Here is a 57,073-nt window from a genome sequence, read left to right on the forward strand (position 1 = left end):
TGCAGCAAGTAGTAGCAGAACCACAAGTGGAAGAACAACCAATGCAACAAGTAGTGGTAGAGCAAGTACAAAAGTCAATTTCAAGTACAGAACCAAAAGAGAAAGCATATGTTGTAAATCAAAGAGAGAACGATATGCGAAATGTATTGCACACACCACCGACATATACTGTTCCGCCATTAGCGTTGTTGTCAATTCCACAGCAATCAACGCTAGATAATACAGAATGGTTAGATGAGCAAAAAGAATTATTAGATACAACGTTTAATAATTTTCATGTTGGAGCACATGTTATTAATGTATCGCAAGGGCCAGCAGTAACTCGTTTTGAAGTGCAACCAGACCCAGGCGTGAAAGTAAATAAAATTACAAATTTAAGTGATGATATTAAGTTAAGTTTAGCTGCGAAAGATATTCGTATTGAAGCGCCGATTCCAGGGAAGAGTGCAATTGGAATTGAAGTTCCAAATAAAGAAAGTAAGCCAGTATTTCTTCGCGAGATTTTAAGAAGTCCTGTATTCACAAAGAGTGAATCACCGCTTACTGTTGCGCTTGGACTTGATATTTCAGGGGATCCAATTGTAACGGATATTCGAAAAATGCCGCACGGACTCATTGCGGGTGCAACGGGTTCAGGTAAAAGTGTGTGTATTAACGCGATTTTAACGAGTATTTTATATAAAGCGAAACCACATGAAGTGAAGTTAATGTTAATTGATCCGAAGATGGTTGAGCTTGCACCATACAATTCTGTTCCGCATCTTGTAGCACCTGTTATTACGGATGTAAAAGCAGCGACAGCTGCGTTAAAGTGGGCAGTTGATGAGATGGAGCGTCGTTATGAATTGTTTGCGCATGCTGGTGCTCGTGATTTAACTCGCTATAATACAATTGTAAGTGAGCGAGATATTCCAGGTGAGACATTACCATATATCGTTATCGTTATTGATGAGTTAGCCGATTTAATGATGGTAGCACCAGGTGATGTTGAGGAAGCAATTTGTCGTATTGCGCAAAAAGCACGTGCTTGTGGTATTCATTTATTAGTTGCGACGCAGCGTCCATCTGTAGATGTTATTACAGGTTTAATTAAATCAAATATTCCAACGCGTATTGCGTTTACTGTATCATCTCAAGTTGATTCACGTACGATTATCGATATTGGGGGCGCGGAAAAATTACTTGGCCGTGGTGATATGTTATTTTTAGGGAACGGTACATCTAAGCCAGTTCGTGTACAAGGTGTATATGTATCGGATGATGAGATTGAAAAAACAGTTGATCATGTGAGAAAGCAAATGAAGCCGAATTACTTATTTAAGCAAGAGGATTTATTAGCGAAAACAGAACAGGCTGAGTCGGAAGATGAGCTGTTCTTTGATGCATGTCAATTTGTTGTAGAACAAGGGGGAGCGTCCACATCTTCTGTACAGCGAAAATTCCGTATTGGTTATAATCGCGCAGCACGTCTCATTGAAGAGATGGAATCGCAAGGGATTATTTCTGAAGCGAGAGGAACTAAGCCGAGAGATGTCCTTATTTCTGAGGATGAATTTGCTGCTATGCAGGAAACGAATGTATAGTCCACGGTTTTGCTGTATACTAATAGAAAATGTTGGATAGTAAAGTAGGGAGTAAAGCGACATGAAAGAAATTGAATTAAAATTAAAAGGTGAAATAAATCGACTAACAAATAAAACATTTAAATTTGACGAACGCGTTGGGGAAGGTTGGTTCTCCGCCGTTTACTTTTTAAAAACTAGAGAAATTATTGAAGAATTTCGCCCAAAAAGTGTTGTAACGATGCAATTTTTCCAAAAAGAAAATGCAGTTCTTTGCGGAACAGATGAAGTGATTGCATTGCTGCAAACATTCGCTAAAAATCCTGAGGAACTTGAAATTAACTCTTTAAAAGATGGCGATAAAATTAGTCCATTTGAAACAGTGTTAACAATTCATGGTCCTTATGAGAATTTCGGATTTTTAGAAGGTGTTATTGATGGGATTTTAGCTCGTCGTACATCGGTTGCAACAAACGTATATAATGTTGTCCAAGCTGCACGTAGTGTAGATAAAGAAAAACCAGTTATTTTCATGGGAGATCGTGACGATCATTATACACAACAAGCTGGTGACGGTTATGCAGCATACATCGGAGGTATGAGCGCACAAGCGACGCATGCGATGAATGAATGGTGGGGCAGAAGTGGTATGGGAACAATGCCTCACGCATTAATTCAAATGTTTAATGGTGATGTTGTAGAAGCGGCAAAAGCATATCATAAGAAATTCCCAGAAGATGAATTAGTTGTACTAATTGATTACAATAATGATGTTATTACAGATGCACTTCGTGTAGCGCGTGAGTTTGGATCAACATTAAAAGGTGTGCGTGTAGATACGTCTCGAACAATGATTGATCAATACTTTATTCGCCACCCAGAAGTACTTGGAACATTCGATCCACGTGGTGTAAACCCATCGCTCGTATTTGCACTTCGCAAGGCGCTTGATGAAGAAGGATTCCAGCATGTAGACATCGTTGTAACTGGTGGATTTGATGAAAAACGTATTCGTGAATTTGAAGCTCAAAAGGTACCTGTTGACATATACGGGGTAGGAAGTAGCTTGTTAAAAATGAATATTGGCTTTACTGGTGATAATGTAGAATTAAATGGGAAACCAGAAGCAAAAGCTGGTCGTAAATATCGTCCAAATCCACGCTTAGAGCGTGTTCAATTAGAAAAAAGAGAAGATATGTAAAAGAGAGAAAAACTGATAGGTGATTGACCCTATCAGTTTTTCTGTTATCATAGTATAGCGGCTTCTTTTTTGCTATAATGGACTTGTTATGGACATATAAAGAAGTACGTACGAGTTTATCCTGATAAGTGAAGGGAAAGAATAACTTCACTACATCAAAAATGTATGATGATTACCAAAATAAGAAAAGATTCATATACTGTCTTATAGATAGGCCGTTGTATTAGTTCGAAATGTTGGAGGTTCTTTAAGATGACAGTTTACCATTTTGTAGGAATTAAAGGAACAGGAATGAGTTCATTAGCGCAAATTCTTCATGATATGAAGCATACTGTTCAAGGGTCTGATTATGAAAAGCGTTTCTTTACACAAACAGCGTTGGAAAAGCGTAGTATCTCGATCCTTCCTTTTGATAAGAATAATGTAGAAGAAGGACAAGTGATTATTGCAGGAAATGCATTTCCTGATACGCATGAAGAAATCGTAGCAGCAAAAGAATTAAACATCCCAGTCCATCGTTACCATCACTTCTTAGGTGACCTGATGAGCCAATACACAAGTGTTGCTGTAACTGGTGCACACGGAAAAACATCAACAACAGGTTTGTTAGCCCATGTAATGCAAGGTGCACACCCGACATCTTACCTTATTGGAGATGGAACAGGGCATGGGGTAGAAAATAGTAAGTATTTTGTATTTGAAGCTTGTGAGTATCGTCGTCATTTCTTGTCTTACAATCCAGACTATGCAATTATGACGAATATTGATTTTGATCATCCAGATTATTTTGCAGACATCAATGATGTATTCAGTGCATTCCAAGAGATGGCATTGCAAGTGAAAAAAGGCATTATTGCATGTGGAGATGATGAAGAACTTCAAAAAATTCAAGCGAAAGTACCTGTTATTTTCTATGGATTTGGAGAAGATAATGATTTCCAAGCACGTAACATTCAAAAGAGAACAGATGGCACGATATTCGATGTATTCGTTCGTAATACGTACTATGACACGTTCAAAATTACAGGATACGGCAACCATAGCGTATTAAATGCATTAGCAGTAATCGCGCTTTGTCATTATGAAAACGTTGATGTAGAAGCAGTAAAACATCAATTAACAACTTTTGAAGGCGTAAAACGTCGCTTTAATGAAAAGCCGATGGGAGAGCAAGTAATCATCGATGACTACGCACACCATCCGACAGAAATTAATGCAACGATTGAAGCTGCTCGTCAAAAACATCCAGAGCGTGAAGTTGTCGCTGTATTCCAGCCACATACATTCTCACGTACAGAAAAGTTCTTAGATGAGTTCGCAGAAAGCTTAAGCAAAGCTGACCAAGTATACTTATGTGATATTTTCGGATCAGCACGTGAAAACAAAGGTGAATTAACAATCGAAGATCTGCAAAAGCGTATTGACGGTGCAGAATTAATTACAGATACAACAACGGATGTATTAAAGAAACATAAAAACGGCGTTCTAATTTTCATGGGCGCAGGTGACATCCAAAAATTCGAAGCAGCTTACGTAAAAGAAGTTCAAGTTGCAGAGAAATAATAGAAAAGACGCATAGCGGTGGCTGTGCGTCTTTTTTGTTGTGTTCAACTTTTATTTATGTATTGACCTAGAGCTAACTCTAGGTTGTAAGATGAAAATGTAAAAACAAGGGGGAGAGAACATGTATAAAATCGGTGAAGTAGCAGAATTAACAGGGATGGGCATTCACACTTTGCGCTACTATGAGAAATTAGGTTTATTACCACCACCAACGCGATATAGCGGTATTCGTCAATATACAGAAGGCGATGTACGTTTATTAAAATTTTTATATTCATTAAAACAAACTGGGATGTCATTAGAAGAGATGGCTGAGTTTGCAAGTGATGGGTGCATTATAGAGGAAATTAGGCAGAAGAAAGAGGAAGTACCAGCGAAAGTAAAAAAGAGAATTTCCATTTTAACAACGCACTTGGAGCGATTAAAAGAACAGCAGGAACAATTGCAAAAAGTTGTTCAGCTAACGGAGGAGAAGTTAGAAATTTATTACGGTTTTCTAGAAGATAAGGACTTGGAGGCCGGCAATGAAAAATAAAGTATATACGCAGTTATTAGGTTTTGCGATATTTACTGGTGGGACATTTAATGCGTCGAAATATGCGGTGCAGTATTTCGACGTAATTCATATAGCAGCATGGCGTTTTGGGATTGCTGCATTTGTGATGTTATGTTTGTTAAAAATACGAAAAGATTTTGATTTGAAAGTATGGATGCAGAATAGGACCTATTATCTTTTGCTAGGTATTGTTGGTGTATTCGGCTTTAACTTCTTTTTCTTTTTAGGAATGAAATATACAGAAGCTGTTAATGGTGCACTTATTATGGCGACAAATCCTCTCGTTACGACGCTGTTAGCAAGTGTCATTTTACGAGAGAAAATTGTGAAGCGCCAAGCTATTGGAATGTTACTTGCACTAATTGGCGTTGTTTTTGTACTTACACAAGGTTCGTTTACAATACTACAACATTTATCATTTTCAAAAGGGGATTTTTATATTTTATTAGGGAATATTTGCTGGGCGTTATACGGCGTGCTAGGCAGACGGTTTATTAAAACTGGTAATCCAATACAAACGACGACATATACGATGACTATTGGTGCACTTGCCTTTATTATCATATCTTCTACACAAAAAAGTATAGTACCAGTTTTAGAAATTCCTTTGTTGGCATGGGGAGCAATTCTCTTTATGGCAATTGGAATGAGTGTGCTTGGTTACTTATGGTGGAATAATGGAATTGCTCAAATTGGTGCAGCAAGGACATCATTATTTTTTAATCTAGTGCCTGTTGTTACAATACTTATTTCTTTTATTGAAGGAGTCAATATAACATCTGCACAATCTGTAGGAATGATATTAGTTATTACGGGAGTATCGTATTCTTCTGGTTTTATACAAAGAAAATCAAAAGAAAGTGTTAATATTTAACTTTTTACACCTAAAAATGTTAGAATAATAAGAAAACTAAAAAGGGGACTAAAAAGCATGTTCACACTCCGAGTAGATGACGAAATCGAACTACAATTACTAGAAAAACATCATAAAGAGGAATTATATCAATTATTAGATCAAAACCGTAATCATTTACGAAAATGGCTCCCTTGGATAGATGGGACAAAATCTGCTGATGCTTATGATGAGATTTTTCCGATGTGGTTAAAGAAATTTGCAGAGGGAGACGGTTTTGAAAGTGGTATACGTTACAAAGGAAAGCTCGTTGGGATGGTAGGTATTCATCCAGTGAGCTGGGGGAAGAAAGCCGCGAGTCTTGGGTATTACCTTGCAGAAGATACTGGAGGAAAAGGCGTTATGACGCGTAGCGTGAAGGCTGTGCTTCAATATGCATTTGAGAATTTAAAATTAAATAAAATGGAAATCCGATGCGGTGTTGAAAATGTGAAAAGTCGCGCTATTCCAGAGCGTTTAGGGTTTAAGTTAGATGGTATTTTACGAGATGAAGAATGGTTATATGATCATTTCCATGATGTCGCTGTATATAGTTTATTAGCTTCAGAGTGGAAAGAAATTCGATGAACGAGAAAATTCGTATTGTTCCGTATGAAAGTACGTTTCAAGAGGAAGTAGTAGATCTTATCGTTCATATTCAGCAAAAAGAGTATAATGTTCCCATTACGAAAGAAGAGCAACCTGATTTACTTGAAATAGAAACATTCTATCAAAAGGATCACGGAAACTTTTGGGTAGCAATTTATGATGGTAAAGTAGTTGGAACAGTAGCTTTATTAGATATTGAGAATCATCAAGTAGCGCTAAGAAAAATGTTCGTACAAAAAGAGTTTCGCGGAAAAGAATGGGGCGCATCACATATGTTGCTTCAAACAGCAATTTCATGGGCTGAGGATAAAAAATTGAAAGATATTTACTTAGGAACAACAATAAAATTTTTAGCGGCACATCGTTTTTATGAAAAGAATGGTTTTCAAAGTGTGAGTATAGATCAGTTGCCGAAAAATTTTCCAGTGTTACAGGTAGATAAGAAATTTTATAGGTACATTGTGAAAAAGGTCATTTAGAAATGGCCTTTTTCTATGAACTAAAATGGAAATAGTGGTATAATTTGGATTAGGGGGTGTAGGTATGAACTTTCCAATTCAAAGAAGTAAGTCAGTAGTCATTTTTGTTTGTCTTACGTTAGCTTTTATGTGTATATATCCAATTGTCATGCTTTTCACTAATAAAGCGCATTGGATATCGGCGTTGATTGGGATGGGTTTATGCTTCATTGTAAATGTACCACTTGTTTGGGAAGTATTTATTAAAAAACATAAAGTAGAAAATGGCGTATTAAAGTACGGTGTTTTAAATGACGATATTGTATTGAAAGAGATAAGAATAATTCGTCAAGTTGGGAAATCGCTTGAAATTACGACGAATGCATATAAAGTACATATAATTGCGATGCCGCAAAATATGAATGAATTTTTGGCGCTTATCGAGAAAGAAAATCCACATGTGAAAATAGAAATGGTAGGTAAGAAATGAAATATGTAAAACCTTTGTTTTGTTTGGAAATTTTGCTTGTGTTTGCTATTTGCACTAGAGTATATATGAAATGGGATCTGCCCTTATATGAACCGATATTAATAGGTACTATCGCAGTGGCGCTTTTATATTATTTTCATTTTCAGCAAACAAAAAGTAAGAACAGTAGATCAATATAGGGTGAGGATAATAAAAAAACGCTCGGATATAATTCCGAGCGTTTTTTATTATTTTAAGTTCTCTGGGTTTAAAGCTTCTAATTCAGGTACAACGAAGCGTCCGTCTTTACGGATTAGTACGTCGTCGAAGTAAATTTCACCGCCACCGTATTCAGGGCGTTGGATGCATACTAAGTCCCAATGGATGTTTGAGTTGTTACCATTCCATGCATCGTCGTAAGCTTGTCCAGGAGTGAAGTGGAAGCTGCCATCGATTTTTTCATCGAATAGGATGTCTCCCATTGGATGTAAGATGTATGGGTTTACGCCGATTGCGAATTCACCAACGTAGCGTGCGCCTTCGTCTGTATCGAAGATTTTATTAATGCGTTCTGAATCGTTTGCAGTTGCTTCAACGATTTGGCCGTTCTCGAACTTAAGTTGTACATTTTCAAATGTATAACCGTTGTAAGGAGATGGTGTGTTGTAAGAAACTGTACCGTTAACAGAGTCACGAACTGGTGCAGAGTATACTTCACCATCTGGAATGTTTAAATGACCTGAGCATTTAATTGCTGGAATGTCTTTAATAGAGAATGTTAAGTCAGTTCCAGGACCAGTTAAACGAACTTTATCTGTTTTATTCATTAATGTAACAAGGCTATCCATCGCCTTATCCATTTTACCGTAGTCTAAGTTACATACTTCAAAGTAGAAGTCTTCGAAAGCTTCTGTACTCATTTTAGCAAGCTGTGCCATAGAAGCATTTGGGTAGCGAAGAACAACCCAGCGTGTTTTTGGAACGCGAATGTCTCTATGAACTTTTTTGCCAACTGTTTGGCCATGAACTTTCATACGCTCACTTGGAACGTCAGCTTGTTCATTAATATTATCGCCAGAGCGAAGACCGATATAAGCGTCCATGTCTTTCATTACGCTTGCTTCATATGCAGCGATTTGTTCGAAATGTTCTTCAGTAGCACCCATTAATAAAGAGCGATCTACTTGATGATCTTTTAAAGAGACGAATGGGAAACCACCAGCTGCATATGCTTCTTTTACAAGTGCAGTTACAAGTTCTTTTTGTAAGCCAAAGTTTTCAATTAATACTTTTTCACCTTTTTGTAAGCGGATAGAGTAGTTAATTAAATTGTATGCTAACTTTTCAATACGTGGATCTTTCATATGTAAAGCCTCCCTACTAATTATGTATCCTCTCCTATTGTAACCTACTTAGTGGAATTTGTTGAATGATTTATGTTACAGTTAACGAATAAGTATGAAAATTCTAATGATGAGATAGGGATTAGAATGAAACGGAAAATGATTGTATAATAGGGGAAAGTATGAAAAAGATAAAGGAAGTGATGAAATGCAAGTTCTTTTATATGTAAGTGCGGCTATTATCGCGGTTGCTTTCGCAGTATTAGTAGTGTATGTATGCAGAACGTTGTTATCGGTTCAGAAGACGTTAGAAAACGTTGCAAGCACGTTAGAAGGTTTAGAAAAACAAATGCAAGGAATTAGCGTAGAGACAGAGCAATTATTACATAAAACGAATGCGTTAGCTGATGATATTCAACAGAAGTCACAGTCATTAAATAAAGTGGTAGCGGGTGTAGATGGGATTGGAACGACAATCCAATCCTTAAATACGAAGCTTCGTAATGTATCAGACTCTGTAACGGACGAAATTGAAAATAACGCTGATAAAGTAGCGCAAGTTGTACAGTGGAGCAGTGCGGCGATTGAAGTATACAATCATTACCGTGCGTCGAGACAAGAGAAGAAGGTTGAAAAAGAAGAGCGTAAATTAGAAAGAATTGAGAAAAACGCTGAAAAGAAAGAGAAGCGCTCTAGATTTCGTATGAGAGGTGAATCGTGATGAATATGACAAAGCTTGAAACAATTGAAGAGCTTGAAGTCTTAATAGAAAAGAATGAGCCGTATGTTCTTTTTAAACATAGTACGACATGCCCGATTAGTCACGGTGCATACACAGAATTTCAAGCGTATTGCAGTGAAGAAAGAGAAGTGCCAGCGTATTACTTATACGTACAAGATGCAAGAGATGTGTCAAATCGTGTTGCAGAACAATACAGTATTAGACATGAATCCCCGCAAGTATTATACATAAAAGATGGTATGGTAGTATGGAATACATCTCATTGGAATATTAAAAAAGATGCTTTAGAAGAGAATATAAAGTAAAAAGAAGCAAGCTAAAGGTGCTTGCTTCTTTTTTTTGTTTTTGTTGAAATATATTTAATGGTACACTATTAATAGTTCAAACTAAATAACTAGATTGTTGAAAGTAGGTTTTAAGTAATGAAGAAAATGGCATTATCCTTCGCAGTCGTAAGTTTATTACTGGGAGCTTGTAGTAACAATAGTAATACGATTAGTAAGAAGGATGAAGTTATACAAAAAGATACAAAAGAAAAAAGTATGATTCCGAGAACTGCTGTTTCTAAAGATTATTATAGAACTGTTATTCCTTTAAAAGAACAAAAGGTTATTAATACAGCTAATATAAAAACAAATTCTAAATTAGATTTAGCAGAGTATGAAAATGGTTTAATAAATATTGCAACGCAGCAATTTGATACAGAGAGCCACGTACTGCAATTAAATCAGTATATTCCAGAGAAACTAGTTGATGAACTAGTTGCGAAAGTAGAAGCGCCAGTTTTGACGAATATTATAGAACAAGACTATTTCGGAAAACAGAATTCAAATGAATTAAGTTTATCTGGTGTTATGATTGGCTTAGCTATGTCTTCAAGTGTATCGAATGAAGAAGCTATGTCTAAAGGGTCTGAAGTTGCTAAACAACTTATTGAAGCTATTAACAAAAATGATAAATATAACAAATCTCCAATTACGTTTGCTATCTTTAAGCAAGAAAGTACAAGTTCTTTAAAAAATGGTACGTATATTGCTAATGCTACTGTTCAAAAGAATGATACGAACCTTGGAAATTGGAGTACAATTGATGAAAAGTCGTATTCATATCCTTCTGATGAATTTACACAAGCACATGGAGAAGATAATACAAAAATAACTAACTTTGCTAAGGAAATAAAAGGTTTTTCTACTGGAGATTTTATTCCAGTCAACGCAAAAGTTTCTTATAAGAAAGATCAAATGGATACATTAAATATGAATATTGTTATTAAATATAACGGTAAAACAGAATTAATGGCTCTTACCCAATTAGCTGCGCAAGGTATGTTAGACAAATTGCCTAAAGATGCGAAAGTACAATTACAGATCAAGTCCGAGAGTAAAATTGAGGCCGTTATTATAAAAGAGAAAAACAGTGATAAACCGTTTGTTTCCTTCTTGTAAAAGAGACAGTATGTAAACTGTCTTTTTTTTATTTTAAATGAAAATATACAACGTTTTTTGATGGTAATTCATTGCTGTATATCGTGTGACAATCGTATATGTATCAACTATAATAAGTTATCTTAAAAAAGTAATATATAGGAATTTGAAAGAGGTGGCTTTCTTATGGCATCACAACAATTAGGTCGTTTACGTTCTAAAATTGATCAACTTTATTTACAAATATTAGAGTTATTAAACGAAAGAGGTCGTCTCGTACAAGAAGTTGGTACTTTAAAAGAAGTATAAGGTGTGAAACGTTTTGATCCTGTACGTGAAAGAAATATGCTGGATTTAATTGTAGAGAATAATAATGGTCCATTTGAAACTTCGACTTTACAACATATTTTCAAACAAATTTTTCAAGTTGGCTTAGAGTTACAAGAAGAGGATCATCGTAAAACACTACTTGTGTCTTGTAAGAAAAAATAGAAGATACGATTGTTGAAATTAATGCGTGGTGGTGCTTTCAAGCCACATACTTCACCGTATGATTTTCAAGGTCTTGGATTAGCAGGATTACAAATTTTACGCCAAGTAGCAGATAAATATGATTTGGCTGTTATTAGTGAAATTTTAAATCCAAATGATATTGAGATGTCATTAGATTACGTTGATGTTATTCAAATTGGCACTCACAATATGCAAAACTTTGATTTGCTAAGGGCAGCTGGTGCTGTAAATAAACCAGTATTATTAAAACGTGGTCTATCAGCAACGATTGAAGAATTCATTAATGCGGCAGAATATATTATGGCAAAGAGAAATGGGAACATTATTTTATGTGAACGAGGTATTCGCACGTATGAAAGAGTGACGCGTAAGACGCTTGATATTTCCGCTGTACCGATTTTAAAGAAAGAAACACATTACCTGTTGTTGTCGATGTAACGCATTCTACAGGGCGACGTGACCTTCTCTTATCAACTGCAAAAGCAGCGATGGCAATTGGTGCAGACGCAATTATGGCTGAAGTACATCCAAATCCCGCTGTAGCTTTATCAGATGAGGCGCAGCAAATGAATATTCCGCAGTTCAATGATTTTATGAATGAATTAAAATCATTTGGAAGTAAATTATAAAAACTTTTAATGAGCTGTTCCAATAAGGCGTTTTGGGGCATCTGTATAGAGACTGTCATTGTCGATTTTTGTTGGTAAGTTGATATATTTAAAAAATCGCTGATATAATTAGAGTTGTGGTAGATATATTTGGAAAATCGCTGATATATTTCGAGTTACGGTTCATATATTCGAAAAATCGTCGATATAAATTTCATTTACTATCGTACCGCTTAAAATAAGATTTCTACTTAGGAAACATCTATTTTTTTACAAAAAATGCTCTTTTTTCATAAAAAATACGAAAATACGAGAAAAGAAGCGAATTTTTTCGAAACTTTTGCGGGAAAATATTGTATGAGCCTGCGTTTTTATCGTATCATTAGTAAAAGGAAGAACTCGGGACGATTGGTGGCATCTGCAAATAGAGTTGATGTCTTTTTTTCATTCAAGTAACCGATACATAAAAATAGATAACAAAAATAGAAGGAGTGTGCGATGAGATGAACGTAACAATCTATGATGTAGCGCGCGAAGCGAACGTTTCAATGGCTACCGTATCACGCGTTGTGAACGGTAACCCAAATGTAAAGCCTACAACAAGAAAGAAAGTATTAGAAGCAATTGATCGTTTAGGGTACCGCCCAAATGCGGTAGCACGTGGACTAGCAAGTAAGAAGACAACTACAGTAGGTGTTATTATTCCTGATATCTCAAATACGTTTTATGCAGAACTTGCACGTGGAATTGAAGATATCGCAACAATGTACAAATATAACATCATTTTAAGTAACTCTGACCAAAACAAAGAGAAAGAGTTCCATTTATTAAATACGATGCTTGGAAAGCAAGTGGACGGAATTGTTTTCATGGGTGAAGATATTACAGACATTCACATTGAAGAATTTAAAAAATCTCCAGTACCAATTGTATTAGCAGCGTCATTCGATGAGCAAAATGAAACGCCATCAGTAAATATTGATTATACACAAGCAGCTTACGATGCAATGAAGCACTTTATTGAGCAAGGACATAAGCGTATCGGTTTCGTCTCTGGTCCATTCATTGATAAAGCGGGAAGCGCGAAGAAGTTACAAGGTTATAAAAAAGCTTTAGAAGAAGAAGGTATTTCATATGATGAAAATCTTGTAATCGATGGAGATTACACATATGACTCAGGTATCGAAGCATTTGAAAAGCTTTGGAGCAATGATGAAAAGCCAACAGCAATCTTCGTATCGTCTGATGAAATGGCACTAGGTGTAATCCACGCAGCACAAGACGCTGGATTAAACGTACCAACTGACGTAGAAGTACTTGGTTTCGATAATACACGCCTTGCATTAATGGTTCGTCCGCAACTTTCAACAGTTGTACAACCGATGTATGATATCGGTGCAGTAGCAATGCGTCTATTAACAAAGTATATGAACAAAGAAAAAGTGGAAGATCACACTGTCATCTTACCTCACCGTATCCAATTTAGAGATTCAACGAAGTAAGTATAAAAAAGCTCACAGCGATTGCTGTGAGCTTTTATTCATATTCAGGATAATATTTTTCAATTACTGTATCTACGGTTTCATTTTTCTTAACGTGTAAAAATCTTGCGTACAATTCTTTTCCAGTTTCAAATGGGGTATCGTCTAATTCAAACACATGTAACACTTTTCGGAACGTCCATGTGATTTGCTCATCATACATATTATCGTATGTGTGCTCCGATTGTATAGCTATATTTTCACCTAGTTCATGAGCTTCTTCTAAACTGTTTGCTTTAACAAGAATAATACTTTCTTCAAAAAGTGTATCGTGATTCTCTTCATAATGCTCATCAATTTTCGTAGGATCAGGCTCACCAGCATGAACAGACTCAAACAATAATTTTACAGCGTACACATTATGCTGCATGTTTCACTTTATAAATAATACTTGCGACAAGCGAAGCAGGTATTGTAAATAAGTTACTTTGATAATGGTAATGCACTTGGGATTCTTCATAAGACATGTTGTCATATAGTTCGTTTTGTGAGACATTCATTTTTTTCTGTTTTTCTTTGAGCATTTTAATGTAGTTGTACTGTATTGGGACGAGAATGATGAAATAAGCTAATACGATTAGTGAAATCCAAATCATTATGAACACTCCCTTACAAAGAATATTTGTATATGGTAATTATATCAATTTATATGAAAAATATCCATATTTTCCTAGTGGTCAATTTCTTTTCAAAAATGCAAAAAGTTCTTCAGCGCTTCGTAAATTATGTTCAAGGCATGTTTGGGCAGTGCGTTTTAAAACTTTGTATTAACTGTTCTAATCTAGAAGGATCATATTGTTTCACATGGCCAGTAATAATGGTTTCATCTTTGTCTAAGTCAATTGTAATTTAATCGAATCGCTCTACTTGTTTAAAATATCCTACAATATCATCTTCCAATTGAAATTCTCCCTAGTTTATAGCTTATTTAGAAGATTTCTCTATAAATTGTATGATTCCTTGTTATATGTCACATAAGTGCAAATTTACCTATTATAGGGCAATGTCATGTATAATAGAAAGAAAAGGCTTGTGAGGGGGGAGAAGAGATGATCGTTCTTTGGATAATTACGCTTTGTATGACTGCTATTTTTGCATATATGACGTTAAAACAAAATGGCTTAAAGCGATTTGCTCCAGGAAGTATTCTTGCAGGAATTGCCCTTATCACGTATGTAATTTCTATTTTTATTGAAAGTGTATCAGTAGATATGAGCACAAGTTTAATGTTTATTGGTATTACACTATTTGCAGGTAGCATTATGGTACTTATGGTTGCTGGTATTATTTTATTTATTCATATGAATTCGGAAACGTTATAGCATATAGAAAAGGCATGTCCCGAGGGACATGCCTTTTTATCCGTTCAATTATGCTCTATCTTTAGAAGAGTTTTGCTGTTTTAGTAAGTCGCGAATTTCGCCAAGAAGTTCTTCTTCTTTTGTTGGTTCTGGAAGTTCTTCCTCTTTTTCTTCTTCTCTTTTAGATGTTAGTTTGTTGAAAACTTTAACAAACATAAAGATAGCAGCTGCAATAATTAAGAAATCAAAAATAGTTTGGATGAAGTTACCATACATAATAGATGATTTACCGAATGTAATTTTTAAATCTGTAAAGTCAACGCCACCTAATACCATACCAAGTAATGGTGTGATGATATCTTTTACTAAAGAACTAACGATTTTACCGAATGCAGCACCGATTACAACCCCGACAGCTAAATCGATTACATTACCTTTGAATGCGAATTTTTTAAACTCGTTCCACATGTGTTAATCCCATCCTTTCCACGATTCAATATGAAATTTATAATTCCTATCAACATATTCTATAGAAATTTACGAGAGAAATAAAGAGGAAATGGGAATGAAAGTAAATTCTGAAAAATGTATCCGTTTTACATTTTGTTTACATCATCTAGTAAAGATTGTAGCATTTGCTGCGTTTTTAATCCTTCTAATCCATCTACAACAGGCTTTGTATCGCCTTGTACACACTCAATAAAATGATGAACAGCATCTTCAAAACCACGTTGTTTTAACGTCGTATCCCATGATGGGGAACCACTTTGTGAAACTGAGTTTTCCTGTTCAATTTCAAATGTATTCATATTTTTTACGCGAATGATTTTCCCTGGCGTTACAAGTTCAATTTGTTCTAAATTTGTACCGGCATGGCGATGCATTGCAGTAGAAAGTAACAGTCCACTTGGAGTTGTATATGTATGATGTCCGTAAAGAAGTTCATTCTTTTCATTGATTTGCATCATATTGTGAACGACGTTAAGGTCATTATTAGCTAACCAGCGAGCTGTATCTACAATGTGTAAATAATCATCTAACATAGTGAAATCGTACGTATATGGCCCGACTTTATTTGTGCGATGCTTTTCAATTCGAATCCATGAAATATCATTAGCCTGTTCTTTGGCAGCGACATACATAGGAACGAATCTGCGATTAAATCCGACCATTAATTTTCGGTTGTATTTCTCGCTCAACTCGACTAGTTGCTCAGCTTGTTCCACTGTAGCTGCTAGCGGCTTATCAACATAAACGTCGATCCCTTTTTTCAGAAGTTCAGAAACGATTTCATAATGTGATGCAGTTGAACTATGCACGAAGATTGCATCGCATTCCGAAGCTAACATTTCAATAGAATGAAAGTCTTGAATCCGGTATTGCTGGCAAACTTGTTTTCTTTTCTCCTCGTTAGGTGTAAACGCCCCTACAAAGTTCCAATCTGTTTCTTTTGTAAGTGTTGGAAGATAGGCCTTTTGCGCAATACTTCCAAGTCCAATCATCCCAATTTTAGGTTTGTTCATTTTTAATCCCACCCTATTAATATTAATGTAACGGCTTAAATGTAGCATAGGGTGGGGGAGGAAGGCAAAAATTAGCTTTTTACTTACGGCCTTCTAACAAAATCTTCTCTATCTCTTCAAAGTGATAAGTGCGAGCATGCTCTAGCGGGGTAACACCATCATTGTCTGGAATATTTACATCTGCACCGTGCTCAATAAGAAGGCGAATGACTTGTTGCTGTGTTTCGTTTCCGTTACTTAGTACGATGGCTTCCATTAAAGCTGTCCATCCCAGGTTATTTACATGATTTACATCAATATTTGTTCGAGTGAGGAGTTCTTTTATAACGTCAATATAGCCCTGTTCTGAGGCTGGGATAAGAGCTGTTCCGCCGTAACGATTTGTAATCGTAGGATCTGCACCAGCATCAATTGTTAATTTTAAAATGTCTAAGTAACCTTCCGCACCGGCGTATAGAAAGGGATTATTTTTCATGTCATCTTGGATATTTACGTCAGCACCAGCTTCGATAAGTGCCTTTGTGGTTTTTACATCATTTTTGTATGTAGCAATCATAAGCGGAGTGCGTCCTTGACTATCCGTCGCATTTATATTTGCGCCTTGTTTTAGTAAAGATATAACAGTATTCGTTTCATTTTTTTCAGTAGCTGCTAGTAGTGCAGTCTCCATGTTTATCATCTCCTTTTTTACTTCTTGTTCTTGCGAGCATCCTTGTAAAAAAATTACGCAACATATCATACTGAATGTTTTTTTGAACATGGAATTTCAACCTCCTAATTTCAACTGTAAAATAGGAACATTAAATTTTTATAAACTGACGCTAAAATTACTATAAAATCGCTTGAGTATTTGAACATATATTTTTATGCTTATGAATATGAAGGATGGGTAAAGTGAGGATGTAAATGATGTCTATTAAAACAAGGTTTTTATTTTCTTATATTGCTGTAATTCTCGTTTCTATTACGCTCATATTAGTCGCGGGATTTTTAATTGTTTTTTCGATAACAGGTGACTTGGAAGCAGTGAAAAATTTCTATAAAAGTTCTTACATTCAAAAGCCGCTTACACCAGAAGAAGAGAATGCCTATCTTGAATTAAAATTAGCGGCAAAGCAACATCAATCTCAATTATTAGATGAATCGTTCGTTTCATCAATTGAAAAAGAAGGCGTGAAAATAATTGTAAGAAAGGGAGAAAACATTTCTTATGCTACAAAGGGTTTTGAAAGTTCGACTTTAACAGAAGCCCTTCCGAAATTTGAAGCAGCAAATATTAATAGTCGTGGTACAACGGAACTAGGTGATACATTTTATCGATATGTAAAATTTGATTTTTATTTTGCAGAGAAAGAAGAAGGGAGTATATTTGTACTAAAAAAGCAAAGTTCATTTGTAGACCTTACACAAAAATTATTTCCAATCTTATTCGTATCGCTTTTACTATTAGCTATTTTACTTATTGGGTTATTAAGTTATCTCGTTTCAAGAAGTGTAATAAAACCAATTTTTGTATTGAAAGGCGCAACAGAGAAAATTAAAGAAGGAAATTTAGATTTTCAAATGCCAGTTACATCGCACGATGAAATAGGTCAATTAAATCAAGGATTTGAGGAAATGAGGAAGAAGTTAAAAGAATCGATTGAAGTACAAACGCAGTATGAAGAAAATCGAAAAGAACTTATTTCAAACATATCGCATGATTTAAAAACACCGATTACATCTATTATCGGATATGTAGAGGGAATAAAGGACGGGGTAGCAAATACGCCAGAAAAAATGGATAAGTATTTAACAACTATCCATACGAAAGCAAGACATATGGATACACTTATTGATGAATTATTTTTATTCTCAAAGCTCGATTTGAATCGAGTTCCCTTTCAGTTTGAAACGGTTGAATTGAATACGTTTATGCAAGAATTAATAGAAGAGATGCAGATGGATTTAAGTAAAGAAGGTATAGAAGTTAACTTACAATTACATGCATCAACACTATATGTAACGGCTGATTGTGAAAAAATAAATAGAGTGATATCAAATTTAATTCATAATAGTGTGAAATACATGGATAAAGAAGAGAAGAAAATTACTGTAACAGTATCGAGTGATAATAATAAAGTTATTGTGAAAGTGATGGACAACGGATCAGGGATAGAATCTGATACGCTACCTTATATCTTTGAACGTTTTTATCGTGCAGAGCAATCGCGGAATTCTAGCACAGGTGGAAGTGGACTTGGTTTAGCAATAGCGAAGCAAATTGTTGAAGAACATGGCGGGGAAATTTGGGCGGAAAGCGAGCTTGGTAAAGGCACAAGCATTTTCTTCTCATTGGAAAAAGTAGAGGAATGTGGTGAGTAAATTGAAAAGAATTTTATTAATAGAAGATGAAGTAAGTATTGCAGAATTACAGCGAGATTATTTAGAAATTAATGATTTCCAAGTTGATGTAGAGCATTCAGGAGAAATAGGTTTACAAACAGCCTTGCAAGAAGACTATGATTTAATTATTTTAGATATTATGCTTCCGAAAATGAACGGATTCGAAATTTGTAAACAAATACGTGCTGTAAAAGATATTCCGATTCTACTTGTTTCAGCAAAAAAAGAAGATATAGATAAAATTCGCGGACTCGGATTAGGAGCGGATGATTATATAACGAAACCGTTTAGCCCAAGTGAATTAGTCGCAAGAGTAAAAGCACATATTGCCCGTTATGAAAGATTATTAGGAAATGTAAGTAAGCAACGTGATACGTTATATATTCACGGAATTTCTATCGATCAACGAGCGAGAAAAGTTTTTATAAACAATGAAGAAGTGGCGTTTACAACGAAGGAATTTGATTTATTAACATTCTTTGTCACACATCCAAACCAAGTATTAAATAAAGAACAGTTATTTGAACGCATTTGGGGATTAGATTCCGCTGGTGATTTAGCCACGGTTGTCGTCCACATTAGAAAGCTACGTGAAAAAATTGAAAGAGACCCTGCCCACCCGCAATATATTGAAACCGTGTGGGGAGCTGGTTATCGCTTTAACGTGTAATGTACCTGCCGAGTAATTGGCAGGTTTTTTATATATTATCCAAATGAAAGGAAAAAATAGGTAATTCGTGTTAGGATATAAAGAGATACACATAGGAGAGCATGAGAGGGCGTGCTACATTTTGGGGGATACATTAAAAGATAATAAATCAAACAAGACTTTAAGAATCGGGATTAATATTATACTTGTTTTATTATTAATAGGTGCAATACAAATGTTTTATGATGAAGATTCTACGAATGATCATTTTGGTGGGTTATTTATGATGGCCTTTTTTGGAATTAAAATAGTTTCTAGTTTTATGATGAGTATAAAAGAAGGAGATAAAAAGTCAGTATTTATTGATTTAGGTTTAGTGATTTTTTCTGTTCTTCTTTTGGTTGTTACTAGTGTGAAATATTTCTTTTGAAAAAGCTCATAGTCTTATAGAGGCTGTGAGCTTTTTGTTGGAAAATTAGCTTGCGACCTTAACATACTATTTTAGAGTTCCTTGTTGCAATGATTTATAAAATGTTTGAGTAGTAGAAGTAAACTGAGTAGCCTCTTCTAAAAAAGGATAATGGTTGCTGTTTTCAAATGGAATGAAGATAGAATTACGTATCCCATCATGCATCTTGATAGAATACTGAATTGGGCACTGTACATCATATCTTCCGCATATAATAAGTGTCTTTGTTTGGATGGAAGGTAAATACTCTCTTAAATCAAATGAAGGATATTCATTGACGAAAGTATTCATCCGGCTAACGGACATTGTTTTTTTGATTGGTTTACAAAAATAAGAGTTGTAGTTTTCTGGTTTATACAATGATAATTTTGTTCTCTTAGTAGATAGTTCTTTCCGTTCTTCACTTGTAAGGTGAGGGCTTTTTAAGTTTTCGATGAGCTCTTGCATATAATGAAATTGTGAATGTTCGGGATGATAAATGCAAAATGGTGTTTCGGTATAGTTACTTGCTGCAGCTCCTGCTACGACTAATGATTGTAAGGAATTTGTATATGTAATCGCATATAAAAGTCCAAGCATACCACCTGTTGAATGACCAGCGAAATGCCATGTTGGAAGTTGTAATGCTTCTCGTATTGCTTCTAAGTCGTGGATTGTTTCAATCATGCTTAATTCGTTTTCTGAATGGGCGGTTACAGAGCGACCAGTATCTCGTAAATTAATGAGAAATACACGATGCGTAGCAGTAAAAACATCTGCAAAGTAATCACCAGTTTCATTAAATTGTGAATAGTGATGTGTAATACAAAGCGATTCGCCATCTCCTTTTGTAAAGAATTCAAATGTACCACGTTTCGTGTGGATTATTTGTCGTTTCCACATAATATCACTACCTTTTCTCATAAAAGTTGGGCCAGGCTGTTATGAAATTAAAATATATCGGCGCATCTCGAAATATATCAGCGATTATTAAAATATATCGACTTACCGACAGAAACCGACAATAATAGCCAAGCTATAAATAAAAGGAGGCTATTCAAAAACGAGCCTCCTTTTCGTTTAGTATAAAGATTTTGTCATATTATTCCGAATAATTTCAAGGGATTTCGCTACAGTTAATGCGTTTTTTTCTTCTATTTCTGGTTTACGGGGGATAGGTTTATACATGTTGTCTGGATCTTCCCATGTGAGGGGAAGTTCTGTTTCTGCTTGTCCTTTCCAAGCTTCAATCCATTCTGGAGGGAGATAACCTGAGATGTTTTGGATGTTGTTCATTTCGAGCCAAATGAGCGCCCATGCTCTTGGTACGACGCGCCAGTGGTCATAGCCGCCACCGCCGACAGCGATCCAGCGACCGTCGCAATATTCATTAGCAATTTCACGAGCAAGCTTCGGTATTTCGCGGTAAATATTCATTGTCGCACAAAGATGTGTAAGTGGGTCGTAGTAATGTGCGTCAGCACCATTTTGCGTTAAAATAATATCCGGTTTAAAGTACGCTGCAACTTCTTTTACAACAGTTCGATATGATTCTAAGAACGATTCATCTTCTGTAAAAGCATCGAGAGGAACATTAAAAGAATAACTATAACCATTACCTTGTCCGCGTTCGTTTACAGCGCCAGTTCCAGGGAATAAATAGCGACCAGTTTCATGTAATGAAATGGTGCATACGTTAGGGTCATCGTAAAAGGACCACTGTACACCATCACCGTGATGAGCGTCTGTATCAATATATAAGACGCGTAAACCGTATTTCTTTTGAATATATTTCATTGCGATAGAACTGTCGTTATAAATACAAAAGCCAGATGCTTTGCCGCGAAAGCCGTGATGTAGGCCGCCACCTAAATTGAGAGCGTGTTTTACTTTCCCAGAAAGAACAGCATCGACAGCTGTTAATGTACCGCCAACGAGCAATGCGCTTGCTTCGTGCATATTTGGGAACATCGGTGTATCTTCTGTTCCGAGTCCGTAGGTCATTGCAATTGATTTTTCTAACTTTCCTTCTCCAGCACGTTTTACCGCATTTATGTACTCCTCTGTATGAACGTAGGCAATCTCTTCATCTGTAGCCATCCGTGGTGTGATGATTTGGGAAGGAGAGATGAAACCGCCCTTTTGTAATAAATCATACGTAAGTGTGACGCGCAGTTGGTTAAAAGGATGATCAGGGCTAAATGAATAGCCCCGAAAGTCATCCGAATAAATAAACGCGCTACTCATGCTTGCATCCCCATGATGTTTGGCCATAATACGCGGTAGCCTTCTGCTTCAAGTGCATCAATCACTTTTAGAGGATTCATCGTTTGAATGCGGAAAACGAGTACTTTATCATTCTCATCTTTTGCTGGATAGACGAGAACGCTCACGATATTTATTTGTAAATCACTAAAAATAGCAACGACTTTTCCAAGAATACCAGGTTCATTTTTTACTTGAATTTCAATTTGTGAACTTGGTTGATGTGCTCCTGTTAATTTCACTAACGTGTGCAGTACTGTAGATTCTGAGATGATACCAACTAACTTACCAGCCTTTGTAACAGGAAGGCAACCAATTTTATTTTCAAAAAATAAAGTAGCAATTTCCTCAACGAAATCGAGAGGATGACAAGTCATAACAGGATGTTTCATAATAAGTTCAAGCGGTTGCTGTAGCATATCGAGTGAAACTTGTTCATCTAGAATAGACGGACTTGCATCTCTTACATCCCGATCAGAAATAATGCCTACGACGTGATTATTTTGATCGACAATTGGAATGTGCCGAATGCCTTTCGTGCGTATCGTTCGGATTGCTGTTTCGATTGTATCGTTTGGATGTAGTGTAACTACATTTTGATTCATAATTTCTTCTACAATCATTCCAGTTGCCCCCTTTATTAATACATAAAACGATTGTGAAAACGTAGACGATCAAAAGCTTGAATAGAATCCGTATCAACACGTTTACCGATGCGGACCATTAAACAGTTGGCAGGATGTGAACAAATTTCAGGGTCGTCTGTAGCCATCCATTGTAACCCGCCGGCATTCATCATCTTCTCCATTACTTTTCGGTATTCCCACACATTCAATCCTGTTTGTTTCAAATCCCAGTGCCAATAATATTCAGTCGTCAATATAATGTAATCTTCCATATAATCGTCCATCATAGAAACCTCTAGTAAGTTCTTTCCGACAGAACTCCCTCGGAAGGCTGGGACTACTTCAATTGCCCCAAGCTCAATTAAGTTTTCCATTTTTCCTTCTGACCATCGTTCAAGTGGATCAGGATATAAGTATGTAACATATCCAACAATCATTTGGTCATGTCTAGCAATAATAAGTCGAGCTTCTGGTAATTTAGAAATTTCGACAATTGCTTTATATTGCTGTTCAGCAGGACGAAACGCAACTAAATCTGGATGAAATTCATACATTTCGAGATTATGTGTAGAGACAGGGCCTTCAATAATTAAAGTGCCTTTCGCTGTTTTTAAGTTTCTAGCATTGTATATTTTTTTATGAATCAATGTATTGCTCACCACCTTGAGGGTTTGTGAATCTATTAATATCGTACTTTATAATATATGCGATGTGAATCGAATTTTGTCATTAAAAATTTGTCTAAAAATCAACAAATATACTGAAAATTTTAAATAATATCATTATAATAGATAATAGAATACATAGGAGGGGGATGTAAAGTATGAAAGTAGAAACGCTTCCTGTCATTAAAGGAGAAAATAATTTGCCGAATTATGATGAGGCATACGCGAATTTTAACTGGGAAGAGGTTAATAAAAACTTTACTTGGAATGAAACAGGCCGAGTAAATATGGCGTATGAGGCAATTGATAAGCATGCGAAATCCAATCGAAAGAATAAAGTAGCCCTTTATTATCAAGATGGATCGCGAAAAGAGAAATATACATTTAAGGAAATGAAGGATTTTTCTAATAAAGCAGGAAACGTCCTGAAAAATTATGGCGATGTAGAAAAAGGCGATCGCGTTTTTATTTTTATGCCACGTTCTCCAGAGTTATATTTCGCACTTTTAGGTGCAGTGAAATTAGGAGCAATTGTTGGACCGCTATTTGAAGCATTTATGGAAGGCGCAGTTCGCGATCGTTTAGAAGATAGCGAAGCAAAGGTGTTAATTACAACGCCTGAATTGTTAGAGCGCGTACCATTAAATGATTTACCTGCTTTAAAAACAGTTTTCCTTGTTGGGGATAATGTAGAAGAAGGCGGTAAAACGGTAGCGTTCAATCCTTTATTTGAACAAGCTTCAAAAGAATTACATATCGAATGGTTAGGCCGTGAAGACGGTTTAATTCTTCACTATACGTCTGGTTCTACTGGTAAGCCAAAAGGTGTGCTTCATGCGCAAAACGCAATGGTTCAGCACTATCAAACGGCGAAATGGGTATTAGATTTAAAAGAAGATGACGTGTATTGGTGCACAGCTGACCCAGGCTGGGTAACGGGAACTGCTTACGGCATTTTCGCACCGTGGTTAGTCGGAGCATCAAATGTTATTTTAGGTGGACGCTTTAGTCCAGAAGCTTGGTATGAAGCACTGCAAGATTACGGTGTGACGGTTTGGTACAGCGCACCAACAGCGTTCCGTATGTTAATGGGAGCTGGACAAGACGCAATTAAAAAATATGACTTATCACAAGTTCGTCACGTATTAAGCGTTGGTGAACCGTTAAATCCAGAAGTAATTCGCTGGGGTATGAATGCATTTGGACTTCGTATTCATGATACGTGGTGGATGACAGAAACAGGTGGACAAGTTATTTGTAACTACCCTTGTATGGAAATCCGTCCAGGTTCAATGGGTAAACCAATTCCAGGTGTAAAAGCAGCGATTGTTGATAATGAAGGAAATGAAGTGCCTCCATACACAATGGGTAACTTAGCGATTGCGAAAGGTTGGCCATCTATGATGCGTGCAATCTGGAATAACCAGCAAAAGTATGAATCTTATTTCATGCCGGGAGATTGGTACGTATCAGGTGACTCTGCATATATGGATGAAGATGGATACTTCTGGTTCCAAGGACGTATTGATGATGTAATTATGACGTCAGGTGAGCGCGTTGGTCCGTTTGAAGTAGAAAGTAAATTAATCGAGCATGCTGCTGTTGCAGAAGCAGGTGTAATTGGTATTCCTGATCCAGTGCGCGGCGAAATTATTAAAGCATTTATCGCACTTCGAGCAGGATACGAACCATCTGATGAATTAAAAGAAGAAATTCGTCAATTTGTAAAGAAAGGTCTAGCAGCTCATGCGGCGCCACGACAAATTGAATTTAGAGATAAATTACCGAAAACGAGAAGTGGTAAAATTATGCGCCGCGTATTAAAAGCGTGGGAATTAAACTTACCAACAGGTGACTTATCAACGATGGAAGATTAAGAGAGAAAGGTCTGAACGAAAAATGTTCAGACCTTTTTTATGTTATTATTAACTTATATATATAAGTTAAAGGGGGAGTATGATGAAAACAGAAAAAGAAAAGATGATACTAGGAGAAATGTACATACCGGCTGATCCAGTTTTAGTACAAGAAAGAGAGCAAGCACGTATATTAACGAGAAAATTAAATGATACGCCAGAAGAGCAATTAAAAGAGCGTAGCGAAATCGTAAAAGAATTATTTGGAACGACTGGAGATAACATTCATCTTGAATCTTCTTTTAGATGTGATTACGGCTATAACATTCATGTCGGTGAAAATTTTTACGCGAACTTTGACTGTACGATTTTAGACGTATGCCCGGTAACAATCGGAGTGAACTGTATGTTAGCTCCAGGTGTTCACATTTATACAGCAACGCACCCGCTTGATCCAGTAGAGCGTATAAGCGGATCAGAATACGGAAAACCAGTTACAATTGGCGATAACGTATGGATTGGCGGAAGAGCAATTATTAATCCAGGTGTAACAATTGGAGACAATGCGGTGATCGCATCTGGTGCTGTCGTAACGAAAGATGTGCCTAATAATGTAGTAGTTGGCGGGAATCCCGCAAAGATTATAAAAAAATTAAAATAATATTTGAACGAAGTGTCTTCCTCGTCTGTATACATTTATGAAAGAATAGATGAGGGAGGCTTTTATATGTCTAATAAATTACTTCTTGCTTTTGCTTTAATTGGAATTATAGTTGTATTTTCTTGTGGTCTTTTCTTACCGATACCAATTGGATATAGAGTATCAATGCTTACAGCTGGAGTTATAATGGGTGTTCTGTTTTCAATCATTATTCCATTTGATAGAAAACATATAGTACGGAAAAATGGATATAAAATTGATTTTACAAAAACAAAAGTGTATTTTCGCTGGAATGTATTTGACACTATTTCTGTCTGCCTTGCGTTGTATGCATGCATATGTGTGCAAGCGTTAAATACTTTAGTTGCAATGGGATTTACGATTCAAAACCCATATGTGCAATTTTTTACAAATCAATCACAATTGTGGATTTTTATTGCGATTGCATATTTAATTTCCCGTATTTCATTAACGTTAAAAGGAATAAAGGAGATCAAAAATCATGGCGCAGATTGGGATTGAGGAGGAGCTCATGCTTGCGTATCAAAGTGGAGATAAACAAGCGGGAGAAAGACTATATATTTTAATCAAACCAGCGCTATACACATTTTTATATCGATTTAACCGAGATGAACAATTAAGTATCGATCTTGTGCAAGATACGTTTTTGACGCTAGAGCGTAAGAAACATATGTATGAAATTGAAAAAGGTAAAATAAAAACGTATTTATTTCAAATTGGTTATCGTCTTATGATTAATAAATTAAATAGGAGAAAAAAGTGGCGTACGCTTTTGCCATTTTTAGTGCCGATTCCGGAAAAAGAATTTTCTCACGAAGATCGGCTCACAGTAAGAGAAGCAATTTTGAAAGTTCCAGAAGAGCAAAGAGCGGTCCTAATCCTTTCTTATTATCATGATATGCAGCAAAAAGAAATTGCAGAAATATTAAACATTCCGATTGGAACAGTGAAATCGAGACTTCATAATGGAATAAAGAAATTGAAACAATTGCTGGAGGTGGACGAAATTGAGCGAAAATCCCTTTAAGAGTGAATATAAGTTAAAGCAACATTTAGATAGTGATCATGTAGAAATACCAGACTTTCCAAAAACGGTAAGTCGATTCGATCGATTAATCGGGTTTCTTGGTTCCCCGGCGAAAGATCCTGTGGAGGCGACCATTGGGAATGATTTATCGGTTGTGTTTCATGTATCGTTGTTAGTTGGGGTTCCAATTCTTTCTCTTATTACGATACTCTTTGTGACGTTGTAAAGGATTGGAAAGAAGAGAAATTCCACCTCTATTTGACACGCCTATATAAATGATGGTATAAAGAAAAGTATATGAATAATTGAGCGTGGAAAGGGAGAAGTAGTGATCATTTCCCTGTTTTAGAGAGCTGATGGTCGGTGGAAATCAGCACATAGATGATCGCGAATTACGCCCCTAGAGCATCTTTTTTCGATTGAATTGTATTCAAAAGGGAAAAGACGGTGCTAAGCCGTTATGTAAATAAGGTGGTAGGCTTTTTGGCCTGCAACTAGGGTGGTAACGCGATAATCAAAATCGTCCCTTATTTGAAGGGGCGATTTTTTTATGTTTTCAACCTTCACGCCAGTAATGAACTTAAAGGAGAGTATGTAGGATATGGGTATTTTACAAGATCTTGAATTTCGCGGTCTAATTAATCAGCAAACAGATGCTGAGGGCCTTGAGCAATTATTAGAAAAAGAAAGCGTTAAATTATACTGTGGTTTCGATCCGACAGCAGATAGCTTACACATCGGTCATATGTTACCAGTATTAATGTTACGTCGTTTCCAATTAGCTGGTCACCAACCAATCGCACTTGTTGGTGGTGGTACTGGTATGATTGGTGACCCAAGTGGTAAAAAAGCAGAGCGTACATTAAATACGAAAGATACAGTTGCTTACTACACAGAAAGCATTAAAAACCAACTTTCAAACTTCTTAGAGTTCGAAAACGTGGACAACCCAGCAACAATGGCTAACAACTATGACTGGCTTGGTAACTTAGATGTAATTTCATTCTTACGCGATATCGGTAAAAACTTCGGTTTAAACTATATGTTAGCAAAAGATACAGTAGCATCTCGTTTAGAAGCTGGTATTTCATTCACTGAGTTCAGTTACATGATTTTACAATCATACGACTTCTTAAACTTATACCAACACCATAATTGCCGTCTGCAAATCGGTGGTAGTGACCAATGGGGTAACATTACAGCTGGTCTTGAATTAATCCGTAAATCAGAGGAAGATGCGAAAGCATTCGGTTTAACAATTCCACTTGTTACTAAATCTGACGGTACGAAGTTTGGTAAAACAGAAGGTGGCGCAATTTGGTTAGACCCAGAGAAAACAACTCCTTACGAGTTCTACCAATTCTGGATTAACACAGATGACCGCGATGTTGTTAAATACTTAAAATACTTCACATTCTTATCTCATGAAGAAATTCTTGAGCTTGAAAAGCAAGTAGCTGAAGCGCCAGAAAAACGTGCAGCACAAAAAGCATTAGGTTCTGAAATGACAAAACTTGTTCACGGCGAAGAAGCATTAGAGCAAGCAATCAAAATTTCAGCTGCACTATTCAGCGGTTCTGTAGCAGAACTAACTGCAAGCGAAATTGAACAAGGATTCAAAGACGTACCATCTGTAGAACGTACTGCAGAAGATACAGTATTAATCGACTTACTTGTAGAAAGCAAAATCTCTCCATCAAAACGTCAAGCACGTGAAGATGTAACGAACGGCGCAATCTACGTAAACGGTGAGCGTACACAAGCGTTAGACTACGTTGTAACAGAAAACGACCGCATCGAAGGTAAATTTACAATCATTCGCCGCGGTAAGAAGAAATATTTCTTAATTCGTTACTAATAAATAAAAAGCTTTGGGGAAATTCCTCAAAGCTTTTTTGTTTTAATCTCCTTTTCGAGTTCATACGGAAATCACATGTAAGCGGTATGATAAATGTATAACAACTAGAAAGGAGTGGTAAAACAAAATGTCACTAGAAGCGCTCATTATTTTTTCTTTGCTAAATGCGGGTCAGCTTGCAGAGAATTCGAAGGTTGATATACATAAAGAGCAGAAAGATGCTTATGTATATGTTCAAAAAGAGGAAAATAAATAACTTTATTTTATATATAAACTTCAAAAGCCAATCCATTGGATTGGCTTTTTGTCAGGTTGTTGGAAAAAGAGCGTACATTTTTCTCTTTTAAACATTAGCTAAAATTTGATCATAGCACGAAGTAATAAGTGCTTCCAGATCTTTTAAGTCATTAACGTTATCAATAAAAATTCTACTCACTCCCTGTGATTTTGGGGCTTGTTCAACCACAAAATTAGGGCATAGCTGTTTAGTAGCTTCTAAATCGAGTCTTACAACTAAGGATTTTGCATCGCCATCAAGGAAGAGACGTATAAACCATTTTGTGATTACACGATTCATGATACAAAAATAACTAATGGTATCTTTATATTTGAGGTTACTGATATCTCTTTGATGCTCAGTTAAAATCTCTTTAACAATGTTAAATGCGGTTAGTTCATTTTCTGTAGTGAAAACTCTATCTGTTTTGTCTTCTTTGTTAATGTCTTCAATTATTTCAGTAGAAGCAGCTGCAACTAGGCTTGTTTCTATTTTCTCCGATGTTTTTGTTTCTTTTGGTGTTAAACCATCACTGAGTATTTCTAATAGTGTTCGATTAATTGCTTTTTTAACGATTGGTCGGAATCGCTCTAAAACGTTATTTGTAATTCTAGTTGAGCTAAAGTCTCTAATTAGAAAACGAAGGAAGTCATCTGAAGGATTTTTAAATAGTTCTTTAATTGTAGAGTTTAAATTGGTCATATAAATAAGCTCTTCAGCATATTTTACGATTTCTTCAGCTTCAAAATTTTCTTTTGTAAAAGTTTCAATCGTTTCAATATCTAAATTGGTTAAATTATCCATGATGAATGTGAAGAAAGGTTTTTCATCCATCACATTGTCATTTGTTAAATCAGTATAAAACTTGTATTCTACACCATTAGTTAGTACCCCTACTTTGACATCAGGTAAGGCATTGAAATATCTAGATAGTTGCGCATCGTGTTTAAGGAGATTTTCTGTTACAGATTTTGCCTCGATTAAAATAATTGGAACCCCATTTTTAAAAACCGCATAATCGACTTTTTCTCCCTTCTTAGTTCCGAAGTCTGCAACATACTCAGGTCTAACTTCTAAAGGATTAAAAACGTCATAACCTAGTTTTTGAAGAAAAGGAATAATTAATGATTGCTTGGTCATTTCTTCATTAGTTATGTACTCTGTTCGTTCTAAAATTTGGTTAGCTATTTTGTTTATGTCATTTCTGAATTCCATATCAATGTCTCCTCGTTATAAAGTTTAAAAATCTTTAATATTATTGTTATTCCGTGAAAATTCATAATATAACAGAGTTCTTTATGGAAACAGGGAGGTTATTCTTTTTGTTTTAGATGGGAGTATAGGGTATTGGGATTTTTATGTTATGTAGGATATAAAAATAATGGGGGAATTGAAAAAAGCCAATCCACAGGATTGGCTTTTTGTCATTAACGAGAGTAGAACTCTACGATTAATGCTTCGTTGATTTCAGCTGGTAACTCAGCACGCTCAGCGTGACGAGTGTAAGTAGCTTCTAATTTGTCAGCATCGAAAGTTAAGTATTCTGGTACGAAGTTGTTAACTTCGATCGCTTCTTTAACAACAACAAGGCTGTTAGATTTTTCGCGAACGCTGATAGTTTGACCAGGTTTTACACGGTAAGATGGGATATCTACGCGAGCGCCATCAACCATGATGTGACCGTGGTTTACTAATTGGCGAGCTGCACGACGAGTGCGAGCTAAGCCCATACGGTAAACTAAGTTGTCAAGACGAGCTTCAAGAAGGATCATGAAGTTTTCGCCGTGCTTACCAGGCATTTTACCTGCTTGGTCAAATGTGCGACGGAATTGACGCTCAGTCATGCCGTACATGTGACGAAGTTTTTGTTTCTCTTGTAATTGTAAACCGTATTCTGAAAGTTTCTTACGTTGGTTAGGACCGTGAGGACCTGGTGCGTAAGGGCGTTTTTCTAATTCTTTTCCTGTGCCGCTTAGAGAGATTCCAAGACGACGAGACAGTTTCCAAGCTGGACCTGTATAACGAGCCATAGTTGACTCCTCCTTTAAAAATGTTTTTATTTACGTAAAATAAAAACAGACGTAATCGATATTTACGGGCATTTTGTTTTCATGTACCTTCGCTCCAGCAGCAGGGAGTTACGAGATACACCTCCGTAGAGGAACAAAATACAAACGATAAACTCACATTACAAGGCTGCCTTTTTATTTTACACAAACGCTATTATATCTTTTACCCAGAGTTTCGTCAAGCGAGTACGTTTTTGTTTTATGCATATAAATTTTGGAAATTAATATAAGAAGGAATTTAAAACAATATAAAAGAAGAGATAGAAACACAAATAAAACGCTTACATAAAATGTAGTAAAAACGTTCATCAGTTTTTTACTGGTGAATATGCGGTAATAAAAACATAAAGGGGATGTTTTTATGAAAAAGAAGCATATGGAGACAGCGTTAATTCATCACGGTTATACACCTGAGGAACATAAAGGAAGTTTAACACCACCTTTATTTCAAACCTCTACGTTTACATTTGAGACTGCGCAGCAAGGAGAGGCGAGTTTTGCGGGAGTGGATCCATCTTATATTTACTCAAGGCTTGGAAATCCGACTGTGAAATTATTTGAAGAACGTATGGCGGTGTTAGAAGGAGGAGAAGAAGCACTTGCCTTCGGATCTGGTATGGCAGCTATTTCAGCAACTTTAATCGGTTTTTTAAAGGCTGGAGATCATATTATTTGTTCAAATGGATTATATGGGTGTACGTACGGTTTTTTAGAAGTGTTAGAAGAAAAATTTATGATTACGCATTCGTTTTGTGAGATGGAGACAGAGGTTGATATTGAAAATAAAATTCGTCCAAATACAAAGCTTATTTTCGTTGAAACACCGATTAATCCAACAATGAAATTAATCGATTTAAAACAAGTTATTCAGGTTGCGAAGCAAAATGGTTTACTTGTCATTGTTGATAATACGTTTTGTTCACCTTATTTACAAAGACCGCTTGAGCTTGGCTGTGACGCTGTTGTGCATAGTGCGACAAAATATATTGGTGGCCATGGTGACGTTGTAGCGGGTGTAACAATTTGTAAAACGAAAGCGTTAGCTGAAAAGATTCGCCCGATGCGAAAAGATATCGGCGGCATTATGGCGCCGTTTGATGCGTGGTTATTATTACGCGGGTTAAAGACGTTAGCGGTAAGAATGGATCGTCATTGTGATAATGCAGAAAAAATTGTATCGTTCTTAAGAAAACATGATGCGGTAGAAGGTGTTTGGTATCCAGAAGGGGAATTAGCATCTCGTCAAATGAAGCGCGGGGGCGGTGTTATTTCTTTTTCAGTAAAAGGCGGAAAAGAAGAGACGCAAGCATTTATTAATGACCTCCACTTTATTACAATTGCGGTGAGTTTAGGAGATACAGAAACGTTAATTCAGCATCCAGCAACGATGACGCACGCTGCGATTCCAGCTGAACTAAGAAAAGAAATGGGCATTTTCGATAATTTAATACGCTTATCGGTTGGTTTAGAATCTTGGGAGGATATCGTTTCTGATTTAGAGCAAGCATTAAAGAAAATATCTACTGTTAATCAATAAAAAAAGAGTGAGCTATCGGTTTTGTACAGGACGTACTAAATCGATAACTCGCTCTTTTCTTTTTACATATGTTTTAGGAGTGTTTCCACAAACTTTTCTAAATAGCACTGATCTACTTCATCAAAACGATTCTTTTCAGGACTATCAATGTCAAGTACACCAATGACAGCTCCTTCTTTCACAATCGGTACAACGATTTCTGAATTAGAAGCACTATCGCAAGCGATGTGACCTGGGAATTGGTGAACGTCCGCTACAAGCTGCGTTGTTTTCGTTTCAGCTGCTACGCCGCAAACGCCTCGTCCAAATGGAATGCGTACGCAAGCAGGCATTCCTTGGAACGGTCCAAGGACAAGCTGATTTCCTTCTGTTACGTAAAAGCCAACCCAATTAACGCGATCTAAAAATTGGTTTAATAATGCGGACGCATTTGATAAGTTTGCGACTACGTTTGATTCGCCAGTTAATAACGCATCCAGTTGTTTAATTACTGTCTCATATTGCTGCACGCGAGATCCTGCATAACTTTCTTTAGTAAACATGGAAACAGCTCCTTTTTTATCGAGATGTGTAAAATATTAGCAAAATACGATGTATTTCACATGACTTTGTCGATAGAAAATTAAAGGAATTTGTCTTAAAAGTCAAGAAATTTAAACTATAGCTGTTCATTGAGAGGAAGTGAGCGCATGAAGCAGACGAAACAAAAAGTAATTGATGCGGCAATATCGTTGTTTAATACGAAAGGTTATGATGGAACGTCGGTGCGAGACATTGCAAAGCGAGCGGATGTGAATGTAGCGAATATTTCATATTATTTTGCTGGGAAGCAAGGTTTATTAGAACAGCTTATTACTGATTTTTTAGAAGGGTATATTCATGTGATTGAAATTTCGTTTGAACAGAGAGAGTATTTGTCGGCTAAAGATGTGATGGTGCAAATGGTGCGTGGGATGTTACGATATCAATTTGAAAATAGAGAACTAACACGTTTCTTCTACCGAGAGCTTTCGCTTGATACGACATTAATTCGTGAAGTGATGACCGTTTATTTTTCTAAAGAAAGATATTATATAGAGCAAATTATTAGACAAGGACAAATGAAACAAGAATTTCAGAAAGTATCATTTACAATGTTTATGACGCAATTAAAAGGTATGATAAATATGCCGTTTTTATATCCACAATATATATCAGAAGTACTGCATTCTTTCCCGTCCGAGACATTTTTCATAGAAATGTACACGAAAGAGATTGAGCAATGGATGGAACAAGCATTATGTAAAGCGAATATGTACCATGAATGGCCAAGAGCTGTTCATATGTGAAGAATCCCCACCTAACGAACTGAGGTGGGGATTCTTATGTTTACTTTTCTTTGCCATAAATTGTTACATAATAGCGCGATAATTGTTAATGCAGCTCCAGCAATTTCGATTTTATCGACTGGATAACCTCGAAACATAGAACCAATCAGTGCAAGGATAGGAACTAAATTCATAAATAATATGCCGTTAATAGATGAAATATAGCGATTTCCCATATTCCAGCAAAATACAGCGATAACTCCTGCGATAATCGACATATAAAAGAGCTCAAAACGAACACTCACAACTGTACGCAGTGACGGCATAGTAACTATATTTGTATACGTTAAGAAAGTAACAATAACGATGAGTGAAATGGAGCCAAATAAACAAGTTAATGTCGTATATCGAAGTGGTGACCAAGATTGAAAACGAGCACCCCCGTTTGTATAAATGACCCAGCAAGTAACGCCGCATAGCATCAATATATTTGTCGATAAGTGGCTTGCAGCTCCAAATAATAAGTGAATATTTCCTTTTGAAATGACAAGCATAACACCGAGTAATGCAACGAACATACAAAGGAATGTGTAGTTTTGTGGGCGCTTGTTTTTTGTTATCCATTGTAATGATAAGGCAATTAGTGGCATGAGAGACTGAATCATCGCTGCATGGATTGCTCCCGAAGGCCCGGCAAGTTGTTGTCCGTAGAAAACGAGAAAACCATATCCTGCGAAACCGACTGTCCCGTAAAAGAACAGAGAAAGTGTTCTTTTTTCTAAGCGGAGTGAAGTCTTCCCTTCAGTAATTAATAGCAAAATAAGAAAAATAATAGCTGCTGATCCATAGCGAATCGTTGTGAAGAAGAACGGATCGATAAATTGCAGGGCATTTGCCATTACAGGAAACATAAATCCCCAGGCAGTTACGGCGAGTAAGCATAGAAAGGATCCGAGTAGCATTTGTTTTTTGTTCAAGAGTATCTTTCCCCTTTACATTTCGTTATAGTAAGTTGATGAAATAAGTATAAAGAGTAATTGTTTATAGGAGGAAATATCGATTTCTTATAACGGTTATAACTTTTTGTTAGAGGTGTGTACGATGGATTTGGAGGCAGTACGATCGTTTATCGAAGTGAAGCATACGCGAAGTTTATCAAAGGCAAGTAAGATTTTACATATATCTCAACCAGCGCTTAGTAAGCAAATTCAAAAGTTAGAAGCGGATTTAGAGGTTACTTTACTTAAGCGTTCTGCGCAAGGAGTGGAGTTAACGGAGGCAGGAGAGTTATTTATAAAAAGAATGCTACCGATTTTGGAACAAATAAATGAAGTGAAAACAGAAATGAGGGGGTATCAAGAGAACCGAAAGTTTTCAATTGGTATACTACCGAGTTTAGCAGAGCATTACATATTAGAGTGTAAAGATGTATTAGGTGATGAGTTCGAAGTAGAGTGGCAAATCGGACATACGGAAGTATTAAGAGCTTTATTTAAAGCGCGGGAGATCGACGCGATGTTCATCGATTCAGTAGTAGAAGGTGCTACGTATATAAAAGAAGTGCAACAAGAGAAAATTGTTTGTGTCATTTCAAATAATCATCCGTATAAAGAGAAGAAAGTCATTCAAATAGAAGAGCTGCAAAATGAAAAATTAATTGTATATCCAGAAATATGCGATGTAAGGAAAATGGTTATGAACATGTTTCATGAGATAGGTGTAAAACCAACTATAGCTGTGGAAACATCTTACGCAGAACCGATGCTTGCAATGGTAAAAGCTGGCCTTGGCATCACTTTACTTCCAGAAAGGGCAGTAGAGCAGTCTGTAAGGCAGGGAAATGTACATGGAATTTCTGTTGAACCACCACTCATGCGGAAAATTTATTTCGTATCTCATACGAAAGATTGTTTGTTATTACAATCATTTGAGGATAGGTAGTGAGGTAGGCGGAATATTGAGAAAGATTACAATCGCATTGAAAGAAACATGAAATTTTAAAAAAAACTAGGTCAAAAACAAGCCATTACATGGTATGATTAGTACATTGTTAGTTGTTAAATATAGGGGAATTCCCTTTTTATACATAATGCCTTCCATTTCATAAACGGAACGGACAAAAAAAGAGATATAACTAGGAGGCTTTTTTGCATGGATTCTATCCTGACGATCGTTATCATTGTAGTAAGCTCTATTCTAGTGCTGCTCATGATAGAGCTTGTGATAAGAAATCGTTCATATAAAGATATTGAAGCACTGGAGCAGTGGAAACAAGAGATAAAAGATAAACCTGTGGCAGATGAACTAAAACGGGTAAAAGATTTAAACATGACGGGTCAAACAGAAGAACTGTTTGGTAAATGGCGTGAAGAATGGGATGAAATTGTATCAACAACCCTTCCGAAAGCTGACAAAGATTTAGCGCAAGCGCGAAAATTCGCCTCGCAATTCTCCTTCCGAAAAGCAAAGCATGCGATGAACGAATCCATAAGTGGTTTAGATGACGCTGATAATCGTATTACAGGTGTTTTAAATGAATTACAGCAATTGTTAGAAAGCCATGAGAAAAATAGCTCGGAAATTGAAGGGTTACGTGATACATATCGTAGTATGAAAAAGAGTGTTCTTGCTCATAGACATATGTATGGGGCAGCAGAGCAGAAAATCGAAGAGATGCTAGACGCTGAATCTAATAAATTTAAAAGTTTTGAAGAAGCAACAGATAATGGTGACTACTTAAAAGCGAGAGAAATTGTTATTAGTTTAGAAGAAGGTTTAGCTGGTTTAGAAATCATTATTCACCAAATTCCAGATTTATTAGTAGAGTGTCAAGCGACGCTACCAGTTCAACTGGAAGATTTATTACAGGGTCATAATGATATGGTAAGACAAGGTTATGTATTAGAGTATTTGGAAGTCCCTAAAGAAGTTCGTGATATGACGACACAACTAAACACATGTTTAATGGATATACAGGAGCTTCATATAACAGAAGCGGCTGAAAAAGTGGAAGACTTAAAAACTCGTTTAGATGGTTTCTATGATCAACTTGAGCAAGAGGTGCATGCGAGACATTATGTGGAGCAAAAAACACTTTCTGTTTATGAAGACTTAGAAGAAATACGTATCGAAACGATTGAAACGAAAACAGAAACACAACTTGTGAAACAAAGCTATCAATTGCAAGATAAGGATATTGAATCTCAAAAAGTAATTGAAAAGCAAATGCACATTTTAACGAAACGTTTTGAAATGCTACAATTACGCGTTGCTGAACAAGATATTGCCTTCTCTATTATTCGTGAGGAACTAGAAGAGGTTTATGAGCAATGTGAAACGTTAAAAGTACTTCATGCAGAATATAAAGAAATGCTGCAAACGATGCGTAAAGAAGAATTTGAAGCGCGTGAGAAGTTACAAGAAATGCGAAATACTATTTTCGAAACGAAACGCTTTATGCAAAAGTCGAATTTGCCAGGTCTTCCAGAGAGTATTATGGAAGATTTAAAAAGAGGGCAAATGGCAATGCAAGCTGTATATGAACAATTAGAAGTGAAGCCGTTAAATATGAACGCTGTAAATAGCAGTTTAGAAGAAGCATACACAACTGTGAACGGTGTAGCTGAAATGACAGAAGAGTTAATTGGACAAGCGTATTTAGTTGAAAAATTAATTCAATACGGTAACCGTTACCGCAGTCATGATGAAAGCCTTGCAGAAAGCTTAAATTATGCGGAGAAATTATTCCGTGAATATCAATACGATGCAGCTTTAGAACAAGCCGCTTCTGTACTAGAGCAACTTGAACCTGGTGTTGTTCAAAAAATAGCTGAATATGTAGACAATGAACAAACCCTTTCATAAAAGGGTTTGTTTTTTTGTGTAATTTTGCAGGCGATGTTGCTATAATGAATAGCGGAATACAGTAAGGTTATTCGTTTCAAAATAAAGTGAAACTGTAATCAGTGGGGGTATCTCACTAATTATTATTATTCACTAATCGGGATAAAACGGAACCTTTGCGTAGTCTTAGCGTAATGACACGTATTTATGATATGATTATATGATGTGATAGCGCTGAAAGGGGAAGAACGATGATCTATTTTGATAATAGTGCGACGACGAAGCCATATCCAGAAGCTCTTCAATCGTACGTGACGGTTGCTGGGAAATATTTTGGTAATCCTTCTTCTATTCATTCGCTTGGAGGAGAGGCAGAGCGTCTATTAACACAATCAAGAACGATTGCAGCGCAGCTTCTTCACGTTAAACCTTCTGAAATTATTTTCACATCAGGTGGAACGGAAGGGAACAACCTTGCGATTAAAGGGATAGCGATGAGGAATCGTTCGCGCGGCAAACATATCATTACAACAAATATTGAACACGCGTCTGTGTTTGAGGCATATAAGCAATTAGAAGAACTCGGATTTGATGTAACATATTTACCGGTTAACGAGCACGGTGTCGTATCGGTAGAGGATGTAAAACGAGCACTTCGTGAAGATACGATTCTTGTGTCAATTATTCATGTGAACAACGAAACTGGAGCAATTCAGCCCGTTGCTGAAATTGGAACGTTATTATCGAATCATCCGAAAATAAGATTCCATGTAGATCATGTACAAGGGATAGGAAAAGTACCGCTTGATTTATATGCTTCTCATATTGATCTTTGCTCAATATCTGGACATAAATTCCACAGTGTAAAAGGAACGGGTCTTCTTTATATACGTGATGGCGTAAGATTAGATCCGATTTTATCAGGTGGTCAACAAGAGCTTAAGTATCGCTCTGGTACAGAGAATTTACCTGGCATTGTAGCGATGGTGAAAGCACTTCGCATGACAATGGAACAAGTGAAAGAAAAGGTAGCTCATTTGCAAAGTTTACAAGCAGAGCTTGTCAGCTTCTTTAAAGAGATGGAAGATGTGACGATTAATACATCGCTTGCATATGCAGCACCGCACATTTTAAATGTATCATTTGTTGGTTTAAAACCAGAAGTAGTCGTTCATGCTTTAGAAGAGCACGGTGTATATGTATCGACGAAGTCTGCTTGTTCTTCAAAAGCAAATGAAGTGAGCAGAGTGTTAGTGTCAATGGGAGTGCCGCATGCAGCAGCTGCAAGCGCTATTCGTATTAGTTTGGCACCAGACAACACGATGGAAGAAGTAAAACAATTTGAAGGTATTGTAAAAGAGACGATGCCAAAATTATATGAAGTGATGAGGTAAAGAAATATGATGACATATGAATATATTTTAGTGCGTTACGGAGAAATGACGACAAAAGGTAAAAACCGTTCTAAATTTGTAAGCACATTAAAAGATAACGTGAAGTTCAAACTGAAAAAGTTCCCAAATATTAAAATTGATGCAACGCATGACCGTATGTACATCCAGTTAAACGGTGAAGATCATGAAGCAATCTCTGAAAGATTGAAAGACGTATTTGGTATTCATAAGTTTAACTTAGCGATGAAAGTACCATCAGAATTAGAAGACATTAAAAAAGGTGCATTAGCAGCGTTCTTACAAGTAAAAGATGATGTGAAAACATTTAAAATTACAGTGCACCGTTCTGATAAGCGCTTCCCAATGAAGACGATGGAGTTACTTCCAGAAATCGGTGGGCACATTTTAGAAAATACAGAGGATATCACAGTAGACGTCCATAATCCAGATGTGAATGTACGTGTAGAAATTCGCAGTGGTTACAGCTATATTATGTGTGGTGAGCACATGGGAGCTGGCGGTTTACCAGTTGGCGTTGGCGGAAAAGTAATGGTACTTCTTTCTGGTGGTATTGATAGCCCAGTAGCAGCGTACTTAACGATGAAACGCGGCGTATCTGTGGAAGCAGTTCACTTCCATAGCCCACCTTTCACAAGTGAGCGTGCAAAACAAAAAGTAATCGATTTAGCACAAGAGTTAACGAAATACTGTAAACGTGTAACGCTTCACCTTATTCCGTTTACAGAAGTGCAAAAAACGATTAATAAAGAAATCCCATCTAGCTATTCAATGACGGTTATGCGCCGTATGATGATGCGTATTACAGAGCAGATTGCTGAGGAGCGTAACGCACTTGCAATCACAACTGGTGAAAGTCTTGGACAAGTAGCAAGCCAAACATTAGATAGCATGCATACGATTAACGAAGTAACAAACTACCCAGTTATTCGTCCGCTTATTACGATGGATAAATTAGAAATTATTAAAATTGCTGAAGAAATCGGCACGTATGATATTTCAATTCGTCCATACGAAGATTGCTGTACAGTATTCACACCAGCTAGCCCGGCGACGAAGCCGAAGCGTGAAAAAGCAAATCGATTTGAAGCGAAATACGATTTCACACCGTTAATCGAAGAAGCTGTAGCGAACAAAGAAACAATGGTATTACAAACGGTTGAAGTAGTGGCGGAAGAAGAAAAATTTGAAGAACTTTTCTAAAACCATAAATTACCATATTTAAAACGTGTATGAAGTCATGTTATTTATCACACTCTATACTCACAAGGAGGTGATATAACATGTCACGTAGCACAAATAAATTAGCGGTTCCTGGTGCTGAATCAGCATTAGACCAAATGAAATACGAAATCGCTCAAGAGTTTGGTGTTCAACTTGGAGCTGATGCAACAGCTCGCGCTAACGGTTCTGTTGGTGGTGAAATCACTAAACGTCTAGTTTCACTAGCTGAGCAACAATTAGGCGGTTACCAAAAATAATCCCATATGATGGCTTAGAAAGAGCGGGTTCTCCCGCTCTTTCTTTTTGTTGTTCATATTAGTATAAATTCATTTCGACAAAAGCATAAAAAAATTGTCAAAAGAAGAGGGTTCAAAATTTACTGAAAATTCTTTATTATATAAGGGAGGCATAAAGAAAAAGGAGGATGTTTATGAAGAGAGAGGAATTGTTGGCACCACCATCTTATAATTTAGTTTCAGAAATAGAGAAATATACAGACGATAAAGAGAAGCTTGCTTTAATTTGGCAAGATGATAAAGGGAATAGACGAGAAGTTACATATTTTGAATTAATGCAAGGGGCAAATAAAATTGGAAACGCTTTTATAAAAAGTGGCTTACAAAAAGGGGACAAGCTCCTTATTATGATGCCGCGTTTAATTGAAGCGTACATGACGTATATCGCTGCGATTAAAGCGGGATTTGTCGTAATTCCAAGTTCGGAAATGTTGCGTAAAAAAGATATTGAATATCGAATTGGACATGGCGAAGTAAAAGCGATAGTAAGCTATGAGCCGTACATTGGACAGTTTGATGATATAGAAGCAATGGAATCCCTTCAAAAATTCGTCCTGAGCGAGCAGTCAGTAGACGGGTGGATCAATTTAAAAACAGCATTAGAAACAGAAAGTGATATGTTAGAAATGGCGAAAACAGATAAAGAAGATATGGTCTTTTTATCTTACACGTCTGGGACGACAGGAAACCCGAAAGGTGTTGTTCATACGCACGCGTGGGCATACGCTCATTTACGTACAAGCGCCCCGAATTGGCTCGGAATTGAAGAGAATGATGTTGTATGGGCAACGGCTAGTCCAGGGTGGCAAAAATGGATTTGGAGCCCGTTTTTAGCAACTCTCGGTTCAGGGGCAACAGGATTTGTGTACAACGGTAAGTTTGAACCGAAAACGTACTTAAATTTATTAGGCGATAATAAGGTGAATGTGCTTTGTTGTACACCGACTGAGTATAGATTAATGGCAAAGGTAGAAGATTTAAGTCAGTACAATTTAGAGGCGTTACATAGCGCTGTATCCGCAGGTGAGCCGTTAAATAGAGAAGTCATTGGAACGTTCCAAAAGCACTTTGATATTACAGTAAGAGACGGCTATGGGCAAACGGAAAATACACTACTTGTTGGTGTAATGAAAGGGATGGATATTAGACCAGGATCAATGGGGAAACCAACGCCAGGTAACCACGTCGATATCGTAAATGAGGAAGGTATTCCAGTTAAAGTAGGCGAAGTTGGTGATATTGCAGTTCACATTGAAACGCCGGCACTCTTTAAACAATATTATAAAGACAATGAGCGTACAGCGATGCAATTCCGCGGTGATTATTATATTACAGGTGATAAAGCGAAGAAAGATGAAGATGGCTACTTCTGGTTTGAAGGACGTGGTGATGATATCATTATTAGCTCTGGTTATACAATCGGGCCGTTTGAAGTAGAGGATGCGCTTGTAAAACATCCTTACGTAAGAGAATGTGCGGTTGTCGCAAGTCCTGATGAAATTCGCGGAAGTGTCGTGAAGGCATTTATCGTATTAAGAGAGAATATAGAAAAGAACGAAGAAACATTAATTCCAACACTCCAGCAACACGTCAAAGAACTCACTGCACCATATAAATACCCTCGCAAAATTGAATTTGTAGATGAACTACCAAAAACGATTTCTGGAAAAATTCGCCGTATTGAACTTAGAAAACAAGAGATGGAGATTCCGTCAAAATAATTTTGAAAACAGTGAAGTAAATAGTTGAATGAAATGTAAAACAATGATAATATAAAAACGAACACAAGTTCGATTTTATAAACTTAAAAAAGAGGTGTCCGTATGATTTTAGGTATTAATCCGTACTTAGTTTTAGATGGTAGTGGGCAAGAAGCTGTACAGTTTTATAAAGAGGCTTTAGATGCAAAAGTAGAAGTCATGCAAACTTTTGGTGACATGCCTGAAAATCCAGAATACCCGATTCCAGCTGAAGCGAAAGAGCGCGTTTTACACGCTACTTTAAAAGTTGGTAATACGGATCTTATGATTTCTGATACATTCCCAGGTCAAGGACATGCAATCGGATCTCAAGTAACAATCGCAATTCAAATTAGTAATGCAGAAAAAGCAAAAGAAGTATTCGATAAGTTACAAGAAGGTGGAGAGGTTATCATGCCACTTCAAGAAACATTCTGGAGCCCAGCATACGGACAAGTAAAAGATAAATTTAATATTGAATGGCAAGTTACAACGTCTACTACTGAACAAAAGTAATTTTTAGAAAAGCACCATGTTTTGAAATGGTGCTTTTTTCTATACAATAAAGTAGAGGAGATGAAATATATGGGAGAAATTTGGTACGGCGGCACTATTTACACGATGAAGGAAGAAACTGAAACAGCGGATGCGATTTACGTTGAAAACGGCATAATCGTTGATATTGGGAGTAAAGAAGAGCTAGAAGCCCAATATTCGATGGGGAAATTGTATGATTTAGAAGGAAAAACAATGATCCCAGGTCTCGTTGATAGTCATATGCATCTTATTGGGCATGGAGAGAGATTACTCCGTCTAGATTTATCAAATTGTACATCTTATGGTGAAGTGCTTACTCTTGTTCAGAAGCGAGTGGAAGAAGCTCCAAAGGGCTCTTGGATTATTGGAGAAGGATGGAATGAAAATAACTTTACAGATACGAAAGATGTTCACGCGCGTGATTTAGATGAAATTTCGAAAGAACACCCCATTTTATTAAAGCGAGTTTGTCGTCACGTTACATGGGTGAATTCATACATATTGCAAGAAGCGAACATAACAGAAGCGACGCAAAATCCAAAAGGCGGGAAAATCGGTAGGGATTCATCAAATAAGTTAACGGGACTTTTATATGAACAAGGACAAGAATTAATTAAACATGTTCAGCCTGAAATTGATGAAGCGTATTTACAAAGAGCTTTGCAAACAGCGATTAAAGATTGCTGGAAATACGGACTTGTTGGCGGGCATACGGAAGATTTAAATTACTACGGTGGTTTTAGAAAAACATATAATGCGTTTTCTCACGTTATAAAAGAAATGCCATTTAAAGCACATTTGCTCGTTCACCATGAAGTAGCACATGAACGAAAAGAATATGAAAATGAACATGAACATTATATTGAATTTGGGGCAATGAAAATTTTTTCTGACGGTTCTTTTGGAGGAAGAACAGCATTATTAAGTGAACCGTATGAAGATGCGAAGGAAACAAATGGGGTTGCGATTTTCTCACGTGAAGAACTTGCGGAATTAGTGAAGAAAGCACGAGATTTACATATGCCAGTTGCGATTCATACTATCGGTGATTTATCGCTTGAATATGTCATTGATGCACTCGAATTATATCCACCAGCAAAAGGGTTACGTGACCGCATTATTCATTGTCAGCTTGCTCGTGAAGAGTTGATAGAAAGAATGAAAAACTTGCAAGCCATTATCGATATACAGCCGGTCTTTCTTTCATCAGATTTTCCGTCAGTCATTGAAAAACTAGGCAAGCGCCGTCTTCGTTATGCGTACGCTTGGAAGACGTTACTGGAAGCAGGATTACACTGCAACGGTGGCTCAGATGCTCCCATTGAACAAGTGAATCCGTTTTTAGGCATATATAGCGCTGTTACACGTAGAAGTTTTATTGACGGTGTATGCTATATGCCTGAGGAGAGATTAACGGTTTATGAGGCTGTTTCTTTATTTACAACAGGAAGTGCCTATGCAATCGGAAAAGAAGCGAAACGTGGGCAAATTACAAAAGGATATGAAGCAGACTTTACAATATTAGACCGCAATATTTTTGAAATTGAGGCAGAAGAAATAAAAGAAGTACAAGTAGAAATGACCGTAATAGATGGCCGAGTTGTCTATAGAAAAGATGTGTAAAAATATATCAGCGATTATTAAAATATATCGACTTACCGACAAAAACTGACAAGAATAACGGCCGGATAGTAAGAGATTATTGTTCGCGTCAATCGGGGTAAATAAATAACCGCAGAATTATGGAATTCCATAATTCTGCGGTTATTTTAATCCTATAAAAACGTTCTCTGTACTTTTTCCCAGAACGAATTATTTTTTAATTTAACTGTTTTAATTTGTTTATCGCTTAAGCGTACAACAGCTTTTTCCACTTGTTTAATGCTAAGCGCTTCGTTATCCATGCCAATAACAGGATAATCGTTACCGTCTGGTCTTAGTTTTAAAGTTAATGTACGTTCGTGATTTAAAATGAACGGTGAACCGAGCGTACGGTAAGTGTTGTTGTTTAAAGATGCTAGTTCGCTTACTTGGAAACATGGAATAAGTGGGTCAACAACTGCACCATGCAATGATTTATTGTAAGCAGTACTTCCTGTTGGGGTAGAAACTACTAAACCGTCCCCTCTAAATGTTTCGAAATATAAATCATCAACGTGAACATCTACAACGAATGTTTTAATAATGCTAGAACGTAATGAGAACTCATTTAAACAATGGAAAGATGTACTGTGATCTACATCTACCTGAATTGTTGGATATTTTCGCACTTCAATTTCATTTTTTGTAATTTCTTGAAGGGCTGTATCAACGTGATCAATGTGGAAATCGCAGTAGAACGAAGTTTCATCTTTCGTAGAAATCCCTGCGTATAAGCAATCTTCTCTAAAACCAGTTTTACGAACGGCTTGTAAGAAGGTTGCATCATCTCCAACACTGACGATAGCGTTTGCATTTTTTGGATGATCTAATATGGTAAATCCATTCTCTTCTAAAATACGATAGATTGGTTTCATTTTTTCAACGAGCGTTGCTTTGTCATCACCATAAAAGAAAAATAAATTGCGACGATCTGCCATTATGTATCCCTCCACTGCAGTTAAATTTTCTGTTTTTCGTGCTACATATCATTAGAGTCCGTTCCCTGATGATATGTTCAAATAATATATTTCGATACAAATTGTCAAAATACCTTTTTATTTTTAGAAAAATTTTTATATTCAATCTTATGGAACTCTGTTTAATGATGAATAAAGTTGTCGATAATGGGTACGGAGTGAAAGGATGATACGTATGAAGTGGCTCGTAATTGGAATAATAATTCTTCTCCTTTTTATTTTGCTTATACTATTGTCGAAAATATCGCTTAAGGTGACATTTTTATATTCAGAAATGGAAAAGCAATGTTTATTTCAAGTGAAAATATGGATGATTCGATATACATTTGATGTATTGGAAAGAATTGAAAAACAGCAGAAAAAAACAGGACAGAAAATCGAAAAAGCTGAAGAGGACGGCGGACTAGATAATAAAATTATGGCGCAACTTGACAGTATTGGGGAACTGATAAAAAGGCTTCAAAAAGTTCATACTATCGTTAAAGATTTTCTCAAACGAGTGAAAATCAATGGTTGGAAATGGCATACGCAAATTGGAGCAGGCGACGCAGCTAGTACTGGAATTGTCACTGGATATGCATGGGGGACAAAAGGAATGGCTGCTGGAGTTGTCGGACAATATATGCATATTGTCGATGTACCAGAATTTGAAATTACTCCTGTTTTTCAAGGGAAAGGATTTGCATCGAGATGCGAGTTAACAGCATCTTTTCGTATATTTCGTACTATAAAAACAGCGGTGAAATTGCTCATATTTATGAGGCAGCAAAAATCTGGTATGACAGAAAAATCTGTTCAAGCATAGGGGGGATATAGAATGGACCATCCAATTCAAGGTTTAATGACAACCGCAATGCAGCATTTAAAACAAATGACTGATGTAAATACAATTGTTGGTGACCCAATTAAAGCGGCAGATGGAAGTGTAATTCTTACTGTTTCGAAAGTAAGTTTCGGATTTGCTGCTGGTGGAAGTGAATTTGGTAGGGTAGAACATTCAGGCCGTCATCCATTTGGCGGAGGAAGTGGAGGAGGAGTTTCTATTAATCCTGTTGCCTTTCTTGTTATAAATGGAGATGGTGTAAAAGTATTACATTTAGATAAGCAAACGCATGTCATCGATAAAATAATTGAATTAGCGCCACAAGCTGTTGATAAAGTGAAAGAAATGATGGATAAACGAAAAGAAGATGATCCTGAATTTCAAATTTAACGAATAAAGAAGCTAATCAATAGGTTAGCTTCTTTTATTTTTTTGTAAATAAAGCGATTTTATTTGCATTATCGATAGGGACAAACTATCATTTACATTGTACATATTTTGTTTAAATAAGGGAGGATTTTCAAGTGGCAAACGTAACTTTTAAAGGTAATCCAATGACTTTAGTTGGAACAGAAGTTAAAGTTGGCGATCAAGCGCCAAACTTCCAAGTATTAGCAAACGACTTATCTCCAGTAAGTTTAGAAACATACAAAGGCGAAGTAAAATTAATTAGTGTTGTACCTTCAATCGACACAGGTGTGTGTGATGCACAAACACGTCGTTTTAACCAAGATGCAGCAGGTATTGAAAACGCAAAAGTATTAACAATTAGCGCTGATTTACCATTTGCTCAAAAACGCTGGTGTGCAGCAAACGGTTTAGAAAATGTTGTAACACTTTCTGACCACCGTGACCTTTCATTCGGTGAAGCTTACGGCTTAGTAATGAAAGAACTTCGTTTACTTGCTCGTGCAGTATTCGTAGTAGATAGCAACGACAAAGTAGTTTACGTAGAATACGTAGGCGAAGGTACAAGCCATCCAAACTATGAAGCAGCATTAGAAGCAGCTAAATCTGCAAAGTAATGTGAAGGAAATGACCTCTTATAAAGAGGTCGTTTTTTCTCATATATCGCTGCGTAACGGTGCCGATATATGAGAAAAAACGTTATATCATATATAACTTGAGAGGGAGCTCTTTACAGGAGGTCGCTTTTTCTTTTTGGAAAAAATCACTTTGTGGTATGATATAAGTTATGTGTAAAAGAGAGAAGGAGGAATGTACGTGAGTCAGACAGTGGAAACATTATTTTCTATTTTTGATTCTTCTGCGGTAGTTTTACGTAAAGAATTAGATGTGACATATTTAGAGGCGCTTGTAGAAACAGGTGATAACTTGTTTGAGGGAGCGATTTTACAAGAGGAATTATCCGAATCAGCAATTGAAAGGCTGAATCGTGAATATAGTACGTTTAATGAAGAAACATATAAAGGTGAAGAAATTCGTAAAGCATTTCAGTTAGCCATCTTAAAAGGAATGAAAGAAGGCGTACAAGCCAATCATGAAATGACGCCTGATGCAGTTGGGATGTTCATGAGTTACTTATTCCATAAATTTATGCAAGGTCAAAACGAAATTACAGTTTTAGATCCTGCAATTGGAACAGGAAATTTAATGACTACAGTGTTTAATAGCGCCAAAGAAGGACTAACAATGAGTGGATTTGGTGTAGAAGTGGATGAAGTGCTAATTAAACTTGCTTTAGTAAATGCAAATTTACAAAAGCATGCAATCGAATTCTTCCATCAAGATGGACTAGCACCACTTTATATCGATCCAGTTGATGCAGTCGTTTCAGACTTACCGATTGGTTACTATCCAAACGAAATCGGTGCCAGTGAATATAAATTAAAAGCAGATGAAGGAATGTCGTATGCTCATCACTTATTTATTGAACAAAGTGTGAAACATACGAAAGAGGGCGGGTACTTATTCTTCTTAGTACCAAACTTCATTTTTGAAAGTGACCAGGCACCAAAATTACATGCATTTATTAAAGAAACATGCTTTATTCAAGGGTTATTACAGCTACCTGTTTCCATGTTTAAAAACGAGAAAAATGCAAAAAGTATATTTGTTCTCCAAAAGAAAGGCTTTAATGTAACAATGCCAAAACAGGCGTTATTAGTGGAGTTGCCTAAATTCTCTAACATGAAGGCGATGGAGAACATTATGGATCAATTAAATACTTGGTTTGCAACACATAAATAAAGCTGGGTATATGTAACAGAGTTAGTGATTCATGTAGTACAGTTTTATATAATATGTCATATTTTTAAATATATACTAGATTTAACTGAATTTTTTTGAAATCTGTAATATATATTTTTTCTTGGTGTTACAATTTTTTCACTTGAAATATATGTCGGACGATGTTTAAATTAAAATCGTGAGTATAAAATTTGCTAATGATGAAACGTTTTCATATTTAGTGAATTTGATCAGATAAAATCGAGCGGTTTGTGGAAACATCCACACAACTACCAAGAGAAAAAGGGGCGAAAGACTAGATGTCAAAAATCATCGCGATTAACGCAGGAAGCTCTTCCTTAAAATTCCAATTATTTGAAATGCCAAGTGAAACAGTATTAACAAAAGGTTTAGTAGAACGTATCGGTTTAGAAGATAGTATCTTCACTATTACTGTAGATGGCGAAAAACAAAAAGAAATTACAAACATTCCAGATCACGCAGTAGCAGTTAATATGCTTCTTAAAAAGTTAACTGAAAACGGAATCGTTAAATCTCTAGATGAGATTGGCGGTATCGGTCACCGTGTTGTTCACGGCGGCGAAAAATTTGCTGACTCTGTTTTAATTACTGATGAAGTATTAGCTGATATCGAAGAATTAAGCGATTTAGCACCACTTCATAACCCAGCAAACGTTGTTGGTATTAAAGCATTCCAAGAAGTATTACCAAACGTACCAGCAGTAGCAGTATTCGATACAGCATTCCACCAAACAATGCCGGAATCTGCATTCCTATACAGCCTACCGTATGAGTACTATGAAAAATTCGGCATCCGTAAATACGGTTTCCACGGAACTTCTCATAAATATGTAACTGAGCGTGCGGCTGAATTATTAGGTCGTCCAATTGAAAGCTTAAGCTTACTTTCTTGTCACTTAGGTAACGGTGCAAGTATCGCAGCAGTAGAAGGCGGTAAATCTATCGATACTTCTATGGGCTTCACTCCACTTGCTGGTGTAACAATGGGTACACGTTCTGGTAACCTTGACCCTGCGTTAATTCCATACATCATGGAAAAAACAGGCCAAACAGTAGAAGAAGTAGTTAACGTATTAAACAAGAAGAGTGGTATGTTAGGTCTTACTGGTTACTCTAGTGACCTACGTGACATCATTGCGAAAGAAGAAGAAGGCGACCACCGTGCGAAAGTAGCACTTGATGTATTCGTAAGCCGTATCCACAAATACATCGGTTCTTACACTGCTCGTATGAAAGGTGTAGACGCAATCATCTTCACAGCTGGTGTAGGTGAAAACAGTGCGATTATTCGTGAGCGCGTATTAGAAGGCCTTGAGTACATGGGCGTATACTTTGATGCAAAACGTAATAACGTATTCGGTGAAGAAGCATTCATCAGCTTCCCACACTCTCCAGTAAAAATTATCGTAATTCCAACTGACGAAGAAGTTATGATTGCTCGTGACGTACTACGTCTTGGAGATATTGGTTAATATATGAAAAGAAAGACGAGATCCTATAGGATTTCGTCTTTTTTCTTTTGGATATATTTTAAAACTCCATCCGGATATAATATTTTTTCTTTCTGAATGAATGCCGTAATAGGAATCCATTTCGCATACGCTACTGTTTCCTCATCTTGTATATTTAATATTTTCATTTCATATAGTGACGTGTCTAATAAACGCAAAGAATATAGTTGAATAATTTCATGACCAATGCCCCCATCTAGATGAAAGACATTTTCTAAACAACCTAAATAATTGATGATTTCTATCTCCGTATGAAGCTCTTCTGTAAACTCCCGAATAACAGTATGTGCTGATTTTTCACCCAGTTCAATGGAACCGCCAAGAGGACGATAATATGTTTCGCCTTCTGTATGATATTCTTGTACGAGAAGGCGATCTTGATGTACAGCAAGACCGAAAGCTTTTGCACGTGGATACATATAGAATCACTCCTTATTTGTTTCGTATAAGGACGATTATAATGTATGGTGTGATAAAAGTATCGTGTATTTAAGTGTGTGGTCTAACTGTAATTCCATCAAATAAGTCTTTCCAAAATGCTTCATTGTATTGGTATACATCCATAATAGGACATTTCATAACGCAAGTACGTTGTAATCCCCAATCTTCTTGGGTGATAGTTGGTATATCGGCAGGAATTAGTAATAGGACAGAGAATGTATGTGTAACGATTTGAGATAAAATTTGTTCTAGGGAACATGCTTCTTCATATGTTCCTCCAGTTCGAATAAACAATATGGATTCTGCCGTTTCAATTGTAGTTAGAAAACGATTAATTCGATGTTCATAGTTTAACTTAATTTCTGTATAAGAAGGCCAATAATTTGGTGTGTTTACATCTGTTTTAAAGTCATGACAGGAGTCAATTTCATAAAGGTTGTCCCTTAATCTTAATTTGGCATCATCATCCCAAAATGAGATGAAGGATAGATTTTCGAAATTTAAAAAACGGTCAAATCGATTTTGTAATAATAAATTTACTTTCGTTAATGAAGGACTTAGCATAAAATCAATAACGCCAAAAAATGGTGATAATTCTAATTGATATAATGCCCAAGCAGGCCAACAGTTTTGTCCTAAGCTGAATACTGCGTTATAGTTTTGTTTTAGATTGGATAGATTCATGTGAAGTATCTCATCCTTTTTGCTATTATTTTATGTCACTCATAAAGGGTATGTGAAAAGAGATATACAAGCATATTTGTAAAGAATAAGCAGAAATATGTTACAATAGAAAAAAATCGAACGAGGTGGTTGTTACGATGCGATCGAAGCGAGAACAAGCCATTTTAGACAATATAAAAGAATGGGAAGCGCAATTAGTTGAGCAAGAAGCGACCGATTTTCAAAAAGTGTTTGATAAATGGTTACATACTACAGTTGCGAAATTACCTGAGAAAAAGCGAAAAGAATTCTTCACGAAAGCAGATGGATGGCTCTTTCATTTGCATGCATTTATTCAAAGTTCACAAGCACAGTTAGACGCACGTAATCGGATTTTAGGAACATCGAGATTATTTGATGAATCGATTGAACAGCTTGAAGATTTGAAAGCATTATCTATTGATCAGTTAACATACATAGCAGAGCAGCAAACAGCACGTCATCGTCTATATTCATTTGTGCAAGGCGGGGCGACAGGTGCTGGAGGTTTATTATTATTAACGGCGGATTTTCCGGTTATGATCGCGTTAAATGTGAAGGCAGTCCAACTTATTGCAACATCATTTGGACATGATGTGAACAAGCCATACGAAATGATGCTTGCGTTAAAGGTGTTTCACGCGTCATTACTACCAGGAAGACTTCAGCAATACGCATGGTACAATTTATTGCAAGAGCTGGAACAAGAAGATTCGTTCTTTTATGAAGGAGACGAAGCAGTGTTACAAACAGCTTCTACTGAAGTTGTGTTAAAACAAATTTTGAAGACATTTTCGATTTATGCTCTTCGTCGTAAATTATTCCAAGGTATTCCGGTAATTGGAATGGCAATTGGATCTACAGTGAATTATCGTTTAACAAGAAACGTTACTGAATTTGCAAATAGATTTTATCAAGTGCGCCATATAGTCGAGAAAGAAAAAAGAGCATAAAAAAAAAAGCGAGAGGCCGAAGCCTTTCGCTTTTTTAATTTGTTGCATGTTTTTTGGACATTGGAACAGATACTGGCTGCTTTTCTGCTGTTTTTTCTGTTTTTGGATAATAAATTAAATCCAATGTTTTTGCCTGTACGGCAATCGAAAGAATAGTAAAAGCAATTTCTGTCCAATTTAAATAATATAATGAAAGCGCAAGAACAATCGCGTCAAAGACGAAGAAAATTTGCCCAATTGTAAAACGAGTTCGTTTACTTAATACAATTGTTAAAATATCGTCTCCACCGGTTGCACCGCCAAATCGCAATATAAAACCGAGTCCAATACCAGCTAACGCACCGCCAACTACTGCAGCTATAAATAAGTTATTTGATAAATCTACCGTAAATGGAGAATAATTTTCCATAAAGGAATAAAATACTCCGAATGAAATTGAACCTAAGAATGAATAGCCAACCATTTTTCTACCTAAAAATGAAGCACATAGTAAAATAATTGGGATATCCATTAATACAGTTGAAATAGATGGTGAAATATCATAAAAGTTTTGAATGAATAGTGCAATTCCTACAAAGCCACCTTCTGTTAAGTGGTTTTGGAAGTGAATGTGATATAGCGCTGCTGCTAAAATAAATGAACCGATTAAAACCATAAAAATTTCTTTAATAATTTGCCGACTTTGGATGTTCCTCATCGTTATTCCTTCTTTCCGTAGTTAGTAGTCCTTTTTGTGTTGTAAACTAACTACGAGCTCACATGTAGCTTTCAGTTAGTTTACGAAAAAACTAACTACGCTATATGTCGCTGAAGAAATAACGAATAATCCTCTCGTCCATCAATTCTCCCTACCTTCGTTTTAGTTTAAGTCTTAAAACGACTAAACAAAACGTGGAGTAGGATTCGTCATTTAGCAATCCTGCTCTTCTTTGTTTTGTTTAGTTAGTAACAATTAAGTCCTAAACAAAACGCTATGTGTAAGAAGAGTCTTTTTTTTGCCAAATTATCCTTCGGGCAATCATAATTTCCCCACTCTCGTATTTTTTTCGCTAGACTAAAGTATCTGAGCTAAAAAATACGCTACGTGTATGATTCGTCAATACGATGCCACATGCTCCTTCGAGCGATCATGATATCAAAATCCCTTCCTTCAAGATTTATACTATTATATCATACTTTTAAAAAATGTATGCGGATGGAAACCGACAATAAACGGAGGGAATCTACAAAAAATGTTATGTTTAAATATTTTTGTAGAAAAGCCTAAGTTATTTCGGAGGATTGGACAGTTTGTAACGGTTTGTCCAATAAGTAAGAAAAAAAGGGTTTTATTCAGTTGTATTCTTTTCATCACTTTTATCTTTAAAAAACGCATCCCAACTAATCACACTTAAAAAAGTTAAAGCGATAATAACGAAAGCACGCATAAGCTTTAGACCTCCTTTTGTACATAGTATATGAATCATTCGATTCGGAATGTGTCATTTTTTTACAAGTCTTAACTATTATGAGAGTATATTAATATAGATAGATGAAGGGGAGAGTGAAGATATGTTAAAAGATATGTTCAAAAGAAAAGAATTAATATGCGTTTCATGTCAGAAAAAAATTCAATATGAAGAAGAGCTTGTTGCTTTTGTAAAGTTGCCGAAAGAAAGAAGTATATTAGTTGGTCCATTCGATGTATGTTTGGCGAAAACAGCACAAGAAATATATTGTAAATCATGTTACGACAAAAAAGCATGACCCAAAGTAATTGAGGGGCATGCTTTTTTCATTGGTGTGCTTTTCCCTCAGATACATTTTGAGTGAGTCGATACCAAAGCCAAAGGTCATTAATGATGGAAGCAAGATCGGCAATTTCTGAATTTAGTTTACAAGAAACTTCGAAGTCTTCTTCGTTATTTAAATAATGTTGTTTTGTATTAATATAGTGCTCAAGTTCTTTTATACGATCAGGAATTTTCCCGCGAACTTGTTCCCATTTTAGTAAAATAGCATGTTGCATTTTTTTGGGGATTTCTTCCCAGTCTTCTTGTAAATGCGGAATTTCAATTCCTAGATGTTCATCGTATAAGAAATACTTTTCCATAAGTTCACCCCCGTTTTCCTGCTTATATTGTACAGAAAAACAGAAAGAAGTTCGACGAAATTGTTTGAAAAAATTTGAAAATGACTCTTGATACATTTTGTGAAAGGTGGTAAAGTATGAATTATTATAAAAGAAAATGAATATTTATTCTTTAGGGGGATGCAAAATGGAGAAGAAAAAAGTTGTATTAGCATATTCCGGAGGTCTTGATACTTCCGTTGCAATTAAATGGTTACAAGAGAAGAATTATGATATTATCGCGCTTTGTTTAGACTTAGGGGAAGGTAAAGATTTAGCATTTGTAAAAGAAAAGGCACTTTCAGTAGGTGCAATTAAATCATATATGATTGATGTTCAAGAAGAATTCGCGAATGAATATGCATTGATGGCGATGCAAGCACACACATTATACGAAGGGAAATACCCTCTTGTCTCTGCATTATCTCGTCCGCTTATTGCGAAGAAATTAGTGGAAATCGCAGAACAAGAAGGCGCAACTGCAGTTGCACACGGATGTACAGGGAAAGGAAATGACCAAGTTCGTTTTGAAGTTTCTATCCAAGCATTAAATCCTTACTTAGAAGTGATTGCGCCTGTACGTGAATGGAAATGGTCACGTGAAGAAGAAATTGCATATGCAAAAGAAAACGATGTACCAATTCCGATTAATTTAGATAGCCCGTTTTCAATCGATCAAAACTTATGGGGACGCAGCAACGAATGTGGAATTTTAGAAGATCCATGGGCAGCGCCGCCAGAAGATGCATATGAGATGACATTGGCATTAGAAGATACACCGAATAAACCAGAGTTTGTAGAAATCGGATTTGAAGCAGGCGTACCGACTACTTTAAATGGTACTGCATATTCACTTTCAGAATTAATTAAAACGTTAAATGCGCTTGCTGGAAAACACGGTGTTGGACGTATTGATCACGTAGAAAATCGTCTTGTCGGTATTAAATCTCGTGAAGTATACGAATGCCCAGCAGCAATGACGTTAATCACTGCGCATAAAGAGTTGGAAGATTTAACACACGTAAAAGAAGTAGCGCATTTTAAACCAGTGATTGAACAGAAAATAACAGAACTTATTTATAACGGTTTATGGTTCTCACCTTTAAAACAAGCGCTTCATGCATTTTTACAAGAAACGCAAAAGAATGTAACAGGTACAGTGCGTGTGAAATTATTTAAAGGTCATGCGATTGTAGAAGGACGTAAATCTGAATACTCTTTATACGATGAAAAATTAGCAACATATACTGCTCAAGATGAATTTAATCATGATGCAGCAGTTGGATTCATCTCATTATTCGGTTTACCGACGAAAGTATACAGCCAAGTGAATCAAAAGAAGGTGGAAGCGTGAGCAAACTTTGGGGCGGACGTTTTACAAAAGAAGCGGAAGCATGGGTTGAAGAGTTCGGAGCATCCATCTCCTTCGATCAACAATTAGTAAATCAAGATATAAAAGGAAGTATTGCGCACGTCACGATGCTAGCAAAGCAGGGCATCGTGACGAAAGAAGAAGCAGAGAAAATAAAGATAGGTCTTCAATATTTATTAGAAGAAGTGAAACAAAATAAATTACATTTTTCGGTTGAAGCTGAAGATATTCATTTAAATATTGAAAAGATGTTAATTGAAAAAATCGGTGAAGTAGGAGGGAAACTTCATACAGGCCGAAGTCGTAACGATCAAGTGGCGACAGATATGCATTTGTATTTAAAAGAAAAGGTAGAACATATTATAAAAGCTACAAAACAATTGCAAACTGTTCTTGTTCAACAAGCAGAAAATAATATTGAAACCATTATGCCGGGCTATACGCACTTGCAGCGTGCCCAGCCGATTTCATTTGCTCATCATATTCTTGCTTACTTTTGGATGTTAGAGCGTGATGTGAATCGTTATGAAGATTCATTAAAGCGTATTAATATCTCCCCATTAGGAGCAGGAGCGCTAGCTGGGACGACATTCCCGATCGACCGAGAATATAGTGCGGAACTTCTTGGGTTTAATGGAATCTATGAGAATAGTTTAGATGCAGTAAGTGATCGTGATTTCATACTGGAGTTTTTAAGTAACTCATCTATACTTATGATGCACTTATCACGCTTTTGTGAAGAACTTATTTTATGGAGTAGCCAAGAGTTTCAATTTATTGAAATGAGCGATCAATACGCGACAGGAAGTAGCATTATGCCGCAAAAGAAAAATCCGGATATGGCGGAACTAATCCGTGGTAAAACAGGCAGAGTATACGGTAATTTATTCAGTTTACTTACAGTAATGAAAGGATTACCACTCGCTTACAATAAAGACTTACAAGAAGATAAAGAAGGAATGTTTGATACAGTCAAAACAGTAGAAGGATGCCTTCATATTATGGCGGGCATGCTTGAAACGATGACTGTAAACAAAGAAAAAATGGGGCAAGCTGTGACGCAAGATTTCTCCAACGCAACAGAAATTGCCGACTACTTAGCAAACAAAGGACTACCATTCCGTCAAGCTCATGAAATTGTTGGGAAGTTAGTGCTACATTGCACACAAAAAGGAATTTATTTATTAGATGTCCCGCTTGAAACATATCAAGAAATGAGCTCTTTATTTGAAGAAGATTTGTATGAAGTTCTTTCACCATATGCGGCTGTAAAGCGTCGTAACAGTGCTGGTGGGACAGGGTTT

The 57,073-nt window shown here is 36.4% G+C and carries 64 protein-coding genes, 1 pseudogene and 1 other annotated feature (1 of these 66 only partly in view); of the genes and pseudogenes, 46 read left to right on the forward strand and 19 right to left on the reverse strand.

Annotated features, from left to right (window positions below; all coding sequences use genetic code 11):
* From BUA87_RS17645 to BUA87_RS31865, 9 genes are all read left to right on the forward strand, one after another.
* Positions 1–1,583: DNA translocase FtsK (locus BUA87_RS17645; RefSeq protein WP_072940385.1), on the forward strand; the 1,583-nt coding region annotated here is incomplete at its 5' end.
* 61 nt (positions 1,584–1,644) lie between these two features.
* Positions 1,645–2,763 carry a nicotinate phosphoribosyltransferase gene (locus tag BUA87_RS17650; protein ID WP_000658372.1) on the forward strand — a complete coding sequence of 373 codons (1,119 nt, stop codon included), beginning with the start codon at positions 1,645–1,647 and terminating at the stop codon, positions 2,761–2,763.
* A gap of 252 nt (positions 2,764–3,015) precedes the next feature.
* Complete coding sequence (gene murC / locus BUA87_RS17655) at positions 3,016–4,326, forward strand: UDP-N-acetylmuramate--L-alanine ligase (RefSeq protein WP_000219469.1); 1,311 nt, start codon at positions 3,016–3,018, stop codon at positions 4,324–4,326.
* A 121-nt stretch (positions 4,327–4,447) separates the two neighbouring features.
* Positions 4,448–4,861: a MerR family transcriptional regulator gene (locus BUA87_RS17660; protein ID WP_000276604.1), complete on the forward strand. Its 414-nt coding sequence runs from the start codon at positions 4,448–4,450 to the stop codon at positions 4,859–4,861.
* A complete protein-coding gene (locus BUA87_RS17665; protein WP_000792469.1) occupies positions 4,851–5,756 on the forward strand; it encodes a DMT family transporter in 906 nt (301 codons plus the stop codon). Before BUA87_RS17660 ends, BUA87_RS17665 begins: the two co-directional genes overlap by 11 nt.
* Before the next feature lie 57 nt (positions 5,757–5,813).
* Entirely contained in the window at positions 5,814–6,362 is a 549-nt protein-coding gene (locus BUA87_RS17670) for a GNAT family N-acetyltransferase (RefSeq protein ID WP_000494676.1), read from the forward strand.
* On the forward strand, positions 6,359–6,862 hold the full coding sequence (locus BUA87_RS17675; protein WP_001003160.1) for a GNAT family N-acetyltransferase: 504 nt from the start codon (positions 6,359–6,361) through the stop codon (positions 6,860–6,862). The genes BUA87_RS17670 and BUA87_RS17675 overlap by 4 nt, the downstream gene beginning before the upstream one ends.
* Before the next feature lie 64 nt (positions 6,863–6,926).
* Positions 6,927–7,331, forward strand: a complete 405-nt coding sequence (locus BUA87_RS17680; RefSeq protein WP_001010620.1) for a PH domain-containing protein — start codon at positions 6,927–6,929, stop codon at positions 7,329–7,331.
* Positions 7,328–7,510: a hypothetical protein gene (locus BUA87_RS31865; RefSeq protein ID WP_023523191.1), complete on the forward strand. Its 183-nt coding sequence runs from the start codon at positions 7,328–7,330 to the stop codon at positions 7,508–7,510. Before BUA87_RS17680 ends, BUA87_RS31865 begins: the two co-directional genes overlap by 4 nt.
* A gap of 48 nt (positions 7,511–7,558) precedes the next feature.
* On the opposite strand, the gene BUA87_RS17690 is transcribed toward BUA87_RS31865, so the two are convergent.
* Positions 7,559–8,674 (reverse strand): aminopeptidase, encoded by a 1,116-nt coding sequence (locus BUA87_RS17690; protein ID WP_000654729.1) that lies wholly within the window; start codon positions 8,672–8,674, stop codon positions 7,559–7,561.
* Between the two features lie 187 nt (positions 8,675–8,861).
* Here BUA87_RS17690 and BUA87_RS17695 point away from each other — a divergent pair, with 187 nt between their 5' ends.
* The 7 genes and pseudogenes from BUA87_RS17695 (at position 8,862) to ccpA (ending at position 13,442) form a co-directional block, all read left to right on the forward strand.
* Positions 8,862–9,374, forward strand: a complete 513-nt coding sequence (locus BUA87_RS17695) for a DUF948 domain-containing protein (protein ID WP_001197721.1) — start codon at positions 8,862–8,864, stop codon at positions 9,372–9,374.
* Complete coding sequence (gene ytxJ / locus BUA87_RS17700; protein ID WP_071713937.1) at positions 9,374–9,700, forward strand: bacillithiol system redox-active protein YtxJ; 327 nt, start codon at positions 9,374–9,376, stop codon at positions 9,698–9,700. The genes BUA87_RS17695 and ytxJ overlap by 1 nt, the downstream gene beginning before the upstream one ends.
* Before the next feature lie 117 nt (positions 9,701–9,817).
* Complete coding sequence (locus BUA87_RS17705) at positions 9,818–10,840, forward strand: CamS family sex pheromone protein (protein WP_071713938.1); 1,023 nt, start codon at positions 9,818–9,820, stop codon at positions 10,838–10,840.
* A 165-nt stretch (positions 10,841–11,005) separates the two neighbouring features.
* Positions 11,006–11,128, forward strand: coding sequence for a chorismate mutase (locus BUA87_RS32165; RefSeq protein WP_065229449.1), 123 nt, complete (start codon positions 11,006–11,008; stop codon positions 11,126–11,128).
* A 3-nt stretch (positions 11,129–11,131) separates the two neighbouring features.
* Positions 11,132–11,311 carry a chorismate mutase gene (locus tag BUA87_RS32170; protein ID WP_071713939.1) on the forward strand — a complete coding sequence of 60 codons (180 nt, stop codon included), beginning with the start codon at positions 11,132–11,134 and terminating at the stop codon, positions 11,309–11,311.
* Positions 11,312–11,332: 21 nt separating this feature from the next.
* A pseudogene (locus tag BUA87_RS17720) lies at positions 11,333–11,961 on the forward strand (bifunctional 3-deoxy-7-phosphoheptulonate synthase/chorismate mutase).
* A 482-nt stretch (positions 11,962–12,443) separates the two neighbouring features.
* A complete protein-coding gene (gene ccpA / locus BUA87_RS17725) occupies positions 12,444–13,442 on the forward strand; it encodes a catabolite control protein A (RefSeq protein WP_001103303.1) in 999 nt (332 codons plus the stop codon).
* 34 nt (positions 13,443–13,476) lie between these two features.
* On the opposite strand, the gene BUA87_RS17730 is transcribed toward ccpA, so the two are convergent.
* Positions 13,477–13,839 carry a DUF4288 domain-containing protein gene (locus BUA87_RS17730; RefSeq protein ID WP_003271799.1) on the reverse strand — a complete coding sequence of 121 codons (363 nt, stop codon included), beginning with the start codon at positions 13,837–13,839 and terminating at the stop codon, positions 13,477–13,479.
* A gap of 1 nt (position 13,840) precedes the next feature.
* Entirely contained in the window at positions 13,841–14,077 is a 237-nt protein-coding gene (locus BUA87_RS17735; protein WP_000637898.1) for a DUF3949 domain-containing protein, read from the reverse strand.
* 453 nt (positions 14,078–14,530) lie between these two features.
* On the opposite strand from BUA87_RS17735, the gene BUA87_RS17740 reads away from it, so the two are divergent.
* Positions 14,531–14,803 (forward strand): DUF3917 domain-containing protein, encoded by a 273-nt coding sequence (locus BUA87_RS17740; RefSeq protein ID WP_000636585.1) that lies wholly within the window; start codon positions 14,531–14,533, stop codon positions 14,801–14,803.
* Positions 14,804–14,851: 48 nt separating this feature from the next.
* On the opposite strand, the gene mscL is transcribed toward BUA87_RS17740, so the two are convergent.
* From mscL to BUA87_RS17755, 3 genes are all read right to left on the reverse strand, one after another.
* The gene (gene mscL, locus BUA87_RS17745; protein ID WP_000267003.1) at positions 14,852–15,250 is read right to left on the reverse strand and encodes a large-conductance mechanosensitive channel protein MscL; all 399 of its coding nucleotides are present in this window, start codon (positions 15,248–15,250) and stop codon (positions 14,852–14,854) included.
* A gap of 128 nt (positions 15,251–15,378) precedes the next feature.
* Positions 15,379–16,305, reverse strand: coding sequence for a Gfo/Idh/MocA family protein (locus BUA87_RS17750; protein WP_001039712.1), 927 nt, complete (start codon positions 16,303–16,305; stop codon positions 15,379–15,381).
* A 79-nt stretch (positions 16,306–16,384) separates the two neighbouring features.
* On the reverse strand, positions 16,385–17,065 hold the full coding sequence (locus BUA87_RS17755) for an ankyrin repeat domain-containing protein (protein WP_016512237.1): 681 nt from the start codon (positions 17,063–17,065) through the stop codon (positions 16,385–16,387).
* Positions 17,066–17,214: 149 nt separating this feature from the next.
* Here BUA87_RS17755 and BUA87_RS17760 point away from each other — a divergent pair, with 149 nt between their 5' ends.
* The 3 genes from BUA87_RS17760 to BUA87_RS17770 all read left to right on the forward strand — a co-directional run bounded on the left by BUA87_RS17760 (position 17,215) and on the right by BUA87_RS17770 (position 19,769).
* On the forward strand, positions 17,215–18,669 hold the full coding sequence (locus tag BUA87_RS17760) for a HAMP domain-containing sensor histidine kinase (RefSeq protein ID WP_061660074.1): 1,455 nt from the start codon (positions 17,215–17,217) through the stop codon (positions 18,667–18,669).
* Between the two features lies 1 nt (position 18,670).
* On the forward strand, positions 18,671–19,360 hold the full coding sequence (locus tag BUA87_RS17765) for a response regulator transcription factor (protein ID WP_001986686.1): 690 nt from the start codon (positions 18,671–18,673) through the stop codon (positions 19,358–19,360).
* A 121-nt stretch (positions 19,361–19,481) separates the two neighbouring features.
* Positions 19,482–19,769, forward strand: a complete 288-nt coding sequence (locus tag BUA87_RS17770) for a hypothetical protein (protein WP_043352316.1) — start codon at positions 19,482–19,484, stop codon at positions 19,767–19,769.
* Positions 19,770–19,835: 66 nt separating this feature from the next.
* On the opposite strand, the gene BUA87_RS17775 is transcribed toward BUA87_RS17770, so the two are convergent.
* The 4 genes from BUA87_RS17775 to acuA all read right to left on the reverse strand — a co-directional run bounded on the left by BUA87_RS17775 (position 19,836) and on the right by acuA (position 23,325).
* Positions 19,836–20,711, reverse strand: a complete 876-nt coding sequence (locus BUA87_RS17775) for an alpha/beta fold hydrolase (RefSeq protein WP_072940388.1) — start codon at positions 20,709–20,711, stop codon at positions 19,836–19,838.
* A 156-nt stretch (positions 20,712–20,867) separates the two neighbouring features.
* Positions 20,868–22,034 carry an acetoin utilization protein AcuC gene (gene acuC / locus BUA87_RS17780; protein WP_000092833.1) on the reverse strand — a complete coding sequence of 389 codons (1,167 nt, stop codon included), beginning with the start codon at positions 22,032–22,034 and terminating at the stop codon, positions 20,868–20,870.
* Positions 22,031–22,675: an acetoin utilization AcuB family protein gene (locus BUA87_RS17785; protein ID WP_000634583.1), complete on the reverse strand. Its 645-nt coding sequence runs from the start codon at positions 22,673–22,675 to the stop codon at positions 22,031–22,033. Before BUA87_RS17785 ends, acuC begins: the two co-directional genes overlap by 4 nt.
* A gap of 17 nt (positions 22,676–22,692) precedes the next feature.
* On the reverse strand, positions 22,693–23,325 hold the full coding sequence (acuA, locus tag BUA87_RS17790) for an acetoin utilization protein acetyltransferase AcuA (RefSeq protein WP_000581393.1): 633 nt from the start codon (positions 23,323–23,325) through the stop codon (positions 22,693–22,695).
* A gap of 176 nt (positions 23,326–23,501) precedes the next feature.
* On the opposite strand from acuA, the gene acsA reads away from it, so the two are divergent.
* From acsA to BUA87_RS17825, 7 genes are all read left to right on the forward strand, one after another.
* A complete protein-coding gene (acsA, locus tag BUA87_RS17795) occupies positions 23,502–25,220 on the forward strand; it encodes an acetate--CoA ligase (RefSeq protein WP_016512241.1) in 1,719 nt (572 codons plus the stop codon).
* Between the two features lie 79 nt (positions 25,221–25,299).
* Complete coding sequence (locus BUA87_RS17800) at positions 25,300–25,860, forward strand: maltose acetyltransferase domain-containing protein (protein ID WP_002026426.1); 561 nt, start codon at positions 25,300–25,302, stop codon at positions 25,858–25,860.
* Between the two features lie 66 nt (positions 25,861–25,926).
* Positions 25,927–26,382 (forward strand): hypothetical protein, encoded by a 456-nt coding sequence (locus tag BUA87_RS17805; RefSeq protein WP_000066429.1) that lies wholly within the window; start codon positions 25,927–25,929, stop codon positions 26,380–26,382.
* Positions 26,363–26,908, forward strand: coding sequence for an RNA polymerase sigma factor (locus BUA87_RS17810; RefSeq protein ID WP_000057198.1), 546 nt, complete (start codon positions 26,363–26,365; stop codon positions 26,906–26,908). Before BUA87_RS17805 ends, BUA87_RS17810 begins: the two co-directional genes overlap by 20 nt.
* Positions 26,889–27,134, forward strand: coding sequence for a hypothetical protein (locus tag BUA87_RS17815; protein ID WP_001293784.1), 246 nt, complete (start codon positions 26,889–26,891; stop codon positions 27,132–27,134). The genes BUA87_RS17810 and BUA87_RS17815 overlap by 20 nt, the downstream gene beginning before the upstream one ends.
* Positions 27,135–27,211: 77 nt before the next feature.
* Positions 27,212–27,439, forward strand: a binding site (T-box leader).
* Positions 27,440–27,509: 70 nt separating this feature from the next.
* Positions 27,510–28,766, forward strand: coding sequence for a tyrosine--tRNA ligase (tyrS, locus tag BUA87_RS17820; RefSeq protein WP_072940391.1), 1,257 nt, complete (start codon positions 27,510–27,512; stop codon positions 28,764–28,766).
* A gap of 127 nt (positions 28,767–28,893) precedes the next feature.
* Positions 28,894–29,022, forward strand: coding sequence for a hypothetical protein (locus tag BUA87_RS17825; protein WP_000050940.1), 129 nt, complete (start codon positions 28,894–28,896; stop codon positions 29,020–29,022).
* Between the two features lie 87 nt (positions 29,023–29,109).
* On the opposite strand, the gene BUA87_RS17830 is transcribed toward BUA87_RS17825, so the two are convergent.
* A complete protein-coding gene (locus BUA87_RS17830) occupies positions 29,110–30,258 on the reverse strand; it encodes a type I restriction endonuclease (protein WP_072940395.1) in 1,149 nt (382 codons plus the stop codon).
* 212 nt (positions 30,259–30,470) lie between these two features.
* The gene (rpsD, locus tag BUA87_RS17835) at positions 30,471–31,073 is read right to left on the reverse strand and encodes a 30S ribosomal protein S4 (RefSeq protein WP_000135315.1); all 603 of its coding nucleotides are present in this window, start codon (positions 31,071–31,073) and stop codon (positions 30,471–30,473) included.
* A gap of 400 nt (positions 31,074–31,473) precedes the next feature.
* Between rpsD and megL the strand changes: the two genes are divergently transcribed.
* Positions 31,474–32,649 (forward strand): methionine gamma-lyase, encoded by a 1,176-nt coding sequence (megL, locus tag BUA87_RS17840; protein WP_000726576.1) that lies wholly within the window; start codon positions 31,474–31,476, stop codon positions 32,647–32,649.
* Positions 32,650–32,711: 62 nt separating this feature from the next.
* Here the strand turns inward: megL and BUA87_RS17845 are convergent, their stop codons facing one another.
* Positions 32,712–33,191: a GAF domain-containing protein gene (locus BUA87_RS17845; protein WP_000494338.1), complete on the reverse strand. Its 480-nt coding sequence runs from the start codon at positions 33,189–33,191 to the stop codon at positions 32,712–32,714.
* A 147-nt stretch (positions 33,192–33,338) separates the two neighbouring features.
* Here BUA87_RS17845 and refZ point away from each other — a divergent pair, with 147 nt between their 5' ends.
* Positions 33,339–33,977: a forespore capture DNA-binding protein RefZ gene (gene refZ, locus BUA87_RS17850; RefSeq protein ID WP_000814914.1), complete on the forward strand. Its 639-nt coding sequence runs from the start codon at positions 33,339–33,341 to the stop codon at positions 33,975–33,977.
* A gap of 11 nt (positions 33,978–33,988) precedes the next feature.
* Here the strand turns inward: refZ and BUA87_RS17855 are convergent, their stop codons facing one another.
* Positions 33,989–34,933 carry a DMT family transporter gene (locus tag BUA87_RS17855; RefSeq protein ID WP_001036051.1) on the reverse strand — a complete coding sequence of 315 codons (945 nt, stop codon included), beginning with the start codon at positions 34,931–34,933 and terminating at the stop codon, positions 33,989–33,991.
* Positions 34,934–35,057: 124 nt separating this feature from the next.
* On the opposite strand from BUA87_RS17855, the gene BUA87_RS17860 reads away from it, so the two are divergent.
* The 8 genes from BUA87_RS17860 (at position 35,058) to BUA87_RS17895 (ending at position 44,630) form a co-directional block, all read left to right on the forward strand.
* Positions 35,058–35,897: a LysR family transcriptional regulator gene (locus tag BUA87_RS17860; protein WP_000362523.1), complete on the forward strand. Its 840-nt coding sequence runs from the start codon at positions 35,058–35,060 to the stop codon at positions 35,895–35,897.
* Positions 35,898–36,107: 210 nt separating this feature from the next.
* Positions 36,108–37,820 (forward strand): septation ring formation regulator EzrA, encoded by a 1,713-nt coding sequence (gene ezrA / locus BUA87_RS17865; protein ID WP_000377315.1) that lies wholly within the window; start codon positions 36,108–36,110, stop codon positions 37,818–37,820.
* 230 nt (positions 37,821–38,050) lie between these two features.
* Entirely contained in the window at positions 38,051–39,193 is a 1,143-nt protein-coding gene (locus BUA87_RS17870; RefSeq protein ID WP_000638976.1) for a cysteine desulfurase family protein, read from the forward strand.
* Between the two features lie 6 nt (positions 39,194–39,199).
* On the forward strand, positions 39,200–40,414 hold the full coding sequence (gene thiI / locus BUA87_RS17875) for a tRNA uracil 4-sulfurtransferase ThiI (protein WP_000989274.1): 1,215 nt from the start codon (positions 39,200–39,202) through the stop codon (positions 40,412–40,414).
* 80 nt (positions 40,415–40,494) lie between these two features.
* Positions 40,495–40,692: an alpha/beta-type small acid-soluble spore protein gene (locus BUA87_RS17880; RefSeq protein ID WP_000091640.1), complete on the forward strand. Its 198-nt coding sequence runs from the start codon at positions 40,495–40,497 to the stop codon at positions 40,690–40,692.
* 173 nt (positions 40,693–40,865) lie between these two features.
* The gene (locus BUA87_RS17885; RefSeq protein WP_072940398.1) at positions 40,866–42,452 is read left to right on the forward strand and encodes an acyl-CoA synthetase MbcS; all 1,587 of its coding nucleotides are present in this window, start codon (positions 40,866–40,868) and stop codon (positions 42,450–42,452) included.
* A 102-nt stretch (positions 42,453–42,554) separates the two neighbouring features.
* On the forward strand, positions 42,555–42,986 hold the full coding sequence (locus BUA87_RS17890; protein WP_000600350.1) for a VOC family protein: 432 nt from the start codon (positions 42,555–42,557) through the stop codon (positions 42,984–42,986).
* Between the two features lie 69 nt (positions 42,987–43,055).
* Positions 43,056–44,630: an amidohydrolase gene (locus BUA87_RS17895; protein WP_072940401.1), complete on the forward strand. Its 1,575-nt coding sequence runs from the start codon at positions 43,056–43,058 to the stop codon at positions 44,628–44,630.
* 152 nt (positions 44,631–44,782) lie between these two features.
* Here the strand turns inward: BUA87_RS17895 and BUA87_RS17900 are convergent, their stop codons facing one another.
* Positions 44,783–45,586, reverse strand: a complete 804-nt coding sequence (locus tag BUA87_RS17900; RefSeq protein ID WP_000785186.1) for an NAD kinase — start codon at positions 45,584–45,586, stop codon at positions 44,783–44,785.
* Between the two features lie 205 nt (positions 45,587–45,791).
* On the opposite strand from BUA87_RS17900, the gene BUA87_RS17905 reads away from it, so the two are divergent.
* The 5 genes from BUA87_RS17905 (at position 45,792) to ackA (ending at position 50,152) form a co-directional block, all read left to right on the forward strand.
* A complete protein-coding gene (locus BUA87_RS17905; protein WP_002094156.1) occupies positions 45,792–46,430 on the forward strand; it encodes a DUF2953 domain-containing protein in 639 nt (212 codons plus the stop codon).
* A 12-nt stretch (positions 46,431–46,442) separates the two neighbouring features.
* Positions 46,443–46,838, forward strand: coding sequence for a GerW family sporulation protein (gene ytfJ / locus BUA87_RS17910; RefSeq protein WP_000350007.1), 396 nt, complete (start codon positions 46,443–46,445; stop codon positions 46,836–46,838).
* 134 nt (positions 46,839–46,972) lie between these two features.
* A complete protein-coding gene (gene tpx / locus BUA87_RS17915; protein WP_000024527.1) occupies positions 46,973–47,473 on the forward strand; it encodes a thiol peroxidase in 501 nt (166 codons plus the stop codon).
* A gap of 199 nt (positions 47,474–47,672) precedes the next feature.
* Positions 47,673–48,659 carry a class I SAM-dependent methyltransferase gene (locus BUA87_RS17920; protein WP_072940404.1) on the forward strand — a complete coding sequence of 329 codons (987 nt, stop codon included), beginning with the start codon at positions 47,673–47,675 and terminating at the stop codon, positions 48,657–48,659.
* Between the two features lie 299 nt (positions 48,660–48,958).
* Positions 48,959–50,152 (forward strand): acetate kinase, encoded by a 1,194-nt coding sequence (gene ackA, locus BUA87_RS17925; RefSeq protein WP_000034575.1) that lies wholly within the window; start codon positions 48,959–48,961, stop codon positions 50,150–50,152.
* 23 nt (positions 50,153–50,175) lie between these two features.
* On the opposite strand, the gene BUA87_RS17930 is transcribed toward ackA, so the two are convergent.
* Both BUA87_RS17930 and BUA87_RS17935 read right to left on the reverse strand, forming a co-directional pair.
* Complete coding sequence (locus BUA87_RS17930) at positions 50,176–50,610, reverse strand: NUDIX hydrolase (RefSeq protein ID WP_016512247.1); 435 nt, start codon at positions 50,608–50,610, stop codon at positions 50,176–50,178.
* 70 nt (positions 50,611–50,680) lie between these two features.
* On the reverse strand, positions 50,681–51,316 hold the full coding sequence (locus BUA87_RS17935) for a DUF1796 family putative cysteine peptidase (protein ID WP_001054296.1): 636 nt from the start codon (positions 51,314–51,316) through the stop codon (positions 50,681–50,683).
* A 137-nt stretch (positions 51,317–51,453) separates the two neighbouring features.
* On the opposite strand from BUA87_RS17935, the gene BUA87_RS17940 reads away from it, so the two are divergent.
* A complete protein-coding gene (locus BUA87_RS17940) occupies positions 51,454–52,287 on the forward strand; it encodes an EcsC family protein (protein ID WP_001256853.1) in 834 nt (277 codons plus the stop codon).
* Between the two features lie 34 nt (positions 52,288–52,321).
* Here BUA87_RS17940 and BUA87_RS17945 read toward each other — a convergent pair whose 3' ends face one another.
* Positions 52,322–52,984: a YitT family protein gene (locus BUA87_RS17945; RefSeq protein WP_001244515.1), complete on the reverse strand. Its 663-nt coding sequence runs from the start codon at positions 52,982–52,984 to the stop codon at positions 52,322–52,324.
* Between the two features lie 854 nt (positions 52,985–53,838).
* Here BUA87_RS17945 and BUA87_RS17955 point away from each other — a divergent pair.
* Positions 53,839–54,033, forward strand: a complete 195-nt coding sequence (locus tag BUA87_RS17955) for a hypothetical protein (protein ID WP_000910278.1) — start codon at positions 53,839–53,841, stop codon at positions 54,031–54,033.
* A 28-nt stretch (positions 54,034–54,061) separates the two neighbouring features.
* Here the strand turns inward: BUA87_RS17955 and BUA87_RS17960 are convergent, their stop codons facing one another.
* On the reverse strand, positions 54,062–54,379 hold the full coding sequence (locus BUA87_RS17960) for a radical SAM protein (protein WP_065229431.1): 318 nt from the start codon (positions 54,377–54,379) through the stop codon (positions 54,062–54,064).
* Positions 54,380–54,545: 166 nt separating this feature from the next.
* Here BUA87_RS17960 and BUA87_RS17965 point away from each other — a divergent pair, with 166 nt between their 5' ends.
* Both BUA87_RS17965 and argH read left to right on the forward strand, forming a co-directional pair.
* Complete coding sequence (locus BUA87_RS17965) at positions 54,546–55,751, forward strand: argininosuccinate synthase (protein WP_000412317.1); 1,206 nt, start codon at positions 54,546–54,548, stop codon at positions 55,749–55,751.
* Positions 55,748–57,073, forward strand: the 5' portion of a protein-coding gene (gene argH, locus BUA87_RS17970; RefSeq protein ID WP_065229430.1) for an argininosuccinate lyase. The gene runs 63 nt beyond the window's last position; only the first 1,326 of its 1,389 coding nucleotides appear in the window; its start codon is at positions 55,748–55,750; its stop codon lies off the right edge, out of view. Before BUA87_RS17965 ends, argH begins: the two co-directional genes overlap by 4 nt.

The organism is Bacillus sp. bc15, from assembly GCF_900142585.1.
GTDB lineage: Bacteria > Bacillota > Bacilli > Bacillales > Bacillaceae_G > Bacillus_A > Bacillus_A cereus.

Bases quoted from the DNA above. Each gene is read 5' to 3' on its own strand.
- BUA87_RS17650 (WP_000658372.1), top strand. From the start codon at position 1,645: ATGAAAGAAATTGAATTAAAATTAAAAGGTGAAATAAATCGACTAACA.
- murC (WP_000219469.1), top strand. From the start codon at position 3,016: ATGACAGTTTACCATTTTGTAGGAATTAAAGGAACAGGAATGAGTTCA.
- BUA87_RS17660 (WP_000276604.1), top strand. From the start codon at position 4,448: ATGTATAAAATCGGTGAAGTAGCAGAATTAACAGGGATGGGCATTCAC.
- BUA87_RS17665 (WP_000792469.1), top strand. From the start codon at position 4,851: ATGAAAAATAAAGTATATACGCAGTTATTAGGTTTTGCGATATTTACT.
- BUA87_RS17670 (WP_000494676.1), top strand. From the start codon at position 5,814: ATGTTCACACTCCGAGTAGATGACGAAATCGAACTACAATTACTAGAA.
- BUA87_RS17675 (WP_001003160.1), top strand. From the start codon at position 6,359: ATGAACGAGAAAATTCGTATTGTTCCGTATGAAAGTACGTTTCAAGAG.
- BUA87_RS17680 (WP_001010620.1), top strand. From the start codon at position 6,927: ATGAACTTTCCAATTCAAAGAAGTAAGTCAGTAGTCATTTTTGTTTGT.
- BUA87_RS31865 (WP_023523191.1), top strand. From the start codon at position 7,328: ATGAAATATGTAAAACCTTTGTTTTGTTTGGAAATTTTGCTTGTGTTT.
- BUA87_RS17690 (WP_000654729.1), bottom strand. From the start codon at position 8,674: ATGAAAGATCCACGTATTGAAAAGTTAGCATACAATTTAATTAACTAC.
- BUA87_RS17695 (WP_001197721.1), top strand. From the start codon at position 8,862: ATGCAAGTTCTTTTATATGTAAGTGCGGCTATTATCGCGGTTGCTTTC.
- ytxJ (WP_071713937.1), top strand. From the start codon at position 9,374: ATGAATATGACAAAGCTTGAAACAATTGAAGAGCTTGAAGTCTTAATA.
- BUA87_RS17705 (WP_071713938.1), top strand. From the start codon at position 9,818: ATGAAGAAAATGGCATTATCCTTCGCAGTCGTAAGTTTATTACTGGGA.
- BUA87_RS32165 (WP_065229449.1), top strand. From the start codon at position 11,006: ATGGCATCACAACAATTAGGTCGTTTACGTTCTAAAATTGATCAACTT.
- ccpA (WP_001103303.1), top strand. From the start codon at position 12,444: ATGAACGTAACAATCTATGATGTAGCGCGCGAAGCGAACGTTTCAATG.
- BUA87_RS17735 (WP_000637898.1), bottom strand. From the start codon at position 14,077: ATGATTTGGATTTCACTAATCGTATTAGCTTATTTCATCATTCTCGTC.
- BUA87_RS17740 (WP_000636585.1), top strand. From the start codon at position 14,531: ATGATCGTTCTTTGGATAATTACGCTTTGTATGACTGCTATTTTTGCA.
- mscL (WP_000267003.1), bottom strand. From the start codon at position 15,250: ATGTGGAACGAGTTTAAAAAATTCGCATTCAAAGGTAATGTAATCGAT.
- BUA87_RS17750 (WP_001039712.1), bottom strand. From the start codon at position 16,305: ATGAACAAACCTAAAATTGGGATGATTGGACTTGGAAGTATTGCGCAA.
- BUA87_RS17755 (WP_016512237.1), bottom strand. From the start codon at position 17,065: ATGTTCAAAAAAACATTCAGTATGATATGTTGCGTAATTTTTTTACAA.
- BUA87_RS17760 (WP_061660074.1), top strand. From the start codon at position 17,215: ATGTCTATTAAAACAAGGTTTTTATTTTCTTATATTGCTGTAATTCTC.
- BUA87_RS17775 (WP_072940388.1), bottom strand. From the start codon at position 20,711: ATGAGAAAAGGTAGTGATATTATGTGGAAACGACAAATAATCCACACG.
- acuC (WP_000092833.1), bottom strand. From the start codon at position 22,034: ATGAGTAGCGCGTTTATTTATTCGGATGACTTTCGGGGCTATTCATTT.
- BUA87_RS17785 (WP_000634583.1), bottom strand. From the start codon at position 22,675: ATGATTGTAGAAGAAATTATGAATCAAAATGTAGTTACACTACATCCA.
- acsA (WP_016512241.1), top strand. From the start codon at position 23,502: ATGAAAGTAGAAACGCTTCCTGTCATTAAAGGAGAAAATAATTTGCCG.
- BUA87_RS17800 (WP_002026426.1), top strand. From the start codon at position 25,300: ATGATGAAAACAGAAAAAGAAAAGATGATACTAGGAGAAATGTACATA.
- BUA87_RS17805 (WP_000066429.1), top strand. From the start codon at position 25,927: ATGTCTAATAAATTACTTCTTGCTTTTGCTTTAATTGGAATTATAGTT.
- BUA87_RS17810 (WP_000057198.1), top strand. From the start codon at position 26,363: ATGGCGCAGATTGGGATTGAGGAGGAGCTCATGCTTGCGTATCAAAGT.
- tyrS (WP_072940391.1), top strand. From the start codon at position 27,510: ATGGGTATTTTACAAGATCTTGAATTTCGCGGTCTAATTAATCAGCAA.
- BUA87_RS17825 (WP_000050940.1), top strand. From the start codon at position 28,894: ATGTCACTAGAAGCGCTCATTATTTTTTCTTTGCTAAATGCGGGTCAG.
- BUA87_RS17830 (WP_072940395.1), bottom strand. From the start codon at position 30,258: ATGGAATTCAGAAATGACATAAACAAAATAGCTAACCAAATTTTAGAA.
- rpsD (WP_000135315.1), bottom strand. From the start codon at position 31,073: ATGGCTCGTTATACAGGTCCAGCTTGGAAACTGTCTCGTCGTCTTGGA.
- megL (WP_000726576.1), top strand. From the start codon at position 31,474: ATGAAAAAGAAGCATATGGAGACAGCGTTAATTCATCACGGTTATACA.
- BUA87_RS17845 (WP_000494338.1), bottom strand. From the start codon at position 33,191: ATGTTTACTAAAGAAAGTTATGCAGGATCTCGCGTGCAGCAATATGAG.
- refZ (WP_000814914.1), top strand. From the start codon at position 33,339: ATGAAGCAGACGAAACAAAAAGTAATTGATGCGGCAATATCGTTGTTT.
- BUA87_RS17860 (WP_000362523.1), top strand. From the start codon at position 35,058: ATGGATTTGGAGGCAGTACGATCGTTTATCGAAGTGAAGCATACGCGA.
- ezrA (WP_000377315.1), top strand. From the start codon at position 36,108: ATGGATTCTATCCTGACGATCGTTATCATTGTAGTAAGCTCTATTCTA.
- BUA87_RS17870 (WP_000638976.1), top strand. From the start codon at position 38,051: ATGATCTATTTTGATAATAGTGCGACGACGAAGCCATATCCAGAAGCT.
- thiI (WP_000989274.1), top strand. From the start codon at position 39,200: ATGATGACATATGAATATATTTTAGTGCGTTACGGAGAAATGACGACA.
- BUA87_RS17880 (WP_000091640.1), top strand. From the start codon at position 40,495: ATGTCACGTAGCACAAATAAATTAGCGGTTCCTGGTGCTGAATCAGCA.
- BUA87_RS17885 (WP_072940398.1), top strand. From the start codon at position 40,866: ATGAAGAGAGAGGAATTGTTGGCACCACCATCTTATAATTTAGTTTCA.
- BUA87_RS17890 (WP_000600350.1), top strand. From the start codon at position 42,555: ATGATTTTAGGTATTAATCCGTACTTAGTTTTAGATGGTAGTGGGCAA.
- BUA87_RS17895 (WP_072940401.1), top strand. From the start codon at position 43,056: ATGGGAGAAATTTGGTACGGCGGCACTATTTACACGATGAAGGAAGAA.
- BUA87_RS17900 (WP_000785186.1), bottom strand. From the start codon at position 45,586: ATGGCAGATCGTCGCAATTTATTTTTCTTTTATGGTGATGACAAAGCA.
- BUA87_RS17905 (WP_002094156.1), top strand. From the start codon at position 45,792: ATGATACGTATGAAGTGGCTCGTAATTGGAATAATAATTCTTCTCCTT.
- ytfJ (WP_000350007.1), top strand. From the start codon at position 46,443: ATGGACCATCCAATTCAAGGTTTAATGACAACCGCAATGCAGCATTTA.
- ackA (WP_000034575.1), top strand. From the start codon at position 48,959: ATGTCAAAAATCATCGCGATTAACGCAGGAAGCTCTTCCTTAAAATTC.
- BUA87_RS17930 (WP_016512247.1), bottom strand. From the start codon at position 50,610: ATGTATCCACGTGCAAAAGCTTTCGGTCTTGCTGTACATCAAGATCGC.
- BUA87_RS17935 (WP_001054296.1), bottom strand. From the start codon at position 51,316: ATGAATCTATCCAATCTAAAACAAAACTATAACGCAGTATTCAGCTTA.
- BUA87_RS17940 (WP_001256853.1), top strand. From the start codon at position 51,454: ATGCGATCGAAGCGAGAACAAGCCATTTTAGACAATATAAAAGAATGG.
- BUA87_RS17945 (WP_001244515.1), bottom strand. From the start codon at position 52,984: ATGAGGAACATCCAAAGTCGGCAAATTATTAAAGAAATTTTTATGGTT.
- BUA87_RS17955 (WP_000910278.1), top strand. From the start codon at position 53,839: ATGTTAAAAGATATGTTCAAAAGAAAAGAATTAATATGCGTTTCATGT.
- BUA87_RS17960 (WP_065229431.1), bottom strand. From the start codon at position 54,379: ATGGAAAAGTATTTCTTATACGATGAACATCTAGGAATTGAAATTCCG.
- BUA87_RS17965 (WP_000412317.1), top strand. From the start codon at position 54,546: ATGGAGAAGAAAAAAGTTGTATTAGCATATTCCGGAGGTCTTGATACT.